This is a genomic window from Pseudomonadota bacterium (assembly GCA_026390555.1).
In the GTDB taxonomy this organism is placed as follows: domain Bacteria; phylum Bdellovibrionota_C; class UBA2361; order UBA2361; family OMII01; genus OMII01.
Window position 1 is genome coordinate 1 of record JAPLFS010000027.1, and the last position, 43,051, is coordinate 43,051.

Annotated in this window: 30 protein-coding genes; 19 read left to right on the forward strand and 11 right to left on the reverse strand. The window is 51.0% G+C overall.

Annotated features, from left to right (window positions below; translation table 11 throughout):
* From NTV65_03010 to NTV65_03020, 3 genes are all read right to left on the reverse strand, one after another.
* On the reverse strand, nt 1–858 hold an 858-nt coding region (locus NTV65_03010; protein ID MCX6114173.1), incomplete at its 3' end, for a hypothetical protein.
* 220 nt (nt 859–1,078) lie between these two features.
* The gene (locus NTV65_03015; GenBank protein ID MCX6114174.1) at nt 1,079–2,251 is read right to left on the reverse strand and encodes a phosphoglycerate kinase; all 1,173 of its coding nucleotides are present in this window, start codon (nt 2,249–2,251) and stop codon (nt 1,079–1,081) included.
* A 3-nt stretch (nt 2,252–2,254) separates the two neighbouring features.
* The gene (locus NTV65_03020; GenBank protein ID MCX6114175.1) at nt 2,255–3,028 is read right to left on the reverse strand and encodes a Nif3-like dinuclear metal center hexameric protein; all 774 of its coding nucleotides are present in this window, start codon (nt 3,026–3,028) and stop codon (nt 2,255–2,257) included.
* Between the two features lie 160 nt (nt 3,029–3,188).
* On the opposite strand from NTV65_03020, the gene accD reads away from it, so the two are divergent.
* The 9 genes from accD (at nt 3,189) to NTV65_03065 (ending at nt 17,641) form a co-directional block, all read left to right on the forward strand.
* The gene (accD, locus tag NTV65_03025; protein MCX6114176.1) at nt 3,189–4,043 is read left to right on the forward strand and encodes an acetyl-CoA carboxylase, carboxyltransferase subunit beta; all 855 of its coding nucleotides are present in this window, start codon (nt 3,189–3,191) and stop codon (nt 4,041–4,043) included.
* Between the two features lie 131 nt (nt 4,044–4,174).
* The gene (lptD, locus tag NTV65_03030; GenBank protein MCX6114177.1) at nt 4,175–6,688 is read left to right on the forward strand and encodes an LPS assembly protein LptD; all 2,514 of its coding nucleotides are present in this window, start codon (nt 4,175–4,177) and stop codon (nt 6,686–6,688) included.
* A 58-nt stretch (nt 6,689–6,746) separates the two neighbouring features.
* The gene (rfbD, locus tag NTV65_03035) at nt 6,747–7,616 is read left to right on the forward strand and encodes a dTDP-4-dehydrorhamnose reductase (protein ID MCX6114178.1); all 870 of its coding nucleotides are present in this window, start codon (nt 6,747–6,749) and stop codon (nt 7,614–7,616) included.
* A 9-nt stretch (nt 7,617–7,625) separates the two neighbouring features.
* Complete coding sequence (locus NTV65_03040) at nt 7,626–8,720, forward strand: mannose-1-phosphate guanylyltransferase (protein ID MCX6114179.1); 1,095 nt, start codon at nt 7,626–7,628, stop codon at nt 8,718–8,720.
* Between the two features lie 6 nt (nt 8,721–8,726).
* Nucleotides 8,727–9,698, forward strand: a complete 972-nt coding sequence (gene gmd / locus NTV65_03045; protein ID MCX6114180.1) for a GDP-mannose 4,6-dehydratase — start codon at nt 8,727–8,729, stop codon at nt 9,696–9,698.
* A 22-nt stretch (nt 9,699–9,720) separates the two neighbouring features.
* A complete protein-coding gene (locus NTV65_03050; protein MCX6114181.1) occupies nt 9,721–10,665 on the forward strand; it encodes a GDP-mannose 4,6-dehydratase in 945 nt (314 codons plus the stop codon).
* A gap of 23 nt (nt 10,666–10,688) precedes the next feature.
* Nucleotides 10,689–13,370 (forward strand): phosphoenolpyruvate carboxylase, encoded by a 2,682-nt coding sequence (locus NTV65_03055; GenBank protein ID MCX6114182.1) that lies wholly within the window; start codon nt 10,689–10,691, stop codon nt 13,368–13,370.
* A 163-nt stretch (nt 13,371–13,533) separates the two neighbouring features.
* The gene (locus NTV65_03060) at nt 13,534–14,970 is read left to right on the forward strand and encodes a sigma-54 dependent transcriptional regulator (GenBank protein ID MCX6114183.1); all 1,437 of its coding nucleotides are present in this window, start codon (nt 13,534–13,536) and stop codon (nt 14,968–14,970) included.
* 97 nt (nt 14,971–15,067) lie between these two features.
* Complete coding sequence (locus tag NTV65_03065) at nt 15,068–17,641, forward strand: integrin alpha (protein ID MCX6114184.1); 2,574 nt, start codon at nt 15,068–15,070, stop codon at nt 17,639–17,641.
* A 28-nt stretch (nt 17,642–17,669) separates the two neighbouring features.
* On the opposite strand, the gene NTV65_03070 is transcribed toward NTV65_03065, so the two are convergent.
* Nucleotides 17,670–19,031 (reverse strand): TonB-dependent receptor, encoded by a 1,362-nt coding sequence (locus NTV65_03070; GenBank protein MCX6114185.1) that lies wholly within the window; start codon nt 19,029–19,031, stop codon nt 17,670–17,672.
* Between the two features lie 191 nt (nt 19,032–19,222).
* On the opposite strand from NTV65_03070, the gene NTV65_03075 reads away from it, so the two are divergent.
* The gene (locus NTV65_03075; GenBank protein MCX6114186.1) at nt 19,223–21,556 is read left to right on the forward strand and encodes a hypothetical protein; all 2,334 of its coding nucleotides are present in this window, start codon (nt 19,223–19,225) and stop codon (nt 21,554–21,556) included.
* A 12-nt stretch (nt 21,557–21,568) separates the two neighbouring features.
* On the opposite strand, the gene NTV65_03080 is transcribed toward NTV65_03075, so the two are convergent.
* Entirely contained in the window at nt 21,569–21,910 is a 342-nt protein-coding gene (locus NTV65_03080) for a hypothetical protein (protein ID MCX6114187.1), read from the reverse strand.
* Nucleotides 21,911–21,940: 30 nt separating this feature from the next.
* Nucleotides 21,941–22,732, reverse strand: coding sequence for a hypothetical protein (locus tag NTV65_03085; GenBank protein ID MCX6114188.1), 792 nt, complete (start codon nt 22,730–22,732; stop codon nt 21,941–21,943).
* 264 nt (nt 22,733–22,996) lie between these two features.
* Here NTV65_03085 and NTV65_03090 point away from each other — a divergent pair, with 264 nt between their 5' ends.
* Nucleotides 22,997–23,878 (forward strand): sigma-70 family RNA polymerase sigma factor, encoded by an 882-nt coding sequence (locus tag NTV65_03090; GenBank protein ID MCX6114189.1) that lies wholly within the window; start codon nt 22,997–22,999, stop codon nt 23,876–23,878.
* An 8-nt stretch (nt 23,879–23,886) separates the two neighbouring features.
* Here the strand turns inward: NTV65_03090 and rsmG are convergent, their stop codons facing one another.
* Complete coding sequence (gene rsmG, locus NTV65_03095; protein MCX6114190.1) at nt 23,887–24,579, reverse strand: 16S rRNA (guanine(527)-N(7))-methyltransferase RsmG; 693 nt, start codon at nt 24,577–24,579, stop codon at nt 23,887–23,889.
* 113 nt (nt 24,580–24,692) lie between these two features.
* Nucleotides 24,693–25,589: a hypothetical protein gene (locus NTV65_03100; protein ID MCX6114191.1), complete on the reverse strand. Its 897-nt coding sequence runs from the start codon at nt 25,587–25,589 to the stop codon at nt 24,693–24,695.
* Between the two features lie 281 nt (nt 25,590–25,870).
* Here NTV65_03100 and erpA point away from each other — a divergent pair, with 281 nt between their 5' ends.
* The 4 genes from erpA to NTV65_03120 all read left to right on the forward strand — a co-directional run bounded on the left by erpA (nt 25,871) and on the right by NTV65_03120 (nt 31,401).
* On the forward strand, nt 25,871–26,344 hold the full coding sequence (gene erpA, locus NTV65_03105; GenBank protein ID MCX6114192.1) for an iron-sulfur cluster insertion protein ErpA: 474 nt from the start codon (nt 25,871–25,873) through the stop codon (nt 26,342–26,344).
* 99 nt (nt 26,345–26,443) lie between these two features.
* Nucleotides 26,444–26,956, forward strand: coding sequence for a hypothetical protein (locus NTV65_03110; GenBank protein ID MCX6114193.1), 513 nt, complete (start codon nt 26,444–26,446; stop codon nt 26,954–26,956).
* Nucleotides 26,957–27,094: 138 nt separating this feature from the next.
* Nucleotides 27,095–29,539, forward strand: coding sequence for a S8 family peptidase (locus NTV65_03115; protein MCX6114194.1), 2,445 nt, complete (start codon nt 27,095–27,097; stop codon nt 29,537–29,539).
* A gap of 572 nt (nt 29,540–30,111) precedes the next feature.
* Nucleotides 30,112–31,401, forward strand: coding sequence for an aminopeptidase (locus tag NTV65_03120; protein ID MCX6114195.1), 1,290 nt, complete (start codon nt 30,112–30,114; stop codon nt 31,399–31,401).
* An 891-nt stretch (nt 31,402–32,292) separates the two neighbouring features.
* Here the strand turns inward: NTV65_03120 and NTV65_03125 are convergent.
* Together NTV65_03125 and NTV65_03130 are read right to left on the reverse strand one after the other, a co-directional pair.
* Nucleotides 32,293–33,804: a M12 family metallo-peptidase gene (locus NTV65_03125; GenBank protein ID MCX6114196.1), complete on the reverse strand. Its 1,512-nt coding sequence runs from the start codon at nt 33,802–33,804 to the stop codon at nt 32,293–32,295.
* A 228-nt stretch (nt 33,805–34,032) separates the two neighbouring features.
* Nucleotides 34,033–35,787: a hypothetical protein gene (locus tag NTV65_03130; GenBank protein MCX6114197.1), complete on the reverse strand. Its 1,755-nt coding sequence runs from the start codon at nt 35,785–35,787 to the stop codon at nt 34,033–34,035.
* Nucleotides 35,788–36,098: 311 nt separating this feature from the next.
* On the opposite strand from NTV65_03130, the gene NTV65_03135 reads away from it, so the two are divergent.
* From NTV65_03135 to bamA, 3 genes are read left to right on the forward strand one after another with little or no spacing between them, the layout of a single operon-like run.
* Nucleotides 36,099–37,382, forward strand: coding sequence for an FtsX-like permease family protein (locus NTV65_03135; GenBank protein ID MCX6114198.1), 1,284 nt, complete (start codon nt 36,099–36,101; stop codon nt 37,380–37,382).
* A gap of 15 nt (nt 37,383–37,397) precedes the next feature.
* Nucleotides 37,398–38,093: an ABC transporter ATP-binding protein gene (locus tag NTV65_03140; GenBank protein MCX6114199.1), complete on the forward strand. Its 696-nt coding sequence runs from the start codon at nt 37,398–37,400 to the stop codon at nt 38,091–38,093.
* Nucleotides 38,094–38,101: 8 nt separating this feature from the next.
* Entirely contained in the window at nt 38,102–40,405 is a 2,304-nt protein-coding gene (gene bamA, locus NTV65_03145; GenBank protein ID MCX6114200.1) for an outer membrane protein assembly factor BamA, read from the forward strand.
* 9 nt (nt 40,406–40,414) lie between these two features.
* Here the strand turns inward: bamA and NTV65_03150 are convergent, their stop codons facing one another.
* Nucleotides 40,415–41,620, reverse strand: coding sequence for a patatin-like phospholipase family protein (locus NTV65_03150; protein ID MCX6114201.1), 1,206 nt, complete (start codon nt 41,618–41,620; stop codon nt 40,415–40,417).
* A gap of 257 nt (nt 41,621–41,877) precedes the next feature.
* Between NTV65_03150 and cmk the strand changes: the two genes are divergently transcribed.
* The gene (gene cmk, locus NTV65_03155) at nt 41,878–42,615 is read left to right on the forward strand and encodes a (d)CMP kinase (protein ID MCX6114202.1); all 738 of its coding nucleotides are present in this window, start codon (nt 41,878–41,880) and stop codon (nt 42,613–42,615) included.
* Nucleotides 42,616–43,051: the final 436 nt, after the last annotated feature.

Sequence of the window (43,051 nt, forward strand, 5' to 3'; positions counted from 1 at the left end):
AATAACCTGTAGGATTTTAATCGGACCCGGCTTGAAATTGCCTCCACGTCCAACCATCATGAGCTGTTGTCCCATATGATGACACCCATCGACGGCCTGTAGTGCGGCAGAGAGTGATTCAAGGGCCGGAGAGTCCGGAGGAGTCAAGGAGGTTGCGATCTCAAGTTGACACCGTATAGCGGTTAAGTGGTTATTAAGATCGTGCGACATTCCGGCAGAGAACTGCCCAACTAGCGCCACCTTTGCATACTGTGAGAGCGCCTGTAAGGTGCGAGTTTGAGCAGTAACGTCTCGAAGAATAAGCCAGACCCTTGTCAGATGATCATCTGCGATCTTGCCGTACATAACGGCCTGCACAATTAGGTCTTGGCCATCCGCGGTTTTTAGCGAGACCTCAAACCCCTGTCCAGAGAGAGAGAGCCCGTGCCAACGCCTAAACAGCTCTTCGTACCCGTGGGCAAGGGGCAGTAATTGAACGAGAGGAAGATCGATAACATCATCAACCGTTTCAAAACCACGTGCGAGTGCAAAGGCAAGGCTCGCTTCAAGGCAGCTAGATGGAGTGGTATAGATCCGTTCTACTAAGTCCTGTGGATTTAAGCTGCACGGTATAGGTCTAGCAAATTCAAAGCAGACCATATCGGCAGAGCTGATGGCGACCAGGCTTCGAAAGTCTTGAGATGATAATCGCCGACGTTTCTGGGTGTGTTGTTGCGAGAGGACCTCTTTGTGCTGTGTGCGCTCAAATATATTCGCAGTGCTGTCGCAGGAATCGTTATTAGATTGTAGAGAATCCAGGCGTAATGACTCCGCAGCTACGGCGCTACTAAAGGTGGATACCTGCTTTCCTTTAGACATACATCAGATCCGCGCCTAAATAAGGTTAAACGACGGAGCCGAAAGGTAGAGCGCATGGCCAGCCCCTCGGCACTAGAATGCAAATTGATATAGCACGATTATGACAGCAATAAGGGAAATATTTAAGAAGCGCCTATTATAGAGAAGTTGGCACGCTAGAATGAGCGCAACTTGTTGAAATGCGGTAGGGCTGAAAAGTTAGACTAACTCCAACGCTGCTTTATTCTAGCGCCTTTATGCCTGGTAATGAATTACCTTCTAGCAGCGCTAGGAAGGCTCCCCCTGCAGTCGAGATAAAGCTGAATTTATGCGCAAGCTGCATATGATGAATTGCGGCATCTGTATCGCCGCCGCCAACGACGGTCATGCCGTGTGAGTTGGCGATCGATTCGCACATATCGTGCGTGCCCTTTGCAAAGTCCTCGTTCTCGTAGGCGCCCATAGGACCGTTCCATACGATCGTCTCGGCTGAGTGTAACGCCTCACGGTAAAGTAGACTGGTCGCCGGGCCGATATCGAGCGCCATCGTATCCGCTGGAATCTCCTGTACCGGAACTGCGCGACCAAACCCCTTGCTGTTAAGGGATGGAGCAACGATTACGTCGACTGGAAGGTACACTCTGCAGCCGCGACGAGCGAGGGTGCCAAGTAGTTCAAGCGCCTTGCCAGCGAGATCCGACTCAAAGAGAGATCTTCCTACCTGCAGACCCTGCGCCGCTAGAAAGGTGTTAGCCATGGCGCCACCGATAATAAGTGTATCGGCTTTTGAAGCTAGGTTAACGAGAGCGGTAAGTTTGCTTGAAACCTTAGAGCCTCCGATTACAACGCACAAAGGCTTCCTTGGTTTCTCAAGCGCCTGCTTGTAGTAGTCGATCTCCTTTTGCATTAGGAGCCCGGCAGACTTTTCTTTAAAGAGCTTCGGAACACCAACTATTGAAGCATGTGATCTGTGGGCAGTTGCGAAAGCATCACTAATAAAAACATCACCTAGCTTGGCAAGTTGAGCGGCAAATCCAGGATCATTTTTTTTCTCACCCGCCTGAAAACGAAGGTTCTCTAGCAGCAGCACCTGCCCATCCTTGAGCTCGGCAACAAGCTTAGTTACGTCAGGACCGATGCAGTCCGGTGCAGATATGATATCAGTAGAGAGCAGCTCTGCAAGGCGTGCGGCAACTGGCTTGAGCGATAACGCCGCATCAACGCCTGTAGGCTCGCCAAGGTGGGACATTATTATAGCTCGACCACCTTGAGAGAGAACGGCTTGTAGCGTCGGAAGGAATTGCTTGATACGGTTGTCGTCCGTTATCTCTAATTTTTCGTTAAGCGGTACGTTCAGATCCGCTCTAATGAGAACTCTTTTTCCTTTACAATTCAGATCGCCTAACTGCCGCATACCCTAGATTCCTGTTGGTTCACTTATCCACACAGTTTGTACATTAAATCTCTGTGCAAGTACACGCTCTAGGGCCCGAATACCGAAGGTCTCGCTTGCATAGTGGCCGATACAGAGGACCGAGCACTCATATTCCTTAGCCATGTGATACGCGGCTTGCTTCGGCTCTCCCGTAATAAGGAGATCTATACCGAGTGCTGCGCAGTCCGGAATCACGCCCGTCCCTGCACCTGTTGCGATTCCGATACTCCGGATCTCTCGTTGTCCGAAGGGGAGGAGTAGCGGTGGCTGCAGAGCACCTTCGGTAGAGGAGAGAGTTGCTGCAATCTGCTCTATACTTTGTGGAGATGATAGCGAGCCACGTACACCGATAGGGGCTCCTCCGTATTCGAAGCACTGTGAGACATCTGAGAGGCTGAGGAGCAGGGCGATCTGGGCAGCGTTCCCATGAACTAGATGTCCATCTAGCGGCAGGTGGCTAGCGTAGAGCGAGAGCCCACGGCTGAGAAATAGCTCAAGCTTGCGAGCCCATGGGCCAGTGATCGGAGCATTCTCTCCCCACAGCACCCCGTGATGAACCACAAGGAGCTGGCAGCGCTGTTCGATGGCGCTTTGTGCGACAGAGAGCCCCGCATCGACCGCAAAGCCTATTTTTTGTACCGAGCTGGCGCCGCTTTCAATCTGCAGGCCGTTTAGTGAGGCGTCTTTGGTGTAGTCAGCGTGCTTAAGCTCTGTATCTAGAAAGGAGGAGATCTCTCGAACTGATGGATTGGTCATATCTGAATTGTGCCTAAGTTAACGGGATGAGGCCAGCTATTTATGGGATGTTATAAAGGGTACTCCCCCCTGTAAATGCCTATAGTTTGGTAACGTTGCATCGAGTTGGCAATATCTGCTACCGTTACGTAGGCGTAACAAAAAATGGATGTGATAACTCATGGGTTGGTTTACACGTAGCAAAGCACCGAAACAGGCAGGCGAGGTATCAGAGCCGCTGCAGTTACCTGATGATATCTGGACCAAGTGTCCAAAGTGCGAGGCTATCCTTTACACTAAGGACCTGCGCAGGGCCTTCGGAGTATGTCCAAAATGCTCGCATCATTTTCGCTTAACAGCGCGCCAACGTATTCCGATATTGGTCGACAGGCACTCGTTTCTTGAGATCGATGCTAATTTACGCTCAGTTGATCCACTGAATTTCAAGGACAAGAAGAGGTATAAGGATAGGCTTAAGGACACGGAAAAAAAGACCGGATCGATAGAGGCCGTGGTTACCGGTCGTGCTCGTATTCTCAATATACCGGTTATGTTGGGTACCTTTGACTCCTCCTTTATGGGCGGCAGTATGGGGTCTGTCGTAGGAGAGAAGTTAGCGCGGCTGATTGAGCTCGGTCGTGATGAGCGTCGACCCGTAATTATCATATCGGCGTCAGGTGGCGCGCGCATGCAGGAGGGGCTTTTCTCCCTTATGCAGATGGCAAAGGTAAGTGCTGCGCTAGCACAGCTAGGAAAGAATCATATCCCGTACATCTCAATCCTGACGGATCCTACCACTGGGGGCGTTGCAGCCTCTCTTGCTATGCTCGGAGATGTCATTATCGCCGAGCCAGATGCATTGATCGGATTCGCCGGCCCACGTGTAATTGAGGGTACACTTAAGCAGAAGCTTCCGGAGGGGTTCCAGCGCTCTGAATTCCTGCTTGAGCACGGAATGTTAGACAGGATCGTCTCGCGCACAGCGATGCGAGATGAGCTTGGCGTGATATTGCGTAACTTTGGCTTTGGAATATAACCGCTAAGATTACGAAGCCCCCTTTCGTTGCGGTGCAAGCCCCGCTAGATTCAAGCCTATTGTCTAGAAAAGCGTCGACATAGAGGGTGCTTTGGCATGTCTCATATAACGGTACTGGTCACAAGATAAGGATGAAGCACCGGAGCGGCCTTATATATAAAGAACGATCGCTTAGTGGGCTAACCTCGCGAGTGCTTACGTTGACAGCGGTGTGCGGATTGCTCATTCATCCGCTACTAGCGCAATCTCAGCCAATGACGCCGAACAGATCCGCTATCTTTGGGAGCGATTCTCCGCAGTATAGAGCTGCGCAGCAGAAGGCACTTAAACAATCCCTCGTTCCTGCTGCAAAGCCCGCACAGGGCCTCGACTTTCAAGCGCCCTCAATTGAGTTTAATCGTGAAAAGAACGAGGTAACAGGCAAGGGTGGAATCTCCATAGCAGAGGGGGGGGTGCAGGTTCAGGCCGATGAGGGAACGTTCAATCTCAGAACCAAGGAGGGGGACGTCGTAGGCAACGTGCTTATGACGACATCGAGCGGAGTTCTCTCTGCTACCTCGGCGCATGTTAATGTTCCAAACGAGACCGGGCAGTTCTCGGATCTTGAATTTGATATTGAAGAGAGCGGATTTAATATCCGGGCGAAGCAAGCGCGCAAGATATCGGAGTTTGAATTTGAGCTAGAAGACTCCTCCGTGACATCGTGCAGCTGTCTCGATGGTAGCCGTCCCTGGGAGATCCGTTCCGATTCGTGCGCCATAACGCAGGAGGGCTATGCCCACTCGTACGACTCAGCCATGTGGTTGGAGGGTATGCCGATCTTTTATTCGCCGTATCTTCCCTTCCCAGTCAAGAGCGAGAGGGCCTCGGGAATGCTTGCGCCGCAGGTAGGATACAGCAACCAGAATGGATTTTTGTACAAACAGCCGATCTTTCTAGATGTAGATGACTCTACCGGCTTTATGTTGAATCCATTTCTCGCATCGAGTTCACGGGTTGGATCTGAAATCATCTTTGAGAAGAGATTCTCTACTACAAGCAGGCTGGATGCTGGATTTATCTACTCGAATGAGTCCATGCGCGGAGATAGTTTGCGCGGTTTGAATATTACTGGTCTAGCCGATCCGACCATCGATACAAACCGAACCGCAGGTTTCTATAAGCAACGGTGGCGCGCTGACCCGAAATCTGAATCTACACTCGAATTAATCGTAGATGGCCGATACACAAGCGATAATCTTTTTCTGCGAGAAATTCCAGCACCAATGATCGGCTCAGTACAGTCTCAATTCCTTACCTCGACCGCAGTGGCTCGAGGTAGAGCCTTCTCGTTTTTGAATACCGAGGCGCGTGCAGAGTACAATCAGATGTTGATTACCCCGCAAGATCTGCAGTTTCAGCGGCTACCTGATCTTGCAGCATCGACCGGCGAGACATTTAGACCGTGGGGAGCGAATCAGTTTGGCCTAAAGGTTGTTACGGAGGTTAGCGCCGTTGGAACAGATTTTGTCCGACAGGATGGTTATGATGGGCTTAGATTAGATCTTAACCCGAAAGCTTCGATCCCATTTCACGTAAAAAACTATCTGCGTGGACAGTTCTCCGTTCAATTGCATCAAACTCAGTATGATATGAGTGAGACGACGCTACCAGCTAACGCTACGCCGCTACCGGATGGTTCGACTGAGCTTGATAGCAGCATGAGCAGAACGTTGCCAATAGTGAGCTACAGTATGGGAACGGCAATGGAGCGAATCTATGGCTTGGATCGTGATAATTGGTTCTCTAATCTGGCCGCTTTTGGAGCACGTAATCAGGGTTCAGAGTTAGTGCGGTTAAAACATACGATTGAGCCGACGGTTGGATACACATATATCCCCGGGGTGGATCAGCAGAACAACCCACTCTACGATGCTTCAGATCGTTTTAGAGAGCGTAGCCTCTTTTCGTATGGCGTTACTTCGCGCCTCTATGGCCGCTTTCAGGAGCCATACGAGCGCCTTCGAGAGGTAGAGGAGCTTGCTTCGTCTGCTAGTACACTACCTATGTTTGATTTATCTGACTCCTTACTTGAGTTCGGTCGTGGAATGATTATCTCTCCCGCTTCGATGATTGATACCAGAGAGGGCGAGATACGGGAGCTAGCAATGTTCTCTGTGCGGCAGACCTATGACAATATGATCGCCCAACAGAAGGATGATCCAACCCTAGATCCATTCTCCGATATTAATGCAGCGGTGGTTCTCTCGCCCTCGTACTACCTATCCACGGGATTTCAGACTAATTATCATGCGCAGGATGGCTCGTTCTCTAGCTACGCTCTAAACCTAGGAATAAGGGACGACCGTGAAGATGCATTACGGGCACGCTATACCTATATAGCAGATTCAACGAATCAGCTTGAACTTAACGGAGAGATAAAGCTTGTTGAGCAGCTGCGAGCTGGGCTCTATGGGCGCTATGATGCGGAGAACCAAGAGATGATTGAAAGCCGCGGGCTGATCCGTTTCATGAACTCATGTAAGTGTTGGGCCTTCGATATGGGGATAACCCAAAGGGTAAACCCGGATAATAAACAGATCCTATTCTCCTTTACTTTTGGTGGGTTAGGGGGTATTTCACAGGGTGGTGGCGTTACTCAGTAACGCTTCGGACATCTGCCATCTGTTATACATATGGTTTGCTGCAGTCAAGGAGAGGCGTGTGAAGATTCTGCTTTTTGGTGGAAGTGGTCAACTTGGATTTGAGCTTAAGAAGCGCGCACGCGATCTTGAGTTCGAACTTGTCTCTCCAGTCACGGCTGAACTCGATATTACCGATCGCGAACAGGTTCAAAGGCTGCTCTCCTCTCTCAAACCTTCGGTGGTGATTAATTGCGCAGCGTACACAGCGGTCGATAAGGCTGAGCACGAGCAGGAGAAAGCGTTTCTGATTAATCGTGATGGTGCCGGTCACATAGCCGAGGCATGCGCAAAGATCGATTGCCGGATGATTCATATCTCCACTGATTATGTCTTTGATGGTGCCCTGGGGCGTGCGCTGAAAGAGAGCGATGCTGTAAATCCATTGAGTATATATGGGCGCTCAAAATTGGAGGGGGAGCAACGGGTCGCAAGTGCATTGGGTGAACGGGGACTGATCCTTAGGACCCAGGCGTTGTTTGGACAAAAGGGCATCAACTTTGCGCAAAGCATGTTGAAGTTCTTTCCTGAACGGAATCACCTGAGGATAGTGGACGATCAATGGGTCTCTCCAACGTGGGCCGGTTGGCTAGCGGAGGTGATCCTTGACTTAGCTCGTATGCCGGTTGGAGGAGTTGTGCATGCATCCTGTGATGGTGCTGTTTCCTGGTTTGAATTCGCCACGGAAATCCAACTGGTTTCCCGCACATACTTCGAGGGCAAGCCACTTGCAAAGCTTGAAAAGATAACCGCACAGGAGCTTAATAGGCCCGCGCCTAGGCCTACCTACTCAGCGTTCGATACCACCCTAGTTTCTTCGTTATTAGGAAGATCTCCGATCTCGTGGCGCGAGGGGCTCAGTCGGTATTTGCAAGAGATCGGGGTTGTATAATCGGAGGGTATGGTGGCAGCAGATCGCTCTGAAACATTAGCAATGGTACTGGCTGGGGGGCAGGGAAGCCGCTTCTGGCCACTTAGTCGCAGCGCCTTTCCTAAACAGTTTCTATCTATCGGAGATACGGGGGAGAGCCTTATTCAGGCAACTGTACGACGTGTAACCCCCCTTGTTGGTGAGAGTAACGTTCGTATAGTAGCTAATGCGCTACTTGAGCCTGTGATTCATGAGCAGCTCCCCGGTGTAAAGGTTATCTGTGAGCCGATGGCAAAGAATACAGCGGCTTGTATTGGGCTTGCTGCGGTGCACGCCCTTGTAGAGAAACCCAACAGCGATCCGGTTTTGCTCGTCCTGCCAGCAGATCACGCCATTAAGGACGATGAGCGATTGCGCAAGGCGCTTCAAGAGGGCATTAACCAGGCACGTGAAAATGATGTTCTTGTTACCATAGGAATTCCGCCGACACATCCGCATACTGGATACGGCTATATTAAGAAGGGCAAGGGTATTAGCGGACGCACCTTCATGGTTGAGCGATTCTTTGAAAAACCAAGTTTTGAGCGTGCTCAGAAGTACGTTGAGGCGGGGGGCTACTGCTGGAACTCCGGTATGTTCGTGTGGCGTGCCAGCGCGATTCTAGAGGCTTTTCAAACCCATCTACCACAGATGTCTGAAGGATTGTTGCAGATAAAAGGGATATTGGAGAGAGATGGACCGCTCAAGTCAGTAGCCAAAATAGCGACAATTTTCAAAGAATTTGAGACAATATCGATAGATTTCGGGGTGTTAGAGCATGCTAAAAATTGCTTAGTAATTGATGCTGACGGTTTTGGATGGAGCGATGTTGGCTCCTGGGACCAGTGGGCAGAGAGCTTCGAGCGCGATTGTGACGGTAACCTGATAAAAGGTGAAGCGGTCGTGATCGATAGTAACGGTTGTGTTATAAAGTCGGACGGTCGGCTTGTGGCCGTTGTTGGACTAAAGGACGTTATCGTAATCGACTCTGGAGATGCCATCCTTGTCGTATCCCATGAACATGTCCAGGATGTTCGCAAAATTGTTGAGGAACTAAAGCGACGTGGACGCTTTGATTTAACGTGAGGTATTATGACGAATAAAGTAGCGCTTATCACCGGAATTACTGGCCAAGATGGATCATACTTGGCTGAATTCTTATTGGAGAAAGGATACAAAGTTTACGGCATGGTGCGCCGATCCTCGATGGAAAAGCATGAGCGTATTTCGCATATTATAGATAGAGTACACTTAATCCAGGGCGACCTGTTGGATCAATACTCACTAATCTCAGCGCTTAAGATCTCGCAGCCAACAGAGGTCTACAATTTGGCAGCACAGAGCTTCGTTCCAACTAGCTGGGCACAGCCGGTTCTTACCGCGGAATTTACAGCGATCGGCGTAACTCGCATGCTTGAGTCGATCAGATTGGTTGATCCTAAGATCAAGTTCTACCAGGCCTCTAGCTCTGAGATGTACGGCAAGGTTAGGGAGACCCCACAGACTGAGCTCACCCCGTTCTATCCACGCTCGCCATACGGTGTTGCAAAGGCGTACGGACACTATATCACCGTCAATTATCGTGAGAGCTACGATCTCTTCGCGGTGTCCGGTATTCTTTTTAATCACGAGTCACCACGACGTGGACTTGAGTTCGTAACTCGCAAGGTAACTGATGGTGTTGCGCGCATTAAGTTGGGGCTGGCAAAGGAGCTCAGACTGGGCAATCTCGATGCTCGTAGAGATTGGGGCTTTGCGGGCGATTATGTGCAGGCTATGTGGCTTATGTTGCAACAGGACTCTCCAGATGATTACGTTATCGCAACCGGTGAGGCACACTCCGTACAGGAGCTGGTTGAGGTAGCCTTTGAGCAGGCAGGACTAGAGTGGCAGAGCTCAGTTAAGCTTGATAAGGCCTTTATTCGCCCGGCTGAGGTAGATCTTTTGATTGGAGATCCATCAAAGGCTAAGAAGCAGCTTGGCTGGACCCCAACTGTCAGCTTTCAGCAGATGATTCGCATGATGGTAGACGCTGATATCGAGCGTTTATCACACGAGCGATAGTCGCTGCATTTTCAAGTAAACGATGCGCGCACTAGTGATAGGAGCAGCCGGATTTGTCGGCAATTACCTCGTAAAACATCTCCTGGAGCAGGGGGACGAGGTGTATGCAGGAACGCTCAGCGAATCTGTTGAGTTGCTGCCAGATACCACCTTTAAAGTTGATATAACTGACGCTCTTTCAACTGGCGAGCTTATTCAGCGCAGCAAGCCACAGGTTATTTATCACCTTGCTGGGATATCCTTCGTTCCCGAAGCGGAAAGCGATTTCGAGCGTACGTTGCGCGTTAACGTGGCAGGTACGGCGAACGTATTAAGGCAAGCGCACCTACTTTCAAAGGAGATCTCGGTTCTGTTTGTTAGCTCTGCTGAGGTGTATGGGCAGATAAAGCCAGCGGAATTGCCGATTAAGGAGGATACGCCGCTTCGTCCTGCAAATAATTATAGCTTAAGCAAACGTATGGCGGAGCTCGTTGTTGAGCGCTATGCACGGCAGGGTGCGCTTCGTTGCACGATCGCTAGACCTTTTAATCATATCGGGCCTGGTCAGGATTCACGTTTCGTTGCCAGCAACTTCGCCTATCAGCTAGCGCGTATCGCCCACGGCAGGGCCCCAGCCGTGTTGCAGGTTGGAAACCTTGAAGCGCGGCGTGACTTCTCAGATGTGCGCGATATCGTACGGGCCTATAGATTGCTCGCGCACAGCAAAGGTGGGGTATTTAATCTCGGTGCAGGTGAGTCACGCTCGATTCAAGCGCTGCTTGATGGTCTTATAGCGGTATCTGAACTTAAGGTTGAGGTGCAGCAGGACCCCGCTCGTATGCGAGGTCCCGAGGTCCCTGAACTCTATACAAGCTACGAGCGTGCTAAATCTGTAGTAGGGTGGCAGCCCATTATCCCATTTGAGCAATCCTTAGCAGATATTTATCAGTACTGGTATGAGCGTGTTGGATTGGAGTTAGCGGCGTAGAGTAGCGAATTAATAGTGAGGCTATGCCTGAATATCAGATCGAATTTAAAAAGTGGGATAGCGACCTCTCTTTTATGGTCGATTGTCTCGTAGAGACCTTACGCGAGCTCGGTGAAGAGGATCTCGCCCGACTGGTGCCCTGGTCATCCGAGAGGAAGCATGCTGGAACACTCTCCAGCCAAGCTGTGCATGTATACTCACTAGCATTTCAGATCCTCAACATGGTTGAGGAAAATACAGCAAATCAAAGCAGACGACGGGAGGTGGATGGAAGCACCTCGAGGATAGAAAAGGGCAGGTGGCGCGAGGTGCTTCCGACCCTAAAGGTGAGCCTTTCAGCCGATCAGATATTGGAGCGCATCAGGGGTGCTCGCGTTGAGCCAGCGCTAACTGCGCATCCGACCGAGGCCAAGCGTGCGACCGTTCTTGCGCACTATCGACAGCTCTATCTACTCCAGGTGCGACTTGAGAATCAGATGTATTCCTCTTCTGAGCGAACAGCTATCCGTGATGAGATCAAGGCCCATATGGAGCGGCTCTATCGTACCGGGGAGGTTTATATAACCCGGCCTGAGATCCTCTCTGAACTACGAAATGTCGTGCATTACCTCGGTACGGTATTTCCCGAAGTATTGGTGTTGATGGTAAGAAGATTCATGCGTGCCTGGAGTAGGGAGGGGCTCCCAGCCGAAAAGCTAGCGCCGGGGCCGGTATTTCCTGGACTCTCGTTTGGTAACTGGGTAGGGGGAGATCGGGATGGGCATCCATTTGTTACAGCCGAGGTTACTCGCGAGACCCTGATAACCCTACGTCAAACTGCGCTAGATTTGCAGCATAGAGAGCTCTCTAGACTCGCCGGATTACTAAGCCTGAGCGCTGAATATCCCCTTCCTAGCAAGTTGCTGTGCCGTATGGAGGAGTTGAAAGTTATCTGCGGCGCTGAATCCAGTAACGCCCTTAATAGGAATACTGGAGAACCGTGGCGGCAATTTCTTAATCTCGTATCGCTACGAATACCGAAGCGTGCAGATGAATGTAGTGCGTCTGATTATCCCGTCGCATCGGAGCTGGTACGCGATCTGGAGTTGCTGGCAGAGGGACTGCACGAGATCGGAGCTAAGCGCCTCTCATTTGAAGATGTCTATCCAGTAATTCAGATCGCGCATACCTTTGGGTTCCATCTCGCTAAGCTCGATATCCGCCAGAACAGCGCTGTTTTTGAAAAAGCGCTCGGCCAGTTCGTGCAGGCCAGTGCACGTCATGGAGGAGCTTGGGAGACACGCTCGCCAGTGTCGCGCGCAGATCTCATTCGAACGGAGCTGCGTGAGCCTAAGACCTTTATCGATGCGTGGGCATTTGCTGGGGCAGAGGCCGATCAAGTTAGAGCTCTTTGTAAAGTTGTACAGGAGCACGGCGCACGGTGTGGCTTTGAGGGATTCGGCTCTATAATCGTAAGCATGACACGTTCGGCGGAAGATCTTTTTTCTGTATTCTTGCTCGCTCGCGAGGGTGGGCTTGCGAAATTTGAGGATGGTTTAGTCACGATGCCGTTACCGGTAGTGCCGCTTTTTGAGACGATAGATGATCTTAAAAACAGTGATGCAATCCTGAGGGAATATTTAGGCACCTCGAATGCATGTCGTTCAATAGAGACCCTTAACACCCCGCAGGATTGTATGATCGGCTATAGCGACAGCAATAAAGATGGCGGGATTATTGCGAGCTTTTGGGGTCTTTATAAGGCGCAGCAGGGACTAATCTTAGTTGGAGAGCAGTACGGTATAGCACTTAGATTCTTTCACGGCCGAGGTGGCACGATCAGCCGAGGAGCTGGGCCAACAGACAGATTTCTTGGAGCTCTACCACCTAACGCAGTTCGCCATGGGATTAAGGTTACTGAGCAGGGAGAGACTATCTCGCAGAAATATGCCAACTTACTTACGGCATCATATAATCTGGAGGTATTGCTCGCTGGTACAATCAGGCAGGCATCCCTTGTAAGCAGCACACCTCAGCCGAAACACATCGAGGCTACCCTTGAGCACCTAGCTCTGTGGAGTTGCAACTCATATCGCGAACTAGTGACGCAGGACGGTTTCGGGGAGTTCTTTCGTAAAGTAACCCCAGTGGACGTTATTGAGCAGAGTAAAATTGGCTCACGGCCAGCGCGGCGTAGCGGGGCTAACTCGCTTGAGGATCTGAGAGCGATCCCGTGGGTGTTCGCCTGGAATCAGTCGCGATTTCTCCTCTCTGGATGGTTCGGAGTGGGTACAGCGCTACAGCGCTTAAGAGCTGATTACCCAGCGTTGTGGGACGAACTCAAGAGTTCCGGCGCTCGTTGGGCGCCCGCCTACTATCTCTTTCTCAATATTGAGACCTCGCTCTATAGCGCAAGTGAGGAGATTATGCGGATGTACGCCACGTTGTGTGATGACCAACATAGACGTGATCAGTTTTTGGAGGGGATCCTCGCCGAGTTTAATAGAAGTCGCTTGCTTATGGCAGAACTTCTATCTAGTCCATTTGCAGAACGCAGACCCCGTATGTTCAAGACCTTGGCTCTTCGAGAGCCGCCCCTAAAAGAGCTGCATCAGGCGCAGGTTGAGCTTCTTAAGAGCTATAGAAGGGATGCTAGGCAGGAGGATCTCTCAACGCTGCTGCTCGTAACAAACGCAATTGCATCCGGACTCCGGACAACGGGGTAGTGCGGCGCCCTGGGAGGTAAGCCATAACTAACTGAAATCGAATAAGTTAGTGCTCTCGATAAGTTTTTTTCACAATTCTGTAAGTTGAGGCATCCTAATCCCTACATGTTGTGGCCTGGGGGTGCGAAGCCTCAGGGAAGGTTTTTTTGCGGAAAAGGTTTAAATGCAAGAGCGGCGTCGAAAGATCCTGATCGTTGATGATGAACCATCAATCTGCCAATCCTTAAGTCTGATACTCAGAGCCAACTTCGATGTGAGCAGCGCAGTTGATGGAGAGGAGGCGCTGGGGATGTGCGAGTTGGAGCTTCCAGATTTAATCTTGCTTGATATGAAGATCCCTAAGATGGATGGGGTAGAGGTCATGCGGCGACTTAAGGAGCGTGCCTCTAATGTGCCGATCATAGTGTTAACGGGGGGCTCAACTGTTAAGAATATCGTGCATGCTATCAAGAACGGAGCGCACGATTTCATTAACAAGCCATTTGATATCGAAGAGCTTAAAACAAGTATCTCGGTCATTCTTGATGGTCCGTCACAGGTAGTCGAGGATGAAAAAGAGCCAGTGCCAGTGCCTTCGCGACGAGCATTCAATATAGCAGCGGATTTCGGGCCAATGGTTGGTCGATCGTCTAGCATGGCGGCGGTCTTTGCCATGGTAGAGCAGGTTGCGCGTCGTGAGAGCACAGTTCTTATTAGCGGCGAATCGGGAACCGGCAAAGAGTTAATAGCTCGGCAGCTACATGAGCGCAGCCCTCGGCGTAACGGACCGTTTGTAGCCATAAACTGTGCAGCGATCCCAGAGAGCTTAATAGAGTCTGAGCTCTTCGGGCATGAGAAGGGGGCTTTTACTCATGCAATCGAAAGGCGCTTGGGGCAATTTGAGCTTGCAGATCGCGGAACCCTTTTTCTTGATGAGATCGGTGAGCTGAGCCTAGCGGTTCAGGTTAAATTATTGCGATTTCTGCAGGAGCAGGAGTTCTACCGCGTTGGACGCGCAAAGCCGATTCAGATAAATGTGCGAGTTATTACGGCCACAAATAAGCATCTTGAGGAGTTGATTAAAGCCAAGACGTTTCGCCAGGATCTCTTTTACCGCATCAATGTAATTAACATCGCGTTGCCGCCACTACGCGACCGAGTTGATGACATTCTCGGATTAACTGCGCACTTTATTGAAAAATTATCGAGGGCATACGGTGGGCGTATCCTGACGTTCTCAGAGGAGGCGTGCGTGGGACTCTCGTCATATGCATGGCCTGGAAATGTGCGTGAACTTGAGAACGTTGTTGAGAGCCTGCTGGCACTGTGCCCACAGGACCATGTAGAGCTTGCGCATCTACCGATCCGGCTGAAAAACCACAGCACAGTTGAAGTTCCAACGCTGACAGGAGGAGCTGCTCCAAGCCTGGGCTTTGAGGAGGCCGAGCGATTATTTGAGACCGAGATGATCCTGCGCGCGCTTAAACGAGCTAACTTCGTTCAGACACGGGCTGCCGAGATGCTTGGAATTACTCGGCGAATTCTTAAGTATAAGATGGATAAGTTGTGCATCACCGATAAAGGTGAGGTGTTAAATCCGGGCGCGCGGCACGAGAATTAAGGGGGGGGGTAAATAGTTACGAAAGAACTCAAGTTATAGCAAGCTCTTGTCGATACTGTACAATGATATAGTGGGCCGACAGCAGCGAGAGAGATGTATGCGGCATAACTTAAGGGCTTGGATCGTAATACTCGGAGCATCTATGGCTCCGCTGGTTTCGCCCTGCCTTTTTACCCTCAGTTTCTCTTCACAGCGCGCCTTTGCGGAAGCCCCCCTGGAGGTCAAGCCGGAGGGTAATTGGCTAGCAACTATACAAACAAAGCTAGAAGCTGAACAGTACATCCCTAGTAGGCAGATGGTTGGCATCAAGGGCGAACAGCTCAGAGAGCCTAAGTGGCATATTACAAACTACGCACAGGGGCTCAGCTCCTTTGTTAGTAAGGATGGATGGGAGATCGTGCCACGCCCCCTTACAGTAGACCATAAAGATCTAAGTAAGCATAAGCAGGAGCTAACAAAAAAAGAGCGGCACGCTCCAGCTTGGTATTGGCGCTACAGGTTCCTAGCTATTACACGGGGTGCAGCGAGCACAAAGCGCGCAGCACCCTCGATCCATGACGAGAACACGACCGTTTATCTTAATTATCCGAATGCAGTCACCGAATGGTACAAAAACTCTAAACAGGGCATCGAGCAGGGCTTTGAGATTAAGGAGCGTCCGCACACCACTAATAAGGGCGAATTGGTTATAGTGGGAGATATTAAGACCGATCTTACGGTGCTTAATCCTACTAAAGATAAGATCGGATTTACCAAGAACGGCACCGAAGTGTTTCAGTACGCAGGCTTAAAGGTCGTTGATGCTAGCGGTAAAACTCTTCCTAGCTGGCTCTCATACGTCGCAACAAAAACTAAAACTAAAACTAAGCGCAGCGATGAGCTCCATATTCATATCGATGATAGAGAGGCGCTCTATCCAATAACGGTCGACCCCTTAGCATCATCCCCAGCATGGAGCGCTGAGTCGAATCAGGTTAGCGCTCAGTTCGGTTATAGCGTTGCCGGTGCCGGAGATGTTAACGGAGATGGATATACAGATGCTCTTATCGGAGCTTATAACTACAGTAATGGAGCTAGCTCTGAGGGCAGGGTGTACCTTTACCTAGGGGCCTCGACGGGGCTCTCAACCACTCCCCTCTGGACCGCAGAGTCGAATCAAGCCGGTGCCTGGTTCGGCTATAGCGTTGCCGGAGCTGGAGATCTTAACGGGGATGGTTTCTCAGACATTATTGTGGGGGCCCCTTTATACGATAATGGAGAGATCACTGAGGGGCGAGTCTATGTATATCTTGGCTCCGCCTCTGGGCCCTCAGAGGCCCCGTCCTGGACCGTTGAGTCGAATCAAGCTGGTGCCTGGTTGGGTGTTAGCGTCGCCAGCGCCGGAGATGTTAACGGGGATGGATATTCAGATATTATTATTGGGGCCAGTTTCTACGACAACGGTGAGGCTGATGAAGGTAGGGCCTACCTTTACCTAGGTAGCTCAATTGGGGTTTCATCCAGTGCCGAATGGATCGGTGAATCGCAGCAAGCCTCAGCAGAATATGGCCTAAGCGTTTCTAGCGCGGGAGACGTTAATAAAGATGGATACTCAGATGTTATTATTGGGGCGCAGAGCTACGATAATGGTAGTAACGATCAGGGCATGGTCTACCTCTATCTAGGCAGCTCAATGGGGCTCTCATCCAGCGCCACTTGGACCGCAGAGTCGGATCAGGTTAATGGCTATTTTGGCCGGAGCGTCTCCAAGGCCGGAGATATTAACGGGGATGGGTACTCGGATGTTATCGTGGGGGCGCAGGGCTACAGTAACGGTGAGAGCAATGAGGGCAGGGCCTATCTTTACCTAGGTAGCGCAAGCGGACTTTTAACAACAGCCGCTTGGACCGCAGAGTCGAATCAAGCTAATGCTTACTACGGCCGGAAGGTTTCCGATGCTGGAGATCTTAACAGGGATGGATTCTCGGATATCGCTGTAGGGGCGTTCTTTTACGATAATGGAGAGAGTAATGAGGGTAGGGTCTACGTGTATCTTGGTTCCAGCTCTGGGCTCTCAACTAGCGCCGCATGGATAGGGGAGTCTGATCAAAAAGAGGCATATTACGGCGCTGATATCGCCAACGCCGGAGACTTAAATGGGGATGGATTCTCAGATCTAATTGTAGGGGCGGATGGCTACGAAAATGGCGAGACTAATGAGGGTCGGGCCTATTTCTACAAAGGCTCCGATGGTAATGCGCTTGCACCCCCAGAGGTTGAATTTAAGGATAGCCAGGTTGTGATCGTATTGCCAAAGCAGGCGGTGGAGCTTAGTCCTGCGCAGCTTGCCAGATCCATAGCTATGTTGCGGCGAAAATTCGGTCTTTCAAAGCAGCAGGCTAAGCGCGCGCTCATGGATAAAAAGAACCGCATTAAGACCTTTCTCGTTACATATACGGGCTTAGAGAGTCAGGGCTCTGCTGCTACGCAGGACTCGCAGCAGATATCGCTTTCGCCGGGGCGCTCAAATAGCGTGCGATCTAGGAAAAATCGTATCGCACTAAGAAATCTTACGCCAGGTGGAGCCTATACCGTTGCGTACAAGGTTGAGATCTCCCTCAAGAAGCCCAAGGTGGTTCTTGGTAAGACCAGCTCGAGCTCCAGCGTTAACTTTACGGCTCCGATACGCTAAGCGTATGCAGTTTAATTGGAGCTGATTGCTATGCAGCGCTGCGTGGCATAGCGGCGGACTCATCAACCTCGATATCAACGATAATGTTCGACTCAACTAGGAACTGATAGAGGTACTGGTTAACGTATCCGAGCCCGAGGTTCTTGGCGCGCACCATCCCTGATTTAGGAAACTTTATACGAGAGGTGTCGAACTTGATAAGATCTAGATAAAAACTAAATAACTGCGATTCAACGGGATAAACGAGGAGATGCACCTGTTGCTGAAATAGCCTGGCGGATGCTTCGAGGACGCCGCCCTTAAGCAAGGCATAGCGATCGTCCTCAAGCAGCAGGGGTAGGAGTGCGGCGCTTACAACGAATCCGATCGGAGAGCTGGAGTAACGACGCAGATATTGAGTCAGGTGAAAGAATTGAGAGTAGGTGCTGACTAGTATGTTGTGATTCTGCTTGCAGAGCTGCTCAACTACGTCTAGCACCTCTTCATCGGTTGATTGTTGTGCTCTCAAGATGTTGTTTAACGAGATCTCGAGCACATAGGCAGCCGCCTTCTCAGTCTTGCCATCGATGGCCTGCAGACGTTGGTTGCAGCGCTCTGCTAGGTCGGGGAACATATGGTGTAGGGCTCGGAAGGACCCACGCTCTAGCAGTATTGGCCGCTTATGGAAGAACTCAGTTGGGGGTAGGGGCTCCTGCTGTGAGTTAAAGAGGATGGCGTTGGCGAGGCCCTTGCGTAGCAAGGCTACCGTCAAAAGACGGTGATCGAGGTGTGCAAAGAGTGGGCCCGTTAATTCGATATAGTCGACATCAATACGCTCACGCGAGAGGGAGTCCATGAGGCCGAGCAGCAATTTGTCTATATCGTTGTGCAGATAGAATGCGCCGTAGGTCAGGTTGACCCCCAGAATGCCTAGCGCTTCGGATTGCCGAGCACTATCTGTATCGGCCATATTCACATGCAGGAGGATCTGGCAGGGGCTAGCTTTTGGACTAGGTTGAAAGCGAATTCCCATCCAGCCGTGGCTCTCATTGGTGCCGGCAAAATTTATGGTCGAGACGGTATCAGCGAAGGCAAAGAATCCGGTCTCGCTACCGAGGCTCTTCTCAAGACGCTCAATTAGGAGGAGATATTCATGATCCAACATCGCTATTAGGCGTTCCTTAGAGACGTAACGCCCAGCTCGACCGTAGATACTATCACTCACGGTCTGATCGTAGGCCGACATAGATTTGGCGATCGTGCCTGAAGCAGCCCCTACCCGGAAAAACCAACTTGCGACCTCCTGGCCGGCTCCGATCTCGGCAATCGTGCCGTAGCGCGAAGCGTCCAGGTTGATGTGCAGCGCCTTGTGGTGGGGATCCGATGGGTTTGTAGGTGGTTGAGGAATCATATCCATACACAATTACAGTACTCGAACGGGCGGCAATGGCGAAAGAGCATTTCAGATCGGCGAATAAGAGCCGGTATGAGCCAGATGGATCCCCCTAAGCTGATCGTAATAGTCGTAATCAGAAAAGGTGGCACAATCAATTGCGAAACATCTTTCCCCGGCTATAAAACTGCGCTACATGAAGACTCAAGATGCCAAGTCCAAATTTTCCACAAAATGAGCCTGATCGCGGGCCGCGGTTCGATGATCAGAGCTTCACGAGACGGTCGGATATTATAGAATCACCATCAATAAGGGCGCTCTATAACTGCCTTTCTGAGTTTCCTGATAGTGCTATCAAAATAAGGCTGGACAAGGAGCGTAACAAGGGGCCGATTACACCAGAACGTCTGACTGAGATTACTCGTGCTACGAGCGACCTCAGCCCGCTGTTAACGCTTGGTGACGCCTTCTGTAAGATGTTGCACCGTGGGGTCGGCCCGCACTTCGGTGTTTGTATGCCAGCTTTGGTTGATGTTGCCTCCAAGCTGCTTGCTTACAAGGGTGTGGATGCTGAGTATGGAAGAGATATTTCCTATGAGATGTTAAGCGGCGTGCTTGCGGTGTCCTCAAATAGCGTTGAATTGCACAACGGGATAAAGGGCGCACTCGATGCACGAGTGTATCAAGATCTGTCGATCTCAGTTAATAACGGCAATCAGCTTGAACCCGCATATTGGAGCTGTCTCGAACTGTTTGCCAGATACGCGCCGACCCTTGATAGTCTGCAGAGGGTATTGGATACGCACACATTGATCAGAGATCGAATTGATGAGGTAGGCACGCTGCCCTCTGAGGTGCTTTATCGAACGGTTAATGCCGTGTCTTGTAATGACTTTACAGGGGCGTTCAACCTGGTTGTCAACGAGTATCGCTGTTGCTCTGAGAAGCCAACTAGGCAGCTAGACGATGATAATATGCTGCGGTATGCATTCGGCGGCCTAGCAGATGGATCGCTCTCTCAGATCGAGGTGTTGGTAAAGCTCTTTGAGTCTGAGGATCAACATATACTCCACGTCGCAACTGAGGTTGCTATAGCGCTGGGTCAGCATAGCGCCTCTCCTGCACCCACAGAGATTATAAACAGAGTGCGGTGTGCCGTTCTCAAGTTGATTGACCGCACTGCGGAGGATCCGTTCGGTGCTGAGGCTGAAACTGTAGTTATGGCCCAGCGAGCCACGGCGGCTCTTAGTCGAATCGACATAGATCTAAGCGACGTTGAGAGTTATGTTGCTCTGGCTCTTGAGAGGGGATTTAGTAGGGAGTACATACCGTTATTGACGGAGCTTAGCCAGGCGCAGTCATCGATCTTTGGGCAGTGGGCGCTAGAGCCACTGATGGTAGTGCCTGAGATTTTGCAGACGGACCCCCATGCTAAAGAGCCGAATAATTCGCCGATCACCGGGAAGGCGTTATTATCAGAGCAGGACTTGAATGAGGCCTTCGTTGATTATGCGATTGCGATCTCAGAGCAGAGAACGCGCAAACAGGTTTCGGTCATAGCCGCCGAGTTTCAGTTGTTTGTGGATGTTAATTCTAACTGGTTGCAGCCCCGCCCAAGCTCCGAAGGGAGCCCCTTCAACGAGTTGTCACAGGCAGCCGCATTTGTGCGACGGTACTCATTTATGATCTCAAACGGCTTTGAGATGGCGGCTACAAGCCTCATCCCGGAGGCTTTGAGCATCTTTAAGGGAGCTGAAGAGGAGAACTTAAAGGGCAGTAGAACCGTTGAGAAGCTGTATGAGGATTTGGGAGTGGCGCTGGTAAGTAATGCGGATGCAATCTCACAAGATCCGAGGTTGAGAGCCTTTGTGGCTGCACGACTCTCCTCCACAGACTGGGAATTACTGCGCACGTTGCACGATTCAGAGATGTATAATCTTGGTAAAAGTAGTGAGGTAGCAGCGTTGGCAGCGTTGTCGCTGCGTGCTGCTATTGAGGATCTCAGCTCAGAAGAGTATGGGAATTGGAAGAAAGATCTGATAACAACGCTCTCGCGGGAGGGGATGCATCTGTCCAACTTTAGCTTATTGCCCTGTGTTATAGCAGAGCGCAGAGATCCGCAGGCTAGCTGGAGTATGCTTGAGAAGGTTTCGCTTAAGAACCTTTCGGAGGTAGTAATCTGGCCGATTGCGTGCGGTATATCTCTGAACTTATCAGAGGGATATCCAAAATTATTAGCGCTACTGAAATCGGAGAGCGGCGAGAAGATAGCAAAGGGGATGCTTCTAATGCAGGCATTGCGCGATAAATTAACCCCTGAGCAGCGTAATGAGTGCCGGAAAATAGCTTCTATCTACTTAGAGGAACCTGGACAGCTAGGGATGGATGCTTTGGTGACCTATAGCTGTCTGGCGCAGGAGGCTGATGGGTGCCGTGAGGTGCTCTATAGCAAGCCACCGATAGGGATTGATGAAAAGTTGTTCAAAGCCACCCATAATCTGGCGATGGCGAGGGTTCTAAGTAACTTTTTCTTCCCAGCATAACGCAGGCGAGCCTTAGCGCTTCTTGTTGTCGTTTGATGCTTCGATCAAGGAGGCATCTATAACCATCTTAACGGCCTGCTCGACGACCTCCCTCTGGCTCTTGGGAATAACGCCCTGAGCCGTTAGCTTCTCCGCCTCCTCCGAGACTAGGCTCAATAATTTATCGCGCTGCTCAAGGGTGATCGCTCCGAGCGCCCCCGTTCCTGATACTCGCGAAACTCCCGATACCCCACGCACGGAGCCGGTGCCCTTGACCTTGTCGACTTCAGAGACAGACTCCGTAGCCTTGACCCCCTTGGTTGATTGGGAGGATCTGATAGCGCCTATCTTTTTGTCATCCTTCTTTTTTACCATGATGTTTTCAGCTCTCCCATAAGCGATTTTCTATCCACTCACACCCTTTATCACATCTGTAAAGGGGCCCTTAGAGTTCGGTTGTTTAAATCTTGCTATTAAGGTTTTAAGACCTGGACGAACCTTCGGGACGGGGGCAGGTTTGCCCATTGCGAGGCTCTTTTGTAGGTATGCGATCAGAACCTTGTGTTCACGCATGACGTTTAGACCATCCGTATCCCATTCAGTTGCGATGGTTCTTAGCGATAAGCCATCCCAATAAACTCGGTATAGCAACCACTGATGCAAGGGCTCTAAAGCCGCCATAACAGTAACCATCCGTTTGTAGTCGAGTAGATCGTCCGGCAACGGATCGTTTGCAATCGCCTGCCTGGTCGCAACGACGCTGGCGCCCACGAGCAGCTCTCTAATAGCCGATCTCATATCACCATCGTCGTTTCCCGACCCCTCGCGGATCGGTAGACGTCCCTCGCGCATCTCTGGAAACACCCCGTACAGTTCGGCGGAGATATCTCGGGCACGCGCCTCGGCGCTGCTCTTATTTGGGGTGCTGCGGCTCCAGCCCTTCGATTTGCGGGCGGCATCGGTGGAGGCCTCGTGGATGCGTCTACGCGCATAGCCTCGAAAGGGAATGCCGCGTGTTGGATCGAAACGGCGCGAGCAGAAGATTAGCGCCTCCATAGCAGCACCGTCTAACCCATCAAGTCGCCAGTCCATATTCCAGGCGCGCGCCACAGCTCGGGCGATGCTTTCAGCCCAGCCGTGGTTCTCGATCACCAGGTCATTAGCCTGCTCTTCGGAAAGAGTTACGCGCTCCCCCACACCGTCCCCCGCATGTATTTATTGGGTCTAAGAATATCTCAGAGCTCCACCTCTCACTTGGAGCTATCGGCCATAATCCTTATAAAACTTAAGTACTTATCTGGACAGTATAGCTTAAAATTCAATCCATTCAAATAGTTATCTTTTTTTAGAAGCAATTTGGTGTTTCAGGTGGAAGAGGGGGGGAGCATGTCGTTTCACATTTTTCGGCATGTAGATGGTTTTTAGAATAGCTAACTATAACTAGATATAGAGAGGAATAAGATGAGAACAACTTCAAGCAGGGTATCGAAGGAGAGCGATAGCAGCGGAGCTGTTGCAGCCAAAATTGCCCAAAAAACCGCTAAGAAGAGCGTTCTTAAGCTAGTTAAATCCCAAGCTAATTCAGATGGTACACCAACCCCCCTTCAGCAAGAGGCGTTGATCATTAAGTATCGTATCAAGGCCAGAAAGTTAGGGCGTAGTATTCTTCGTCGTTGGCACGCTCGCATGGAGCTCGATGAGGTCGATAGCATCGTAGATCTTTCGTTGTGTGAAGCCGTTAAGCGCTTTAACCCTTATAAGGGCGCAAGCTTTATGACCTTTCTTTTTTATCACCTCAAGGGCAACCTGATTCGAGCAGTTACGACGGCCGCCGCCGCATGCTCTATTCCAACCGTATGGGAGCAGGGAGGGGAGGTTGCTGAGAAGGGTGATGGAGATTCGATGGGCGAGTTTCAATTACGAGGCATTAACTCAGCCGAGATCGCAGAGGCAGTAACTAGCCAAGAGGCCCCACAGCCGGACGATGTCCTGTGGCACAAGGAGTTGAACGACAGAAGCTCACTTGCTTGTGAGAAGTTGGACGCATTGGAGCGTGAGATTATTAAGCGTATCTTTATCCATGAGCAGCAAATTATGGATATCGCTACCTCGCTTGGATACAGCCGATGTCATATCTCAAGAATAAAGAAGAAAGCTCTTGAGACCCTGCACGCTGAGTTAAGTAGTTCAATGAACAATGATGATTTAGGACACCGTACCTCAATCGAGAATGACTCGGAGGAGCTAGGGCAGTGCGTAGCAAATCGCAAGGCTATTCACCGTCGTCGTCCACGCGCGCGAACACGTCGTAACGAGGAGTTCGTGCCTGCTAAGGCGGCTTAGTAACGTAGCTATTCAACTCTGGGAAATTTCTTGTGGGTTGCGCGCTTTTTCGGGATAACGATTAAGTGTCGCACGATCTCTGTTCCCGGTAGCTTAACGGCATGCACCTGAGGAACGTCTCCACCAAGCTCTCGAATAAGATCCTCTGTACCTGAGATTTCAGCCTCAAAGCTACTGCCCTTTAGGGCGATCGCCTGACCGCCGATCTTTACTAGCGGTAGCATTAGCTCAATCAGGAGCGGGAAGGGCGCTAGCGCGCGTGAGGTGACCAGATCATAGCGCTCACGGTGTTGTGGGGTGCGTGCCAGCATCTCGGCTCGTCCGTGTATCCCTGAGACATTAGTGATACCACAGGCGTGCGCGGTCTCGCTGGCAAAGCGCACCTTCTTTGCTGTGGCATCAAGCAAGGTAATTGAGCTAGCAGGAAGTAGCGCAGCAAGTGGAACTCCTGGAAACCCAGCCCCCGTACCGATATCGAGAAGGCGCAAATTGGCGGCTTTATCTAGGACCGTTAAAGTGGCGAGAGAGTCCAACAGATGCAGCGAAACGTAATCGCTACGCGCAATGCGGGTCAGGTTAAAGCTCTTGTTGGTAAGCTCAAGGTTCTCAAGGAAGAGTAATAACGCATCTATCTGTGTTGATGATGCAGAGAGGCCCAACGTCTCAATCCCTTTCTCTAGCTCCAATCGTTCGTTAATCATGCGCTCTTCTGGTAGGTATAATTCAAGGCGTATTGTCTAATCTGAAAGGCAACACTACACCGAACGGAGGTGAATGAGAATGAGATCGTATGAGAGCTATTAGAGATGTCTGATTATACCGCTGGCTCAGGTAGCGCTGCCCATGTTTTTAGGCTCTCACCCAGTTTCTCTTCGAACTGCTCAAGGGTGAGTCCGAAGGCCTCTCTAAAAGCCGTCGAGCGCTCTGTACCGGTTCGCAGCAGGGCTAGGTAGGCACCGATCTTTGAAAAGCCGAAGGCGTGAATTAGCGCCTTTGTTGCCAGTAGTGATTGTGCATATGCGGCCGGTACCATGTCGGAGTTAAGCTTTGTAAAGCCCCCCTGTAGCAGGCTTAGAGCGACCGGCTCATTTGACTTTAGCCACGTACGCAGCGCCTCGCGTAGGGCCGGATTCTCATAGCCCTCGGACCACTGCGCGATGCCCTCATCGATCCAACCAGGAATCTGCCCCTCTGAGAGTGCAGAGAGAACCGCGTGCGTGAACTCATGCTTAACGGAGCGGTGCAGGTTTTCAACGTCGACCGGTTTAGTATTTGAGAGGGGGATGATTATCTGTCCACGAAAGAACATGGCGTTGGTCCAGCCTGGCGCCCCGGTGAGTTCGTAGAATGCAGTCTCGTCCATCAACCTAATCGAGCTGCTAAAGGCTGGGATTGTGCTAAATAAATCGGTGTATTCAGCGTGTGTTTTGTTTAACGCTTGAACGAGCTGATCCGCTAGGTCCGACCACTGCGAGGGCGAGATTAGGGTCAGCTTACTACCGTTTGCTAGAACTACTGGGGTAAAGCGTAAGAAGGGGGCCTGGTCTGCGCTGGCGTAGCGTGCCCGCTCAGGTGCTTGAGCATCCTGTTTCCCCTGTCTTCGGCCATCAGCAAAAGCGATTCCAACGTAGAGGATGACACCGAGCGCGAGCGCCATAACAGAGGTGCTTATGGCAGATCTAATAGTGGGGGCCGTAATCCAGCGTCGCATACCATGCTCCGTTTTTCATTGCGGAGAGTGAGGCTCTGTTGGATACGGCTTAAGAACGAGCATCCCCTCTTACATGGAATGTCGGCTTTTTTGCCTATAAACATGAGAACTCCCTTAAACGAGCTATTCTAGCCACGCAACCCATTGAAATAGTGGGCAAGAATCAGAGAGGGTAGATTGGAGCGTATAGCGAAAAACGAGCCAAGCCCTTGTGAAGAGGGTGTGTTTTTCAGTATACTAGAGGTATTACCGGCAATACCCTTTAAGGATAGGTAGAGATTATGAGTTCAAATGCAGGTTCATGTGGTGGTGGTTCATGTGGCAGTAGCTCAAGCAGTGCTAGTTCAACAGGCACTAGCTCATGCAGCAGCGGAGCCGCTCTTAAGAACGTAGCCAGCCAGCCAGAGGGCGAGTTTGTACCCTCAGATGAGATGCCGGTGCTCTTTACCCCATCAGCTATTGATGCCGTGGCTAAGGCGCTTAAGGACGAAGGCGAGGATGGAGATTTTCTACGCATATCGGTAGTTGGTGGTGGATGCTCCGGTTATCAGTACGGATTAGATTTTGATAAAGAGGAGCGCATGGGCGACCTAGCGCTCGAGTTGAACGGTGTAAAGGTGGTTGTTGATGCGGTTAGCGTTGGCTATCTACGAGGTACCGTTGTTGATTACGTATCGGGTCTGAACGGAACCGGATTTCAATTTAAGAATCCGAACGCCAAGCGCACCTGTGGATGCGGTAGCTCGTTTAGCTAAGGGAAATCCCTAGTCACGAATGTATTTAAAGCATGACTAGCATCGCTTTAAGGTGGTATATTGCGCAGTTCCAACCTTAATCAAGTAGAGGTGCTGGGTATGATGCCAAAAACGCTTTCAATCGTTATTTCCATCACAATTGTGCTGGCTGGGTGTGGTTCTAGTTCGCAGCAGCGTGGCTCGATAGCCGATGTAGTAGGTGCCACAGCACTTGGGCTTGAGGTCGCAGAGACCACGCAGGACCAGGCTCGTAATGAGGTATTGAGCACTCCGACCGAATTTGATCTTACTATCGAGCAGGATACCTATTCGTGGGAACGGGCTAGGTTCTTTCTAGAAAACTATGTCCAGGCTGCACAGGCACCAGCTATTCCGGTAACAAAGGTGGTCGGTTCCCGTTGGGCACTCTCCAGCCCCCCTAGTAGTGGTCACTATGTGTATGAGGTATGGAGGGAGGCGATTCCAGATGGGTTTCACTACTCAGTTAAGTGTCTTGCAAGTAGCGATACAGCCGACCAATCACAGGCTCTACTTAACTCGGCAAATTTAGCCCGTTTTGTCCGCGATGGGAAACTTGAGGTTTCTTTGCTCCCAGTAGATACGGGGCGATAATGGGAGCCCACGTGAGTAGGAGAAACTCTTACGTACAGCAAGGGACATAATACCTCTAAAGTTAATATAGTTTCTGCCGATATGAAGAGGCGATAGCAAGTATTTTGTAGTGATTGGAGCGATAGTTCGTACCCAGGCATGCTACGCTTAACGGATAGATCTAAGTTAAGGGCGTTTATAGGAGTAGTTCTAGCTGCTGTGTCGCCATACTGCCTAGCGTCAGATGCTAACGCAGAGCCCCTGAGGGTCTTTCCAGGGCAGTACATTGTAACCCTTCCTACAGTTAGCACTGTCCATGGCAGCGCCTTGGCGCTAGCCTCCAGCCCCTTTATTGACCTCGATCCACAGCACGGGCAGGTGAAAGAGGTGCTCAGTTCAGACACGGTGCTTATAGCTGGGGTGCCGGGGGTGATGGTAGCTGGGCAGGTTGCTGCGTTGAGTATGCCAGATGCCGATGGAGCCGTGCCCTATGAGCCGCAGAACGACTACTGCAAGCAATTATTAGCCACAGGGGATATCGCCTCCTGTTCACCAAACTACCTTGTGTCTGTACTGGATCTTGTCCCAGACGATCCATCGTATCAATCGATGTGGGGATTAAGCGATGCAGAGGGGATCTCCGCCGCACGAGCGTGGGATCTATCGACCGGATCGGATGCGACCGTGGTGGCAGTAATTGATACCGGCGTCGATTATACGCACCCTGATCTGGCGGCAAATATCTGGGTTAATCCGGGAGAGATCGCCGCAAACGGAATTGACGATGACGGTAATGGATATATCGACGATCTACACGGTATCAATGCAGTCGATGGCGCACTGAATCCTGGAAACCCCTTCGATGATCACTATCACGGCACGCATGTGGCAGGCACGATTGGGGCGGTTGGTAACAATGGGGTGGGAGTCGTTGGGGTAAATCATCGCGTCAAGATTATGGCGCTAAAGTTTATCGCCGCAAGTGGTAGTGGGCAGCTTGCGGATGCGATCAAGGCGATCGACTACATGGTCAATATGAAGGTGCTCTACGGTATCAATGTTTTGGTATCAAACAACTCCTGGGGTGGAGGGGGATACTCGCTAGCGCTTCAACAGGCGATTCAGCGCGCACGTTCAGCAGGAATAATCTTTGTAGCGGCTGCTGGAAATGAAGCGAGTGATACCGATGCCTGGGAGACTTATCCAGCCGCGTACGAGGTTGATAACGTGGTTTCGGTTGCCGCCCTTGGACAGGATCAACGCCTGGCGAGCTTTTCAAACTACGGGGAGAGCTCGGTCGATATAGCGGCACCCGGGGATGGGATCTTAAGCACCTTGCCAGCGAATACCTATGGGAACCTCTCTGGCACCTCAATGGCAACGCCGCATGTAGCGGGGGCGTTAGCGCTTCTCTTTGCGCGCGAACCAGGGCTCTCATTCCTAGAGGCGATCGACCGACTATACCTCACGGGTCGCGAGCTGCCGAGCCTTTATGATTCAGCTAGGGGGGTGCCCCTCGTCAGAACGCAGCGCACTCTGAACGTTGCGCGTATGCTATATAACGAGGCTTCGCCACTACCTACTCCAATCGCGGGTAGCGAGCCGTGTCGGTACGATCTGCAATTCACCAACCTAATTAATGCTGGTGATGTTGATACCTCGGCTGACGAATCGCCGATAATAAATCAGGTGGACGAGGGGGAATTCTACCCCGTCGATCTGCCCTTTACCCTGCCGTTCTTCCGCACTAGCACTAACAAGATATGGATCTCACCGAACGGAACGGTTTATAGCAAGGAGCCGACGGGCTTCGATTACAGGATCTCGGCACGTGCGCCGATGAATTCAATAGCAGGCCTCCATACCGATCTAATACCTAGAGCCGCTGACCAGGGGGTGCGGGTACAGGTGGCTTTAGAGAGGGTCACGATTATGTGGCGTTCTGAGCACTATAACTTTCCGGGGCAGGGGGTTATCACCCTGCGAACAACTATATTCAAATCTGGCGCCATTTCGACCTCGGTGTTCTTTGAAGGTGCGGACTCCGGGTTAACGCTACGGGCAAAGGTACTTGGTAACCCCTTCTCCTCGCCGCAGGTTGAGCCGGTAGGTGTCGTTGGAATAACGGGCTCACCCATTAGCACCTTCTCTTCGACTGCGAACCTATTCACCGTTCAACAGGGTTTGATCTCGTCATCCTCCGAGCTTCTCGCTCTGGGGGGCAGTATGAGCTCACTCTGCTCCGTTAATCCCCCCGATCCATCTGATGATGACCCGCTCATCACAGTTTCAAGTATTAATCTTCACAAGGGGCGGCGTGGGCCGAACGCTATCAGGCTAAATATCGGGCTAGAGGGTACAGGAACCGGCAGCGTGCCGGTTACGTTCGCCATCAATGATGTTACATGTAATGGCGAGATTGCAGCCCAGCTAGTGAATGGCAGCAAAAAGTTGTCAGCAAAGGTTCCTAATAGGGTAGCTAGGCTCGTCGTAAGAGCCTCCGAGGTAGAGGCGCGCGCACGTTTTAATGCGAGCTCCTCCGCGCCCTCTACTGCTCGTATCGCGCGTCTCTGCACGAAGCTCCTAAATAGCATCAGGCAATGATGGTTCCTCACCGATAAGTGTGGGTATATTAGATGGAAAACCCCTGCGCGGGAACGTGAACCGCTTCCCGTTACCTGCTCCCGCTCCGATACCGGTTAACCCTTAAAAACCAGCTTTGACAGCATGGCCGCCAAATGGAGGTGGCGGCGCGACGCAACTGGTTGACAATATCGCTGTTTCCGTTCGGGAGGAGGCGAATAACACTAATAACCTATTCAGTAATTCAACCGACTTTTGATAGACTTAGAGCTTTTCATGACAAAACATATCTTCTATTAATCGGTTCTTTTCAAGATAAGTTTCCGCTACCCGAGCGGGAGCAGGTAACGGGAAGCGGTTCACGTTCCCGCGCAGGGATTCAGCATCCATTATCTTACATTCTTCGACCGGCTTTTCTTCCAACTGCCGCGCATAGTTATGCCATCATCCAGTAGCTTCCCACCCACACTTATTGGTGAGGAACCGCAATGATTAGTATATAGATCCCCCTGCCGACCTTCTGTCTTGCATGCTATTTAGTATGTATTGAGCAACACGCCTCTATTTTGGAGAGCTTTAGTAGGAGATTACGTATGACCGAACCAGCAAATCATGTTAGCCCCTATCTTTTTCACCCCGACCTCTCTGAGAGCCTTGGACGCTACGCCCAGTTAATCGTTGCGCACGGTCTTAATGTTCAGCCAGGACAACTGGTGCAGGTTATGAGCGAGGTCTACCACCGACCGCTATTGCAGGCGTTGGTTAGTGAGATGTATCAGCGCGGGGCTGGATTCGTGCATGTAGAGCTAAGCGATCCGTTGTTGCAGCGCGCCAGAATTCAAGGCTCACGAGCAGAGTTTCTAAGCTCTACCCCCGCCTTTTACACGGCTAAGTTCAGGGAGCTGGTAGATACAGAGGCAGCGAACCTAAAGGTGCTCGGGCCTGAGTTTCCAGACTACCTCTCGGATCTAGATCCACAGGCCGTTAATCAGGTTCGCAAGGCGACATATCAAGCAGCCAAACATTTTTATACTGAGGGCATCGAGCGCTCGAAGGTGCATTGGTGTGTCGTTGCTGCGGCGACTCCGGCCTGGGCCATGCGGGTTTTTCCGCATCTTTCAGAGAGTGCTGCGGTGCTTCGTCTTTGGGAGGAGATCTTTCGGATCTGTCGGGTTGATAAGCCGGACTTTATGGAACGCTGGGATCTTCATAATCAGATCCTTACTAGGCGTGCCCAAGAGCTTACGGAGCTAAATATTCGGCAGCTTAGGTTCATTGGACCGGGGACAGATCTGGTTGTTGGGCTCTCTGAACGTGCTGTGTTTTGTGGTGGATCGGCGCACTCTCCGAAGGGGCATTCCTTCGAACCGAATCTGCCTACAGAGGAGTGCTTTACAACCCCAGATTGTAGGCTCACTAACGGAATAGTTAGCGCTACCCGCCCATTCTTAGTCAATGGAACGATGGTAAAAGGGCTTATAATAACCTTTAAAGACGGGGAGATTTCGCATTTTGAGTGTAGTGCAGGTAAGGCTGCGCTCGAGGCGTATCTGAAGAGCGATGCTGGTGCAAAGAAGCTGGGAGAGGTTGCGCTAGTAGGTACAGATTCCCCCATATTCCAGAGTGGGTTGGTCTTTGAGGAGATCCTGTTTGATGAGAATGCGGCGTGTCATATTGCTGTCGGTTCCGCCTATAAGAGTTGCCTTGAGGGGGGTGCGGATCTGAGTGAGGCGCAATGTAGAGAGATCGGTTGCAACTCCAGTTCGGTGCATACCGACATAATGATCTCTTCAGAGCAGGTGGATGTGCGTGCAACACTAGCAGATGGGGAGCTCTTAACGTTGATCGAGCAGGGGCGTTGGGTCGGAAGCTTCGCGGTTTAATAGATTCGATCGGCGTGCGTTAGGAAGCATCGATGAACATCGATGAAACTATTCTAAGAATCTGTGAACCCTTTTTCAGATCTATGATCATCAAATAAGTACTTGCCAATTTTGGCAAGCGATGCGACCCTCTCCTTAATGTTGACTTCTTCGTTGCTCACTGACCTTCTTCGAATCGAAGAAAGGTACGAAAGGTGAGTGAGCAGCGAAGTAAAAAAGAGGCGAGCGCATTAGCACCGCCTTCAAAGGACGACAGATAAACGCCGCTAGTTGTTTTGTTGTAGGTACGTTGGTGGCGAAGTTCTTAGAAGGTTGATCGGTAGTTAAGCGGTGGGGGAGTCGGACAGTAAAGCCCTCCGGTTACTATCGAAAGCTGCAGGAGGTTTCGGCTAGCAGAAAGATAATATCTTTCCTAAAGCTGAAAAATTTTGCAGCATGCGTGAAGCAGTAAAGTTAAGCCCCTAAACTTATCGTTCGATAAGACGGGGCATAAAGCTTCTTTAAGCATAAAGCGTCAGGCCCTCCTTACAATTGGAGGTGCCCCGCAAGGCTTGAGGAGATATAGTTTCGGTCAAGCGTTGTTAACAGCTTGCGGGATTCTCCCGTTGAGAGGTTGCAGGTGAGATCGGTATACAAACGTAGACAGCGATTGGAATTAGTTCCGTCGCTATCAACACTGGAGAAAAATATGGCAACTAAGAAAGCAACAAAGAAGACCACCAAGAAAGTAGCAGCAAAGAAGAAGACAACAAAGAAGGCTGCTAAGAAGAAGTAAATAGACGCTTAACGTCTTTTTACTACGCCTCCCGGCCCTTTCGAGGGTTGGGGGGCGTTTTTTTTTGTTCGAGGCTCAGGCTATAGGATCTAAAAAAGCTCGAAATCAAAACGCCGTTAGCGAAGAAAGTTTCTATGGAGCTGCGTAAGCCACGCACTTCCATTCGGTGCATCTGAAGAGAGCTCTCCGATATTTTGAATGGTAAGGATCTCGTTCTCACTAGAGACCGTTCCGGATGGGCAGGTTAACTTTAGTTTGAACAATAGTTGCTGCTTTTTAGTAGGGGCGATCGGTGCGAGCGTTGTAAAGGAGAGCTGCGAGCCCCCGTAGTTAGGAGTAGTACTGAGGGGCGCACTAACGATCGTCTTAAAGTTGCCACTGCGAATGCCGTTAAGTAACGGTACCGCCATAAGCTGCACCTCGCACATTTCACCGAGGGCGCTCGATAGGGAGATGGTTGCAGAGAATGAGGTTTCGCTAGTATCAGCCAGCGAGAGCTGTGCTCTGTTAAGCCGCCCCGGCTTAATACAGCTGGTTGGTTTGGCGACAAAGGTATGCATGTTCCCTAAGGCCGTGGTCGAGAAGTGATCGTGTGCCGACGATATGGCTGGATTCATAATAGAGTATAGCTCTGAGTCGTGTTCTGCCCCTAAGTTATGCCCGATCTCATGGGCCGCCAGTATCGGCTGGAGCGCGGTTGGTACGGCGCGCGATAGCCCGATGTTAAATCGTCCATAGGCATAGCAGGCGCTCCCAACATAGGCGATACCGATAGTTGACCCTGTTACCGCACGGTCGGTAAAGAGATGATGAATATCTGCATTTAATTTGGAGGCTAGGGTGCGCTGCCGAAAGAGCTCAAGTAGTGCGGTTGCTGCTATAGGAGCGCTCTGTGCGCTGCTAGGGCTAGCTACGCTTTGTCGGACGATCTTAAGACGAACTCCGAGTGTGCTCGTATAGAGCACCTCTGTGGCATGCAGCACGGCGCGAATGTAGCCGTTAGTATCAGGGAAGCGTTGAGAAAATTCGGCATCAGCATGCGTTGCTACCTCCAGTATGCGGGGAGGGATGAATGGAGTAGGGGCGGAGTCTCCTGCCAGCAGGTTAAGTGATGCAGGAGTAACGTTTGTCCGCGCACTTTGAGCTTGCTGCTGCTCCCCGTTGCCGCACGGAACTGATTTAGTACGAGCCTTTGAGAGCCGCAGGTCGGAGGGGGTTAGCGTACCGTTTCTCTCTGTCAGGATAAAGGATGCGGCTGCAGGTAGTCCGGTACGGGAGGAGGTGTAGAAGAGTAACGTTCTTTTACCAAGCTTGGTGGCGGCAACGGGGGAGTTTGAGCCACGGCCCCTGCGTGGACGGGAGGCGCCGCGTAGCTGTAACTCGTCAGCGCTGTGTTCATAGTCAGTCTTATAGTCAGTATCACGGTGTAGGACGAACTGTTCTAGTCCCTGTGGGGTATGAAGTGAAAGAAAGATCGCTGTGGAGGTGCGACTCTCCGTTAGGTTATTTAGAGTCCCTCGCACTTTGGGCTGTGCAGTAAGTGGTGTTGCAGAAAGAGACAGAAGCGCCAGAATAGATAGTAGCAGGGTTCTGTAGATGGTTATTGTATGTCGGTAATTAAGATTCATGGAATCCCCACATGAGTCGCTGTCGTAGCGACGTTTCCCTATAATCCGGAGCTGTAAAAAGGTTTTAACAGAGGTATAGGTGCTAAGCTAGTTTTAGGGGAGTTGTGTTCTGTTTCGTGCTAGATCGGCCTTCAGATAGCCAGGATAGCTATGCGGCGAAGCCCCAGGGAGCGCCATTATTCAGAACGGCAATAGTTGATTTAGCTTAGTAAATAGTGAGTTACAGATTTATCGATCAAATCCGATACTGCTCGAGGTATTTTGAGCGCCCACCACCTCGCTTCTAAGGCGCGCTCCGAAGAGCTGTCCCGCTGCAAAGATAACGCGAGGCTCCCCAGACTTACTACCATCCGGGCCATCTCTTAGAGGGACGGCTATATCGATACGCACTATTCCGCCACCAGTTGCTCGTGGGAAGCAGAGACGTAAGCCAACTCCAATATCTCCGTAGAGATCGTCCGTGAGCATACTACCTAGGGACTCGCGCGAAGCGGAGCCCACATCAATAAACACCGCCGTACCTAAGCTGACGAGTTGCAATACATCGTCGGCGAGATGAGAGCGCTCCTCTAAGTTAAGCACGACGCGCTTGTCCCCCTCAAAGGTATTTATCTCGTATCCGCGCAGTCCGGTATCGGCACCAAGGAGTAGCTGTCGGTCTCGGTCAAGCTTATTGCCGAAATCGATGTAGAATTGGCTTGCAAGGGTATGTCGTCCGAGGAAGCGTTGCCCCATAAAGAGGTCTCCGATCACGGAGTAGTACTTCGCTTCAGCTCTAATCAGGGAGTTGTTTACGGTGTCCTGTTGTACCCTGGTAGAGCCCCCAACCTCACCCCGTAGGAACGATTGATCAGAGGTGCGCCAGCCACGGCTGCGGTTTAAGCTCGGCAGCGCCGCATTATCTAATGAGCCGAGTGAGCGCGGTGCTAGTTGTAGCTGAATTAAGGACTCATCTCCCAAATTATAGTCCTCAGGACGATCGAATTTATCGATATAGTTCATCGTAATAAATCTCGGTGCAATGGTCTGATATTGCAGAACGGGGCCGCTAAATCGTCGATTAGATGGCAGGTCGGCTGGATTATTACTGACCGTGGCTGGATCTAGGTCGAGGTCCTGATAGTCCTCTAACGAGGCCTGATAGAAGTTGGCGTTGGTATAGGCGTATCCTACTGAGTATCTCTGCGAGAGGATGGTCTGGCCCTTGTAGATACCGGTAAATGGATCGTCGGCTGGAGCTGGCTGGGCGCTCGGACCGGCAAAGGTATAGAGCGCTGAGAAGTCATCGAGGTGCTGACGAAAGATGTAGTTCTCAGTTCCGGCATCCCAGAGTCGTCCAACGGTATTTTGCTTACCGGTATTAAAGGACCAGGCATCGCGCTGCTCAAGACTTCTAAAGGGCAGTCCATAACCAGCCTGAAATACAGTTCCATCGGAACGGTTGGCGGCAGCCAGAATGATGTTTTTGCGGGTTCCGAGAAACTGCGGATCGGTGAGCGCTATATTGTAGGACTTTCTGGAGGCCTGCTCCTGATAAATGGTCTCAAGACGGGTCGCCTTTCCGAATAGGTTGGAATCGGAGAGTCCGATGCCGCGGTTGCTTTGGCCTGTGCCTGAGGAGTAGCTCAGGTACGGAATAAGGGTCCAACTATCTTGTGCCGAGATCGATACATCCACCGCATCACCATCGAAGGTTGGAACTACGCGTATTTGGCGCAGGTAGCGTTGTAGACGGAGGTTGCGTTCGGTCTGTTTGATTAGATACGGGTTAAAGCGATCACCCTCTTTGAAGAGTAGCTCTGTACGAATAACGCTCTCGTGGGTCTTGTACTTAAGTTGATTAGCTAGGCGGTAACCAGCGCTCGATGTATCTTCGAAGATACCCCCAATCTTTATCGTAATATTTCGGATGTAGCGCTGCCCAGGTTTAACCACATATGGAGTGGGGGGTTGAGCGTAGCTGTGCGAGAGCGTTAGAAGCATTAATAGGAGGGAACTCCAAAAATATTTAGACATAACTTTGAATATAAGATGCCCTAGCGATAAGGTTTATTACCCTATCAGATTGCTGCTTTGTCTAATACTTACGATGCTATAATCGAAGGTTATGTTGCTTGAAGACACCCTCTTGTATGATCTTTTATATGTATCCTGGAGGCGCAAGCTCTGCAAAGAAAACTACCAGCATTAGCGCTAATCAATCAGCGTTCTGAAGGCGCGCGTGCAATCGTCTTTGTAATTATACTTAACTGATTTCGTTGACGTATTCAGGATTGGTAGCTATCGTTCGTCTAATGACCTCCTGGAGTTTTTCACGAAAAATCGCTCTGCGGTACCTATGGAGCAGCCGCTCTGAGGCCTTCATCTCTATTATTACCATCATCTCAGTGCTCGGTGTGGCCATCGGCGTGATGGTTCTTAACATCGTTATGGCGGTGATGACCGGGTTTGAGAGCGAGTTACGCGAGAAGATAGTCGGAACCGATTCCCATATCGTTATTAGTAGTAGGGTCTCCGATCGGATAGATAACTGGCGTGATGTCGCGCGAACGGTTGGTGAGGTTGAGGGGGTTAGCTCTGTTTCGCCCTTTACCTACCAGCAGGTGCTAATTCGCTCTGAATCGCGGGCATCAGGGCTCCTTGTTAGAGGTATTGAGCAAGGCAGCGCCTCCGCCCAACAGATTAGCACCTACCTTGCTCCTAATCAGAGTCTCAAGACCCTTTTTAACCCCCCCGCAGTGACGGTCCTGATGTCCTCAGGCGAGGAGAGCGAGGCGCAGATTCCAGGAATTTTGATCGGGCGATCGTTAGCGCAGAGCTTGGGGGTGTTTGCAGGAACACCGATATCGATCCTCTCACCGCAGGTTAATTCGACACCCTTTGGATTAGTCCCGACCTTTCGACGATTTGTTGTGGTGGGGACATACAGTTCTGGGCTTGTGGAGTATGAGAACGGGGTTGCTTATATCAGTCTGGAGGAGGCTCAAAGGTTCTTCGATCTAAAGGGCGGCGTAACCGGGCTTGAGGTGCGCGTCACTGATGTGAATAAGGCCCCTCTAATCGCTAAGGTAGTGCTTGATAAGCTAGGGGGGGCAGGCGTGAACTACGTTGTACGTGACTGGACCGCAACAAATAAGCCCCTATGGGATGCGATACAACTTGAAAAACGGGTTTATTTTATCGTACTTCTTCTGATTATCGTAATGGCTAGCTTCTCTATTATAACCACCCTGATTATGATCGTCATTGAGAAGCGGAAAGATATCGCCATTATGAAGACCCTTGGGGCCTCAACTAAAAGCATCAGTCGGATCTTCCGAATCCAGGGCGCTGTAATTGGTGGATTGGGTACGATTATCGGGCTTGTGCTCGGATTTGCCGGATGTATCGCGCTACGTGAGTTCGGGTTCCCGATCGATGAGCGCATCTTCCAGATGTCAAAGCTTCCGGTGGTGATAGAACCTAGTAACTTTGCGATGGTTGGTATCGCAGCTTTTCTGATATGTCTCTTTGCCACCGTTTATCCGGCTCGTAGAGCCGCAAGGCTCGAGCCTAGTGAGGTGCTGCGATATGATTAGTTGTGTTGGTGCTCTATGCGCGTAGAGTTAAGGGATCTTACAAAGAGTTACCAGGATGCAGACCGTAAACTAACGGTGCTGAATGGGCTAACCTTTTCATTTCCAGAGCGGGGAACCGTTGCCATTATCGGGCGCTCCGGTATAGGAAAGTCGACCCTGATGCATTTAATCGGAGGGCTTGATCTTCCGACATCAGGCACTGTTCACTACGGCTCAGAGCGGGTTAGTTCCATGCCCCCAGATGAGCGTGCCACGTTTAGGGGCAAAAACGTTGGCTTTATCTTTCAATTTCATCACCTTTTGCCAGAGTTCTCTGCGCTTGAGAACGTTGCGTTGCCCCTTATTATGAGCGGAACGCAGGAGGGCGAGGCTAACGCAGAGGCCTCCCAGTTACTCGATCGCATGGGGCTTAAACAGAGGGAGTTGCACCTCCCTTCAGAGCTTTCGGGGGGAGAGCAGCAAAGGGTGGCGATAGCTCGTGCGCTCGTGGCTCGACCACGTGTTGTGCTTGCCGATGAACCAACCGGGAATCTAGATGTTAGCACCGCGGCAGAGGTGCAGAGGGTACTGCTCGATATGAACCGTGAGCTTAAAAATACCCTAATAGTTGTTACGCACAACGAGGAGCTAGCGCGCAGTATGGATCTCGTCGTTGAGATGTTGCCTGGCGGTGCGTTAGTTGAACACCAACGCTATAACAACAGCAGATAGGATCGAGCATGAATCTCTGGAAACGAACTCTGGTGTCTGTTTGCGTAGGGTTTTTACCGTTGTTGTTCGGTGCACGCGAGCTTTTAGCGCAGGGCGCAGAGAGCTACGTAGTTGAGGAGGTGGTAATTGCAGGCAATCGTCGTATAGATGCAAACGCCGTGCGTGCTCAGATTAAGAGTATTCCTGGTCGTGTGACCTCGGCGCAACTAACTGAGGATGTGAAGACGCTTTACAATTCAGGGTTCTTTGATCAGGTTACAGTTGGCATTGCTCCAAGATCTAGTGGGGGTGTAACCCTCACCTTTAATGTCTCCGAGAAACCGGTAGTAAGAAAGGTCTTTATCAAGGGCAACGATAAGATCTCAGAGAGTGACCTCTCTGAGGTGTTAAAGATCGAGGGGCGACGCTTTATCGATCGAAGTAAGATCCAGACCCTTACTCGCAAAGCGATCAGTTACTATAAAGGCCAGGGGTTTTATGACGCTGAGCTCGACTATTCTACCGTACCGGTAGATGATAACGAGGTTGATATTACCTTTACGGTTAAGGAAGGCGAACGCTATCACGTTAATGCCGTAACGTTGCAGGGGGTTGCAGAGCTAGATCAGAGCGAGATGTTATCGCAATTACAGATTAAGCGTTACAAATGGTGGAATTCTTGGCTGTTCGGTACCGGACGTGTTAACGATGAGATGATGGAGTCAGATAAGCAGATCTTGCGGCAGTATCTACTCGACAACGGGTATATCGAGGGGGGTGTTGGGGAGGCCTCGATTGAGAAGCGCGAGGATGGGCTGTACGTGGTGTTCGACATCACAGAGGGGCAGCAGTTTAAGATCGGAAAGATCTCAGCAACGGGCGATTTTGTTGAGGGCTCTGAGGACCTTACCCTGAAGGGCATCAAGAGTGAGATCGGTGAGGTCTTTAGCGCCAGTAATATTAGAAACGATATCTTTACCATCACCGATAAGTTTGGTGATGAGGGTTACGCCTTCGCCAACGTTGTTCCGAATACCATGCTTAACAAGGCGGAGGGTAAGGTAGATCTCTCCTTCGGCAGCACTAAGGGAAACTTAGTACGGGTCGATAAGATTACTATATCAGGCAACGAGAAGACCTACGACAACGTAATTCGACGTGAGCTTAAGATCGAGGAGCAACATCAGTACAATGGTAGCAAGATCAAACGCAGCCAGACCATGCTGCAGCGCCAGGGGATCTTCGATGAGGTTAGTATCTCGAATAAGCCCACCAACGACCCCTCCGTTATTGATCTAGATGTGCATGTAAAGGAGGCAACTACCGGTAGTTTTAGCGCTGGTGCTGGTTACTCAACGTCGAACGGCGCGCTCCTTAACACTAAGGTTTCTGAGAATAACCTCTTTGGAACCGGCCGAAAGGTTAATCTTAACCTAGATTTTGGTTCTCAGGTTACGAATCAGGTGATCTCATTTGATGATCCGCGTGTCAATGACTCATACGTTGCTGCCGGGGTTGATCTCTTGCGCACAACCCGTCAATACAACGATTTTAATCGAGAACTGGCGGGAGGAGCTACTACCATTGGATACCCGGGCGAGCCTCTCTTTGGAAAATGGGCAGAGGATGTTTCGGTCAACCTTAAGTATGAGCTGTTGCGTCTCAATATTCGTAATGTGAAAGATGACGCTGCGCAGCTTGTACAGAATTCGGTTGGGAACTCAAGTTCATCCTCTATGACTCCGGGAATAGTTCGAAATACGATTAACAATCCGATGAATCCAACCTCTGGATCAAAACAGAACCTTTCGATTGAGTTATCTGGGTTTGGTGGAGATCAGAGCTTCTATCTTTTTGAGGCGCGTAACGCCTGGTACCTGCCCCTAATTGAAGGTGAGTTCGGAGAGATCGTGCTTGCAGACCGCGCCTCATTTGGATACGGAGAGAGCCTGAACGACGATCCGTTCCCACTTTTTAGGCGGTTTTTTCCTGGAGGTATTAATTCCGTACGCGGCTATCAGAACAGAACTCTCGGCCCGGTTGATGTTAACGGTAAGGAGTACGGAGGAGCCAAGCAAATTATTAATAATGTTGAGCTTATATTCCCTCTAATTAACTCTGCCGGGTTCAAGGGAGTTCTCTTCTACGATTTTGGCCAAGCGTACGATGACGGAATGCAGATGAGAATTGAACAGCTTCGACAGGCTTGGGGCTACGGTATAAGGTGGGCATCTCCGATGGGGCCGATCCGTGTAGAGTTTGGTTACCCGATCGGCCGACAACCGGGAGAAGATGCTGTGCAGACCATGTTCTCGTTCGGGGCACCGATATAACGGAGCTGTTTAAGCTCCAACCAGGGTAGTTCCCTTTTCGCTGATAACAGTATCCTCTTCCTGCGCCATGAATGGATTGTGAGCACGACGACGAAGGAGTGAGAAGGTATCGTGGTAGCCGACCTCAATTAGTGAGTTTAGATACTCCGGATCAAGCGCTACGTAGGACATCACCTCATACGCAGCCTCTTCGCCCAATTTGGCCTTTACTAGGGTAAAGAGCGGCCACAGTGCCCCGCAGGCGTCCATAAAGCGTCTGTGCGAGCCACCTACCGACTGCTTTAAATATTGCCCTAGGCTGCCTGGATTTCGAATTGTGAGGGTCTCTGGTGGTCGCAGGCAGAAGGTATCCTCTGCGGCCGGAACCTCCCAGCTTGGTCGTGTGTCGTGCGCCTCGCCGTAGCGATTAAGCCACCAGGCCCGTCCTGAGATATCGATGATTATTAATCTGTGAGCACCAAGTCTTACGGCGGGATCGACCGGAATATTCTGGGATATGCCACCATCAACGAGTCGTACCTTGCCGAGATCGGTATCGAGTTCAACAGGGGGCAGGATTGAGGGCAGGGCGGCTGAGGCGAAGCCGTGCTTGGCGTTTAATTCATCTACGTAGCAGGTTTCAAAGGTCGCACCATCTACCTCTTCTGGCGAGAATTTGTGGTGAGAGCTGAGAAAAAGAAGGGGCTTTCTTTGTGGCCCATCCATTGTGGTCATAACGCCAACAGCTTTGAGCGAGGTGGCCCTCGATTGTGGATGAAGCCCACCGTTAGTCTTAATAACCGTATCGAGTATTATGTGTAGCGGCGAGGGATCTAGTACGGAGATATTAGAGCTGTAGGGGCCGGGTGCCAGATATTGTTGAGTAGCGATACGAACGGCGCGTAGAAAGGCGCGCGTGCGTGAGCCGGCAAAGGTGTTAGAGAAGGTCCGGTGTCGCCACAGATCTTCTAAGACATCAACACCGTGGTTAATACCGGTCTTGAGGCAGGCCCCAAGCACGAGTCCATTGACCGCTCCGATACTGCTTCCGAGGATGATTGAGGTGTTGTCGAGATCTTTGCCGAGCACCTGTGCAAGAGCCTTTAGTGCGCCAGCTTGATAGGCCGCGCGCACCCCACCACCGGACAAAACAATGCCAATGTCACTTTGATTTGGCTCAAGTGATTTACGGAATTTAACCGCTCTTTGTTCCTCAGATTGAGGGCGTTTCCTCATAAAAACCTTGAGGCCTGACTACTCCTTACTTCAGGGTGTCGGCATGCTGGGCCAGATCTTAACGTTCTGTGGCGCATTACTCTTTTATAGCTGTACTTATTTTATGGTATTACTCCAAGTAAGATGCCACAACAGGCCGATTAGATTGCAGAAAACGGTAACTATTCACCATATTTTACCACTACCTCATGCAATAGCATAGAGCCTCTGCGACTCCAGAACGGCAAGAGAGGTGCTTGTTAAAGGGGCCCTCACGTATGCTAGCCTGCTTTTATAGAGGAGAGCGGTCCTCGTTTGGAATTAGACTTATGGAGAGCGTAAAGCGCGGTGTAGTAACAGTTGATGGGCTCGGAGCCTCTGGCAAGAGCGCTCTGGCGAGGATGCTTGCCGATCGCCTTGGATTTGCACACCTGAACTCAGGTTTGCTTTACCGCGCAACGGCGTTCCTTGCTGAACGTGCAGGGCTCTCGTTAGATGATGGTACAAAGATAGCAGAGGAGCTTTTGAAGCATTCGGTCGCTCTTAAGCACGATGCGTTGCTGGGCGCGGTAGTGCTGATCAATGGAGGTCAGTATGAGGCTGAGCTTATGTCTCGGCGCATCTCTGAAGCTGCCTCGCAGGTTGCAAGGCACCAAGCTGTGCGTGCGCACCTCCTCGGCATTCAACAGACCGCCTTTGTCCCTATGGGGGTTGTCGCTGAGGGCCGTGATATGGGTACGGTTGTATTTCCCGATGCTAGGGTAAAATTCTTTGTTGAAGCGCGGCTAGAGGTGCGCGCCGAGCGACGGTGTGAGCAGTTGCGGCACAATGGGCAGGCGGCCGACCGAGATGGTGTTGCAAGTGAGCTTGAGGCGCGCGACCTGCGTGATGCAACACGAGCGACGGCTCCGATGAAGGCAGCCGAGGGCGCTATCATTATCGATAATTCAGATACAGCGCTCGAAGAAACTGTTAGGCGCATGTACGAGATCGTTAAGGCCAGCGATCTTAGGTAACTATTCACGGTTCCTCACCGATAAGTGTGGGTACATTAGATGGAAAACCCCTGCGCGGGAACGTGAACCGCTTCCCGTTACCTGCTCCCGCTCCGATACCAGCTCCGGAGAGGCTTCGCATCCGAAGCGGAGCCGGAATCAGGAGCGGTTCACGTTCAGGCGCACGGATTAACTTCGCAGCTTCTCTAGGGTTAACGCTACCCCGGCTTTATTGAGCTGAGTAGTTACGAAAGAGGATACAAAAAAAAGGTTCCTCACCGATAAGTGTGGGTACATTAGATGGAAAACCCCTGCGCGGGAAGCAGCGCACGTTCCAGCGCAGGGATTCAGCATCCATTATCTTACATTCTTCGACCGGCTTTTCTTCCATCTGCCGCGCATAGTTATGCCATCATCCAGTAGCTTCCCACTCACACTTATTGGTGAGGAACCCTAT

Bases quoted from the DNA above. Each gene is read 5' to 3' on its own strand.
- gmd (MCX6114180.1), top strand. From the start codon at position 8,727: ATGACGAATAAAGTAGCGCTTATCACCGGAATTACTGGCCAAGATGGA.
- NTV65_03115 (MCX6114194.1), top strand. From the start codon at position 27,095: ATGCTACGCTTAACGGATAGATCTAAGTTAAGGGCGTTTATAGGAGTA.
- NTV65_03140 (MCX6114199.1), top strand. From the start codon at position 37,398: ATGCGCGTAGAGTTAAGGGATCTTACAAAGAGTTACCAGGATGCAGAC.
- NTV65_03130 (MCX6114197.1), bottom strand. From the start codon at position 35,787: ATGCTTCTAACGCTCTCGCACAGCTACGCTCAACCCCCCACTCCATAT.
- NTV65_03110 (MCX6114193.1), top strand. From the start codon at position 26,444: ATGATGCCAAAAACGCTTTCAATCGTTATTTCCATCACAATTGTGCTG.
- NTV65_03050 (MCX6114181.1), top strand. From the start codon at position 9,721: ATGCGCGCACTAGTGATAGGAGCAGCCGGATTTGTCGGCAATTACCTC.
- NTV65_03020 (MCX6114175.1), bottom strand. From the start codon at position 3,028: ATGACCAATCCATCAGTTCGAGAGATCTCCTCCTTTCTAGATACAGAG.
- erpA (MCX6114192.1), top strand. From the start codon at position 25,871: ATGAGTTCAAATGCAGGTTCATGTGGTGGTGGTTCATGTGGCAGTAGC.
- NTV65_03065 (MCX6114184.1), top strand. From the start codon at position 15,068: ATGCGGCATAACTTAAGGGCTTGGATCGTAATACTCGGAGCATCTATG.
- NTV65_03015 (MCX6114174.1), bottom strand. From the start codon at position 2,251: ATGCGGCAGTTAGGCGATCTGAATTGTAAAGGAAAAAGAGTTCTCATT.
- NTV65_03135 (MCX6114198.1), top strand. From the start codon at position 36,099: ATGACCTCCTGGAGTTTTTCACGAAAAATCGCTCTGCGGTACCTATGG.
- NTV65_03075 (MCX6114186.1), top strand. From the start codon at position 19,223: ATGCCAAGTCCAAATTTTCCACAAAATGAGCCTGATCGCGGGCCGCGG.
- NTV65_03100 (MCX6114191.1), bottom strand. From the start codon at position 25,589: ATGCGACGCTGGATTACGGCCCCCACTATTAGATCTGCCATAAGCACC.
- lptD (MCX6114177.1), top strand. From the start codon at position 4,175: ATGAAGCACCGGAGCGGCCTTATATATAAAGAACGATCGCTTAGTGGG.
- bamA (MCX6114200.1), top strand. From the start codon at position 38,102: ATGAATCTCTGGAAACGAACTCTGGTGTCTGTTTGCGTAGGGTTTTTA.
- NTV65_03060 (MCX6114183.1), top strand. From the start codon at position 13,534: ATGCAAGAGCGGCGTCGAAAGATCCTGATCGTTGATGATGAACCATCA.
- rsmG (MCX6114190.1), bottom strand. From the start codon at position 24,579: ATGATTAACGAACGATTGGAGCTAGAGAAAGGGATTGAGACGTTGGGC.
- accD (MCX6114176.1), top strand. From the start codon at position 3,189: ATGGGTTGGTTTACACGTAGCAAAGCACCGAAACAGGCAGGCGAGGTA.
- NTV65_03120 (MCX6114195.1), top strand. From the start codon at position 30,112: ATGACCGAACCAGCAAATCATGTTAGCCCCTATCTTTTTCACCCCGAC.
- NTV65_03080 (MCX6114187.1), bottom strand. From the start codon at position 21,910: ATGGTAAAAAAGAAGGATGACAAAAAGATAGGCGCTATCAGATCCTCC.
- NTV65_03070 (MCX6114185.1), bottom strand. From the start codon at position 19,031: ATGATTCCTCAACCACCTACAAACCCATCGGATCCCCACCACAAGGCG.
- NTV65_03090 (MCX6114189.1), top strand. From the start codon at position 22,997: ATGAGAACAACTTCAAGCAGGGTATCGAAGGAGAGCGATAGCAGCGGA.
- NTV65_03125 (MCX6114196.1), bottom strand. From the start codon at position 33,804: ATGAATCTTAATTACCGACATACAATAACCATCTACAGAACCCTGCTA.
- cmk (MCX6114202.1), top strand. From the start codon at position 41,878: ATGCTAGCCTGCTTTTATAGAGGAGAGCGGTCCTCGTTTGGAATTAGA.
- NTV65_03040 (MCX6114179.1), top strand. From the start codon at position 7,626: ATGGTGGCAGCAGATCGCTCTGAAACATTAGCAATGGTACTGGCTGGG.
- NTV65_03055 (MCX6114182.1), top strand. From the start codon at position 10,689: ATGCCTGAATATCAGATCGAATTTAAAAAGTGGGATAGCGACCTCTCT.
- NTV65_03150 (MCX6114201.1), bottom strand. From the start codon at position 41,620: ATGAGGAAACGCCCTCAATCTGAGGAACAAAGAGCGGTTAAATTCCGT.